The sequence below is a fragment of the Ruegeria atlantica genome, from assembly GCF_947495585.1.
Classification (GTDB): Bacteria; Pseudomonadota; Alphaproteobacteria; order Rhodobacterales; family Rhodobacteraceae; genus Ruegeria; species Ruegeria atlantica_G.
The window spans coordinates 230687-288357 of the sequence record NZ_CANLZK010000003.1; the positions used below are offsets into that span (position 1 = coordinate 230687).

The window sequence follows — 57671 nt, forward strand, 5'->3', positions numbered from 1 at the left end:
GCTGCGACGCTGCGCGACGCTGGGATCGAAAACTATATGGTCGAGATCGGCGGTGATTTGGTCACCATGGGCCAGAACGATAAAGGTGAGGCCTGGCGGATCGGGATCGAAAAGCCCGAAGCGGGGGCCCAAAATCTGCAGTTGGTAGTTGAGCTGGACAACCTCGGGATGGCAACCTCTGGCGACTACAAGAATTTCTTTGAACAGGACGGCGTGCGGTATTCGCATATCATCGACCCAACAACAGGTCGTCCGATCACGCATCGCACGACCTCGGTCACGGTTCTGGCCGAAAATGCGATGATGGCGGATGCCTGGGCGACGGCAATGCTGGCGCTGGGTCAGGATAAGGGCCTGGAACTGGCCGAAGAACATAAACTTGCCGTGTATTTCATCTCGCGGGATGTGACAGGCGGTGACGATGCCTATATTACGGTTCACAGCACTGCGTTCAAAGACGCACTAGGCACCAACTGACAGGTAGGAACCGGGATGAGCACCTTTATCATAGCTTTTTTTCTGCTTTTGATCATCGTAGTTGGCATGTCGCTGGGTGTCATGCTGATGGGCAAGACGATCAAAGGTAGCTGTGGTGGTCTGAATGCGATTTCAGGCGCGGACAAGTGCGTGGTCTGCCAAAAGGATGTCGACCCGGACTCGCCCCTACGCGATCAGTTGCAGTGTAAACGCGCCAAAAAGATGCTTGAGCAGATGGAGCGTCAGGCTTAAGCCCAGATTGCGCTTCGCTATAGTGTTGGAAATGGCTAAATAGACCCCTGAGACATCTTGGGGGAGGGCGCGGGTTTGGCCAAAGCCAAAAACATCCTGTTTATCATGTTCGATCAGTTGCGCTGGGATTATCTCAGCTGTTACGGGCATCCGCATTTGCAGACCCCCAACATTGACCGGCTGGCATCCAAGGGTGTGCGCTTTGACCGGGCCTATATCCAGTCCCCTATTTGCGGCAGCTCGCGCATGTCGACTTATACCGGCCGCTACGTACATTCACACGGTGCCTCATGGAATGGCATTCCGCTGAAAGTTGGTGAAATCACGATGGGGGATCACCTGCGCAAGGCAGGCATGGACTGCTGGTTGGTCGGCAAGACCCATATGCGCGCAGATGCGGAAGGCATGGAGCGGCTGGGGTTGGAGCCCGACAGTCTGATTGGCGCGCGCGTCGCGGAATGCGGGTTTGATGTATATGAACGCGATGACGGTATGCTGCCCGAAGGGCTCGACGGTTTTTATGATCCCGATGGTGCGAAGGAATACAACAAGCATCTGGCTGCAAAAGGGTATGAGAGTGACAATCCCTGGCACGACTTTGCCAATTCGGGTCTGGATGAGGACGGCAATGTCCTGTCCGGCTGGTTTTTGAAGAACTCGACCGAGGCGGCCAACATAGCGGAAGAGGACAGCGAAACCCCTTATCTGACCGGACGTGGCATCGAATTCATGGAGGCCCATGATGGCCCGTGGTGCTGCCATCTGAGCTTTATCAAGCCGCATTGGCCATACATCGTGCCGGAACCTTATGCCTCGATGTACGGGCCGGAACATATTCTGCCGGTCGTGCGCTCCGACGCGGAACGTCAGAATGCGCATCCGGTGCTCAAGGCATTCATGGGTACTAAAGTCGGGCAAACTTTCTCGCGGCAGGATGCGCGGGATGCGGTGATCCCGGCCTATATGGGACTGATCAAGCAGGCCGATGACCAGATGGGTCGCCTGTTTGAATGGATGGAGAAAACCGGCCGGATGGAGGACACGATGATCGTGCTGACATCCGATCACGGCGATTTTCTGGGCGATCACTGGATGGGCGAGAAAACGTTCTTTCAGGACGCATCAACCAAGGTGCCACTGATCATCTATGACCCTTCACCCGAAGCAGACGGAACGCGTAGCACCGTCAGCGATGCACTGGTCGAATCCATCGACCTTGCTCCGACATTTGTGGATGTGGCGGGCGGTGAGATCGCAGGGCATATCCTTGAAGGGCACTCCTTGCTTCCGATCCTGCATGGGCAGCAGAACGAAACACCCCGCGATGTGGTGATTTGTGAGTACGATTACTCTGCATCACCAATTGCAGACATGCTGAATGCCTCTGTCCGGGACGCAGTCATGTTCATGGCGGCCAACAAAAAATGGAAGCTGATCCACTGCGAAGGCGGCCATCGGCCTATCCTGTTTGATCTGGAAAATGACCCTAACGAGCTTGTCGATCTGGGGAACAGTCCCGATCACGCCGATATTACTGCCAAAATGTACGACCACCTGTTCGTTTGGACACGCCGCCAGTCGCAGCGCACGACTCGGTCGGAACAACAGCTGATTGAGATGCGGAGCAAAAGCCGGGGCAGGGGGATCGTGGTCGGGGTCTATGATGAAAACGATGCGCCGCTGGACCTGACCGTTAAGTATCGCGGTCGCACGGCGCGTCCGTATACGGATTTGATAAACAAGGGTTGAGCGGACTAAGTATTAAATCTGCACAACCGCGCACAAAATAAGGTTCAATTGCCCGAGGGCAGGCGATACAAGACCGACCAGAGCAGAAATCCGGAGAGCCGCAATGACCGCCCCCAAACCCGTCGTCCTGTGCATTCTTGATGGTTGGGGCCTGTCCGAAGACACTCGGTCTAACGCGCCATTTCTTGCAGATACTCCGACCTTTGATGCGGTCATGACCAATGGGCCGCACGCAACCATAATTACACATGGCCCGGATGCAGGCTTGCCCAGCGGCCAGATGGGCAATTCCGAGGTAGGTCACACCAATATCGGGGCGGGCCGCGTTGTTGCGATGGATCTGGGGCAGATTGACCTGGCGATTGAAGACGGCAGCTTTTTCGACAATGCCGCATTGCAGACCTTCATCGCAAAGGTGAAGGCAGCAGGTGGAACGGCGCATCTGATGGGTTTGGTCTCGGACGGTGGTGTCCACGGTCATTTGAACCACATCGTCGCTGCTGCCAAGGCGATCACCGATGCGGGCGTTCCGGTGGCGTTGCACGCCATGACGGACGGGCGCGACGTCGCTCCGAAATCGGCATTTACCTACCTGTCAGAGCTTGAAGATCGTTTGCCCGACGGGGCGCATATCGTCACGGTTTGCGGGCGGTATTTTGCAATGGATCGGGACAACCGCTGGGAACGCGTCAGCGAGGCTTATGATGCGATGGTCAAAAGCCAGGGTCGGGCAGCCACAACCGCGCATGGCGCTGTGGATCACGCATATAACCAGTCTGAAACCGATGAGTTCATCGCTCCCACTGTTCTGGAAGGTTACGACGGCATTCAGGATGGTGACGGGTTTTTCTGCCTGAATTTCCGAGCGGACCGCGCCCGTGAAATCTTGCGCGCGATTGGCGAACCGGGCTTTTCGGACTTCGATACCGGACCGCGCCCGCAGCTTTCCGCCCTGTTGGGAATGGTCGAATATTCCGACGGTCACAATGCCTATATGACAACCGTATTCCCCAAGCGGAAAATCGTGAACACATTGGGTGAGTGGGTTGCCAAGAAGGGGTTGCGTCAGTTCCGTCTGGCCGAGACCGAAAAATACCCCCATGTCACATTCTTCCTCAATGGCGGCAAGGAAACGCCCGAGGAAGGCGAAGACCGGTTTATGCCGAAATCGCCTAAAGTGGCCACCTACGACCTGCAGCCCGAGATGTCTTCGGCCGAAGTGACGGCGACGTTTGTCGAGGCGATCGAGGCAAACTATGACCTGATCATCACCAATTATGCCAACCCCGACATGGTTGGTCACACGGGTGATCTGCAGGCCGCAATCAAGGCATGTGAGGCCGTCGATCAGGGCTTGTCGCAGGTTGTCGCGGCGCTGAACAAGGTCGGTGGCGCGATGATCGTCACTGCGGATCACGGCAATTGCGAGGTCATGGTTGACCCCGAAACCGGCGGGCCGCACACCGCGCATACTCTGAACCCGGTTCCCGTGGCGCTGGTCGGTGGGCCAAAAGGTGTCTCTCTGCGAAGCGGCCGCCTTTCCGATCTGGCCCCGACGCTGCTAGACCTGATGGGTCTTGAGCAACCGCCCGAGATGACGGGGAAGAGCCTACTGTCATGAGGATGCGCGCGCTTATCTTTGCGATGTGTTTTGCGTCGCCTGCCAGCGCGCAGAATGATCCGTCCACGGCGGCCTTGAATGCGGCGCGCATGCTGGAACAGGCCTCGATCAACCTGACCGAAGCCGACGGGGCCCGCGATCGCGTGCGCGCCCTGACTGAAACTATCCAGGCTTATGAGGCCGGGCTTTCAGCGATGCGGGACGGGTTGCGCATGGCAGCGACCCGCGAGGCACAGCTGACAGCAGAATTGCGGTCGCGGGAACAGGAGGTCGCGCAGCTGCTGGGTGTATTGCAGACCATTGAGACCACGGCACCACCCGTTCTGATGCTGCACCCGTCCGGGCCCCTAGGTTCCGCACGGGCAGGCATGATGCTGTCCGAAGTTACTCCCGGACTGAACGCACGCGCGCAGGCACTGGCCCATGATCTGCAAGAGGTCCAGACCCTTCGGAAACTTCAGCAAAGTGCTGCAGACACTCTGGTCGAAGGGTTAACCGGTGTGCAAAACGCGCGCACCAGCCTCAGTGAGGCCATCGCTGACCGCACGGATTTGCCCCGTCGCTTTGTCGAAGATCCGGTTCGCACGGCCATCCTGATTTCATCAACCGAGACGTTGGACGGCTTTGCCAGTGGATTGTCCGAAATCTCGGAAGGAGAAATTGCCGAAACAGATGCGGATGTCTCTGACCGCAAGGGGCGGATTGAATTGCCGACCCAAGGCGTAGTTTTGCACCGCGCGGATGAGACTGACGCGGCTGGTGTGACGCGCCCCGGTGTGGTTCTGGCCACCCGTCCTCGGGCAATTGTTACAGCGCCGACTGCGGCAACGATCCGGTACCGTGGACCATTGCTGGAGCTTGGGAACGTCATGATCCTCGAGCCGCAACCGGGCTTGTTGTTCGTGTTCGCCGGGCTGCAAGACGTTTACGGAGACATGGGCGAGGTGATCCCCGAAGGCACTCCGGTGGGTTTGATGCCGGGTGAATCGCCCGAAATCGGCGCAATTTTGTCAACAAGCAGTGATGGCACTGGAACTGGCCGGTCAGAAACGCTCTATATAGAGGTAAGACAGAATAATAGCCCCGTGGACCCGGAATCATGGTTTCGGACCGACAAGGATGGATAAACGAGTATGAAGAAATTTCTGATGGCCGGTCTGGCCGGAACCGTGGCAGGTGTAATCGCAACTACACAAATTGCTGGTCCTTTGCTGGCGCAAGAGGCTGACCGGAAGGCCAGCGTGTACGAGCAACTGGATCTGTTCGGGGATATTTTTGAACGTATCCGCGCCCAGTATGTCGAAGACGTGGAGCCGGAAGAGCTGATCGAAGCGGCCATCGACGGTATGCTCACGTCGCTTGATCCGCATTCCAGCTACCTTTCGCCAGATGATGCTGAGCAGATGCGCGTGCAGACACGTGGCGAATTCGGTGGATTGGGCATCGAGGTCACGCAAGAGGAAGGCTATGTCAAAGTTGTCTCGCCGATCGACGATACCCCGGCAGATGAGGCGGGGATCGAAGCGGGTGATTTCATCACTCATGTCGATGGGGAAAGCATCCTTGGCCTGACATTGGACAAGGCCGTCGATCTGATGCGTGGCCCGGTCGGGTCGGAAATCGTGATCACCGTCGTTCGTGAGGGCGAGCAAGAGCCGTTTGATATCACCATCATCCGGGACACCATCAAGCTAACAGCCGTGCGAGCCCGAACCGAAGGTACCAGCGTTGTTCTGCGCGTCACCACTTTCAACGACCAGACTTTCCCGAACCTGCAGGAAGGCCTGAATGAACAGATCGAAGAAGCTGGTGGTCTGGACAAGGTCAATGGCTTTGTTCTTGACCTGCGGAACAATCCCGGCGGGCTGCTGACCCAGGCGATCAAAGTTTCGGACGCGTTCCTGAACGAAGGCGAGATCGTGTCCACCCGTGGTCGTGACCCAAGCGACGGTGAGCGTTTCAATGCAACAGCGGGTGATCTGGCCGAAGGTAAACCAATCGTTGTCCTGATTAATGGCGGTTCCGCCTCTGCGTCGGAAATCGTGGCCGGCGCGCTGCAAGACCACCGTCGCGCGATCGTTGTCGGCACCAAGAGCTTTGGCAAAGGATCCGTGCAAACGGTTATGCCCTTGCGTGGCGATGGCGCGATGCGCCTGACAACCTCGCGCTATTACACGCCCTCGGGTAGGTCGATTCAGGCGCTTGGCGTCAGCCCTGACATCATCGTCGAGCAGCCGCGCCCTGCGCCGGATGCCGAGGAAGAGGAAGCCAACGCCCGCACGCGGTCCGAAGCTGATCTGCGCGGTAGCCTGAACAATGACAGCCTCAGCGAAGATGAAATTCGTCAGATCGAAGAAGACCGCGCCAAAGCCGAAGCCACGGCTGAATTGCGGGAAGAGGATTATCAGCTGGCCTACGCCATCGACATCCTCAAAGGTTTGTCGGCGTTCAATCCCAACGGACCGTCTCAGTAAGACAAACAGGGCCGCCGATACTGGCGGCCCTTTCTGCAAAGGCCGGGATCAGCCCTCAACCTTGTGCAGCTTTTCTTCGTCAAGCATCATCGCCAGAACAATGCCTATCGAGACCGAGATGGCCGCAAAAATAAAGGCCATGTTCATACCTGCATCGAATGCGACGGCGATGGCGGATTTGACCTTTTCGGCTTCTGCCGAGCTTAGCTTTTCCATGATAGCGCGGGCCGTACCGGTCGAAAGCGTTCCACCGTTGATCGCCTTTTGGTCGGTTACAGACATGTTGATCCCATCCGCAACCAGCTGTTTGCTGAGGCTGGACAGGCTGACGACATACATTATTGCGGTCGCGAAGGCGACGGATATAGCGCCGTATACCAGATGGGTCATAAAGCTCAGCCCGCCGACAAGTCCAGCGCGTTCAGGTTTGACGGCGCACACGGCTGCAGTGCCTGATGGCCCAACCGTCAGTGTTGCGCCCAGCCCGATCATCGCCATGCCGGGCAAAATCTGAAAATATCCCATCCCCGCCGGCAAGATAATAATGCTGAGAGCGCCGGTCGTTGCGATCAAATACCCCCAGAACAGCAGGCGCTTTGGCCCGAAATCATTGTAAAGAGTACCCGAAACAATCGAGCCGACGGCCAGTAGGAGTGTTAGCGGGGCAAGCCCAATTGCCGACTCAAACACGGACCACCCAAGGACCTTTTGCATGTATTGAGGGAAGTACAGCAGCCCGACAAAGGCCGCCGACACGTTGAACATGTTCAGGCCCAGCGTGATCCTAAACTCGCGGTTCTGCATCATTTGGGGCAGTAAAAGAGGCTCTTTCACGCGCTTCTCGACCTGTGGGAAAAAGAAGAACAGCGCGGCGCTGACGAAAAACAACATCAGAAGCGGGACAGACGTCCAGCCCCAGTCCGCACCGATGTCCAGCCCGTAAAGCAGCAAAAGAACGGCAAACGAAAGAATACCTATTCCGGCGAAATCGATATGTTCGCCCTGTTTGTGTTGAGTTTCACGCTCCATAAGGATCAGGGCCGTAACCATCGAAATGGTCGAAAACAACACGTTTGCAAGAAAGAACAAGCGCCAGTCGCCAAAGCTGACTGCGGCGCCGCTTATGAGAGGACCAAAGACATTGCCGCTGGTCACACCGGCGAGGATCATACCCATGATCATGGCGCGGTGTTCGGGGCGCGAGACTTTGGTGGCGCCAAAAGCAAGCGTGCAAGGCCAGACGCAACCCGAACCAATCCCCTGCAAAGCACGCGCGGCGATCAGGAAATCGAGACTGGGAGAGACAAAGCACATGACGGACGCAAATAGAAAGATTGCCAGCCCGATGATCATCATCTTGCGATGCCCGAACATGTCCCCCATGCGCCCCCCGGCGACCATGGTCATGGCAAAAAACAAGGCGTAGATGTTCAGAACCCACTGGGTGCTGGTAATATCAGCGTCAAAGCTGTTTTCGATGGCTGGGACAAGAATAAGAGCGCCGGTAAAGTCGATACCGATCCCGAACCCTGTCACCATCAGAGCGATGACCTTGACGATACTGCTGCGGTCCATTTTCGCACCCGGGTTGCTTCGGATGACATTTATGATGCACGGATTTCGCCTGAAAGATAGACAAAGCCTTGGAAACGAAGAAAACCCGGATCAGTCCGAAGGTGCCTGAGACCGTCTAAATGCCCGTTTCAACAAGTCCAGTTCTCCCCGCAACAAAGCGATTTCGGTCCGCAAATCATCCGCGGCTGATGCACCCGCAATGATTGTGAATTCACCGATCTTCTGTGATGTGTTTGAATCGGCTATTACAAAGCAATGCACCCCGTCGGCAATCGCGGTTGATGGCACCGGCACACTCAGCTCCCAACCACCATCAGTGGCGGTCATGAGTACACCCTCCAGCGCCTGCCCCATGTAACGGACTTCGACGTGCGGTTCAGTGTCGGCCTGCAGGTACCCGCGCCAGATGCCGTTTTCGAACAGGGTTGGGGTCAAGGTTGGTTGTGTCATGGCCAATGCTCTCACATGTCGGCGCGGTGGTGGCGACAAAGGGTCAGGTCCCGCAGAACTATGCGGTTCATCGCCGGATTGGTCAGAACCAGATCCAGCCAGATCTTGTCTATACGCCGTTCGTTCAGCGGCAAATTGGCAAGATCGAAATCCAGAACATTCGAACTTGTCGACAAATCTAGAGACCGTGGAACGGAATCGGTGTTTGGGCCGTGCTGAATATTCAGTCGCGCGGTCACGTCCAGCGGACGTTCTGTTTCAATCTGGGCATCGACCCGCATCAAGTGCTGCCGCGTCAGGCCTTGCACAGCCTCAGGCGGCAAATCCAGCGACACGGAAAGGAATGACCCCGCAAAGCCAAATACTTCGACGCCAAGTCCAAAAGCGGCCAGGTCCTTTTCGTCCATGTTTCGTGCCTGTCGCACACTGATCTCGGATAGAGCGCAGTCATGGAATATCTTTACCTGTTGATCCAACTCGACCTTACGCGGGATTGAGGCGAGACCAGGCCGGGGCAAGGGACCCCGCCACAAATCAGGTCGCCAGCACCAGTCAGTACCTAGCGGCTTGGGGAATTGCTTTGATCCAATCAGGGGCAGCGTCAGTCTTTCGTTTGCTTCCCGTAGCAAACGGTCCAATTGCGCACGCAGTTTGCGCGCCTCGTCGCGCTGTTGACGCAATTGGGGGTTCGTGGCCCCGGCCGCGTCTTGAACGGCCCGTTGCCAACGCGCAATAGTTTTGCGGTGTAGATATCGCTCCAGAAGTTTGCCCATGATCCCATCGTCTGAACTTGACCTTCTTTAGTCAAAGACAACGGCGAGGATAAGGCCGAATTGGTGAAATCCGTATAAAACTATCCGACACTAACGTGGTTGTGACTGGGCGGTTTTGGTTGTGTCTGCTAAGGCCCCCATCGCCGTTCTTGCAATCATCTGGGACTGTGCGTACCGTCCGGCACCTGATTGCTTTGGATTATCCGAAAAACCACGTACTAAATTCTTTGAGGCAAGGCCGGGGCATGGAACCCACACTATTTTCGTTCATCTGGAAACACTCGAAAAAGCAGCAGCTTGTGCTGTTGTTTCTGACGGTATTGTCGTTTCCGTTTCTCTACGCCTCGCTCGAGCTGCCAAAACAGATCATCAACGACGCAATTGGTGCGCCCAACGATAGCGTTACACTTTTTGGGTTCACCTTCACGCAGGTCCAATATCTGCTAATCCTCTGTTTTGCATTTTTGGCCACTGTAATAGCCAGCGGCTTGATGAAGATGCGCATCAACACGATGAAGGGCATATTGGCCGAGCGTATGCTGCGCCGGCTTCGGTTCACGCTGATTCACCGCGCGATGCGATTCCCGAAATCGTATTTTGCCACGACCAGCCAAGGTGAACTTGTTTCAATGATCACCTCTGAGGCCGAACCGATGGGCGGCCTGATGGGTGATGCGATTGCCCAGCCGGTGTTCCAGTTTGGTCAGATGATGACCATTGTCACCTTTCTGTTCATGCAAAGCGTTTGGTTCGGTCTGGCCAGCATCGCGTTGATTCCGTTGCAGGCATGGCTGATCCCAAAACTGCAGCGCCAGATCAACCTGCTGAACAAGGAACGAATTCAGCAGGTCCGCCACCTCAGCTCGGAAATTGGCGAAAGCGCGGCGGGCATCAGCGATTTGCGGGCCAATGGTGGCTGGCGCTATCGGTTGGCACAATTCAGCCATCGGTTGGGAACCTTGTTCGAGATCCGGTTCAAGATCTACAACAAGAAGTTCTTTATGAAGTTCCTCAACAATCTGATCACTCAGATGACGCCGTTCCTGTTCTATTCGGTCGGTGGCTATCTGGCGATCACGGGTGAGGTGACAGTGGGTGCGTTGGTCGCGGCGCTTGGGGCATACAAGGACCTTAGTGGCCCATGGAAAGACTTGCTGACCTATTACAACCAGGTTCAGGATATGTCTTTGCGCTGGGAAATCGTGATTGAACGTTTTGCCCCGGACAACATGATCCCTGAAGAGCTGTTTGTGGGTGAGCCAGAGTCCATTCCGCATCTCAGCGGCGATATCGAGCTGCGCAATGTAACAGTGCGCGATGATGACGGGAAAACCATCCTTGAAGATATCGATCTGACCATTCCCAAGGGTGCCCGCGTTGCTATTCAGTCGTCAAGCGCCGCCGAGCGCGGCGCGTTGGCGCAACTACTGACACGAGAGCTTTTGCCGGTACAAGGCAGCGTCACAATTGCGGGTCACGATCTGCTAAAACTCCATCAGACGGTAATTGCAGCGCGGATCGGCTATGCCTATTCGCGACCCTATCTGTTTGATGGGACTTTGGGCGATAACCTTTTGATGCCGTTGCGAACCCATCCACAACACGAACCCGACGCGAAGAAGGCCCCAAGCCGGTGGCAGATCGAAGCGGTGCGGGCCGGGAACCCTCCGGATTCCCTCTCGGATGAGTGGATCGATCCCGGCCTGGCAGGGTTGGAAGACATCGAGGATATCCGCAACTGGTGGTTCCAGCTGGTCGAGGCGATGGGCATCGACGAGTTCATGTTCCGCCGGACATTACGTACCCAGTTCGATCCAGAGCAACATTCTGCCCTGGCGCGTGATATCGTAAATCTGCGCGACACGGTCGCGCAGAGGTTGGAAGAAAAAGACCTGGCGCGGTATGTCTATCGGTTCGAACCGGACCGCTTTAACCCGGCTGTTCCGCTGGGGGGCAACCTGCTGTTTGCCGCTCCGTCTCGCGATATCTCACCGGATATTCTGGCGGGCGATGATCGGTTCATGTGGATGCTGCGCCATCACGATCTGGACGATGACGCCATGAGCATTGCAAGCGCGGTGCTGGAAACACTGCACCAGACGTTTGGACGGGACGGGGCAGATCACCCGCTGTTCCTTCGTCTGGGTATGGCCAAGGATATGTTCCACCGTCTGCTTGATATCGAGGATCGGCGCAAAGCCAAAGGGGATGAAGCAATCAGCGAGGGCGAGCGTGCCTTGTTGCTGACCGTTCCGTTCCTGCTGACCGCGGAACAGATCGGGCCTGATTTTCCAGACGAGTACAAAGATAAGATCTTGGCCATCCGAAGGGGGCAAGCGGAACAGCTGCGTGCCTCGATGGATGGGATGTTCGTTCCGGTCACGCCGGATGCATATATTGAACGCATGACTGTCATGGAAAATGCCCTGTTCGGGCGGGTTTCTTTGATGGCCGGGGCGCACACGGATGAAATCGAAGATGTCGTCGCCGAAGCCATGAACGAAGCTGGCCTGCGCCGCCGGGCGGCAGCCATTATCTATGACCTGCCCTCGGGTCTGGGTGGGAATAATCTGCCGACGGTATTTCAGGAACGCGCCGCGTTCTCGCGCGCTGGAATCAAGCGTCCTGATGTGTTGATCCTGGACAAAGCTCTGGCCAGCCATGATTCCGAGAGCAGGCTGAGAACCCGGCTGAAACTGCGGGAATTGTTGCCGGATTCCATCATGATCTTCATGGAGGATTACTTTGCCCATCCCGAAGCCTATGATCTGTTCGTCGAGATCAAGGATGGTCGAATTGACGGCGTCTCGCGGACCCGCCCAGAAGAAGAGGCCAGCTCAACGGATGACCTGAGCCGTAAGCTCAAGATTATCTCGTCGACCGAGCTGTTTTCCGGCATTGACGGTCGCAACCAACGCCTTCTGGCGTTTTCGGCGCAATGGTACGATGCCGCAGCCGGACAGATCATCTTCTCCGAAGGGCAAACGCCAGATGCCGCTTATCTGTGTATTTCAGGCGAAGCTGACTTGATCTGGAATGAAGGGAACGGAACCGCGCGTACGATCTCGGTCATCGAGCCGGGGCGTCTGATCGGAGACTTGTCGATTATCACGGGCGAAATTCGGCAATTTGATTTGGTCGCGGTCAAGAATTGTTCGTTCCTGCGCATTGGGGCCGAGGAATTGCGCGCGGTTATTGAAAGTGACGCAGGTGTTGCAATGCAGCTGCTGCAAACGGTTGCCGGCTATCTGACTACGATTTCCGAAAGGCTAAACGCCGCCAATGCAACCTCATTGATCTTCGATGATGACGAGCCGAAACGGGAAACGGCCGACAATGCCTGACGCCCGCCCCGGCAGATACATAGCGCATGAACGACTTGTTGCACCTTCGCGCGCACGGCCAGAGCTTTGGCGCCTGCTGGTCGGGCTGACGATTGTTGGCGTGGTTGGCATCCTTCTGAACTTTCTACTTTTTGGATTGGTTGCGGGTCTTGGATCCGTCGAATGGGCCCAAGGTTTGCTGACCGGCGCATCCCCGGTTGCACTTTTGGTGCTACTGGCAAGCTTTGGCTTCATCACATTGGGCGTGTCCATCGCTGCAAAACGCCTACAACATCGAACTCTGAGGTCAATCTGTGGTCCATGGCGCGAGGGCATTGGGCAATTTTGGAATGTTTTTAAGGCATTGCTGATCGTTGGGATCGTCGTGGCCATCTTGCCGCCATATGGCATGGGCGCAACGCTGACGCAGAATTTGGCACTGTCGACCTGGCTGTTGTTTCTGCCTTTCTCGCTTTTTGCAGTGCTGATTCAGACAAGCGCTGAAGAGGTGCTTTTTCGGGGTTACATCCAGCAAAGTCTGGCAGCACGATTCCGATCGCCGGTTATTTGGTTGGGCGTACCGTCGATTTTGTTCGCTGCAGGTCACTATGCCCCCGGCGCGGCCGGAGACAACGCGCTATTGGTTGCTGTGTGGTCCGGGATGTTCGGCCTGATGGCGGCGGATCTGACGGCACGGTCTGGGACGTTGGGGCCTGCTATCGCATTGCACCTGTTCAACAATATGGTCGCTCTGCTGTTTGTTTCCTTACCCGATGGCTTAAGTGGTCTGGCATTGTATCTGCTTCCTTACGACATGTCGGATACCGGGGCGCTGCGGCAATGGCTGTATGTGGATTTTGCTGTGATGATCGTCAGTTGGCTAACAGCGCGGGTTGCGCTCAGGCGTTGATTGCATTTCTTTCCGTAGCGTCTTATTTGACGTCAAAGCCGCACAAGCCAAGGTTCCGATATGAACTGGATTACAAACTACGTCCGCCCACGGATCAACTCGATCTTCTCGCGCCGAGAAGTGCCGGAGAATCTTTGGCACAAATGCGATGAATGCGGAACCATGCTGTTTCACCGTGAGTTGGCAGAAAACCAGAATGTCTGCACCCAGTGCGATCATCACATGGCGATCACTCCGCGCGCGCGGTTCGATCATCTGTTTGATGGTGGGATCTTTACCGAGGTCGAGGTTCCCGCGCCCAAAGACGATCCGCTGCAATTCCGCGATCAGAAAAAGTACCCCGACCGGATGAAAGCCGCCCAAAAGAAAACGGGCGAGAAAGAGGCGATGTTGGTCGCCCTGGGTGAAATTGGCCGAACCCCGATTGTCGCAGCTGCGCAAGACTTTTCGTTCATGGGCGGATCCATGGGCATGTATGTCGGCAACGCGATCATCGCGGCCGCTCAAGAGGCGGTGAAGCTAAAGCGCCCGCTGATCCTGTTTTCGGCCGCTGGCGGCGCACGGATGCAGGAAGGTATCCTAAGCCTGATGCAGATGCCCCGCACAACCGTGGCAGTGGAAATGCTGAAAGAGGCAAATCTGCCCTACATCGTAGTGCTGACTCACCCAACGACGGGCGGTGTGACGGCTTCGTACGCGATGCTGGGTGATGTCCATATCTCAGAGCCCAATGCGCTGATTTGTTTTGCCGGTCCACGCGTGATCGAACAGACGATCCGGGAAAAGCTGCCCGAAGGCTTCCAACGCGCGGAATACCTTTTGGATCACGGCATGTTGGACCGTGTGACCAAGCGGACCGAAATGCGCGATGAGTTGATCACCATCACGCGGATGTTGATGAACCAGCCTCCAGCGGTCAAAGGCGATCTGCCTGCGCCCGAACCCGAAGATGCAGTGGCAGAAGCCCCGACTGAAAACGCGGAAGACAAATGACCCTTCAGACATCGGACATCATCCTGGAAAGGATGATGGCGCTGCATCCCAAGATCATTGACCTGACCTTGGATCGTGTCTGGCGTCTGCTGGCCGCGCTGGACCATCCGCAAAACAAACTGCCCCCGGTGATCCACATCGCCGGAACCAACGGCAAAGGCTCGACCCAAGCCATGATCCGCGCGGGTCTGGAAGGGGCAGGGCTGTCCGCCCATGCCTATACCTCGCCCCACCTGGCCCGGTTTCATGAGCGTATTCGTCTGGCGGGTGAACTGATTTCCGAACCGGATCTGACGGCGGTTCTTGACGAATGTTATGCCGCCAACGGTGGCGAGAACATCACGTATTTTGAGATCACGACCTGCGCGGCCCTGCTTGCTTTTGCCCGGTCCAAGGCGGACTACACGTTGCTTGAGGTCGGGTTGGGTGGCCGGTTGGATGCGACCAATGTCATTCACGACCCAGCGGTAACGGTCATCACGCCGGTTTCAATCGACCATGAGCAATTTCTGGGTGATACCTTGGGCAAGATCGCCGCGGAAAAGGCCGGCATCATCAAACCCGGTGTTCCCTGCATCGTTGGCCCGCAAAAGGATGAGGCGCTGGAGGTCATTGAATACACTGCCGCGCGTCTGGGTGCACCTTTGTTGGTGCATGGCCAACACTGGCATGTCACCGAAGAAAACGGGCGGCTCGTCTATCAGGACGAAACTGGCCTGCGCGATCTACCGCTGCCAAATCTGTTGGGCGCACATCAGTATCAAAATGCCGGTGCCGCGCTAGCGGTCTTGCGTCATCTGGATCTTGGGGACGACGCCTATGAGGCTGCGGTGACCAAGGCTGAATGGCCAGCCCGTATGCAGCGATTAAAAACCGGCCCGCTGGTCGAACAGGCCCCCGAGGCCGAGCTTTGGCTGGATGGTGGTCACAACGCCGCCGCAGGTCTGGCATTGGCCGATCTACTGGCGAAGCTGCCTGCACGTCCAACCCATATGATCTGTGGGATGTTGAACACAAAGGACGTTACCGGGTATCTGGCTCCGCTGGCCGCGCAGGCGCAAAGTCTGACGGCAGTCTCTATCCCGGGCGAGGCCAATACGCTGAGCGCTGACGACACCGCAGAAGCCGCCTCTCGGGTTGGGCTAGCAGCATCCACTGCCGACAGTGTGACCGAGGCCCTGAAAAACATTACCGAAAATGACCCGCAGGTGCGGGTTCTGATCTGTGGATCACTATACTTGGCCGGTAATATTCTGCGCGAGAACGGCTGACGAACGCACATCCGCACAGCTTCATCTGGCCAAAAATATCCCGGGGAGTCGCGCAAAGCGCGGCGGGGGCAGCGCCCCTATTGCCCCCAATCCTGATCCTGCATTTCGCGCAGGCGCGACGCGGTACGCTCAAACTCAAACGTGCCTTCACCTTCGACATACAGCATCTCGGGTTCTGCCGCAGCTGAACAGATCAAGCGGACTTTTCCCTCATACAGTGCATCGATCAACGTTACGAACCGTTTGGCTTCGTTAAAATTATTGCGTGACAGGCGCGGGATGTCCTCAAGCACCAGAACTTTGACCTCTTCCGCGATGGCAAGATAATCTGCCGGGCCCAGCATCCTTCCACAAAGGTCGTAAAAACTGGCCCGCGCCACGCCATTTCGGAAAGCTGGCAGTTCTACCGCACGACCGTTGACCTGCAGGATCAGCGGTTCCGCCGCCCCCCCGGCCAGGTCATTCCAGACGCTGCGAATGCTCTCGCGTGCTTCGGGGCCTATGGGCGTAAAATAAACAGGTGCGCCTTCCAGTCGGTTTTGGCGGTAATCCGTCGGTGAGATCAGCTCCCACACCTCAAGCTGTTTTTTGATATGTGCAATGAAGGGCAAAAATAGCTGACGGTTTAGCCCGTCCTTGTACAGGTCATCCGGATGGCGGTTCGATGTCGTCACGACCACGGTGCCACCTTCATGCAGCAGATCGAACAGACGACCAACAATCATCGCGTCCGTGATATCGGTGATTTGCATTTCGTCAAATGCCAGTACGCGCGCGGACTTGATCACCGAGGCGGCCACCGGAGCCAACGCGTCTTCAACCCCGTCCTTACGGGCCTTGTGCATGCCTGCGTGGATTTCCTGCATAAAGGCGTGAAAATGCACTCGGCGGGCGGGGATGTCTGCCAAAGAGTCGACGAACATGTCCATCAGCATGGATTTTCCGCGCCCGACTCCGCCCCACAGATATAAACCCTTGGGCGGCGGCGGGGCTTTTCGAAAGAACCCCCGTTTCACAGGTTCGGCCAATGCCGCCCGGATACGTTCGAAATGAGGAAGAACGGCCTCTTGAGCGTCGTCTCTGGTCAGGGTGCCGTCGGCCACCTGCGTGTCATAAAGCGATATCAAACCCGTCATGTTTTGAGGCATAGCGCCCGGTTTGCCCTTTGAAAAGCAGCCATTTCTCGGACGCATCAATTTTGCTGATCCGTGACCGCAAAACTCCTGAATTGACGCACAACCTAAACGCGGTAACGTCTGGTTCTTGAACGCCCGAGGACCTAATGCCCCAACACACGCGCTTGCTGAACCCCATCCTGATCGTCGGATGTATCATCATCACCGTCAGTTTTGCCGTGCGCGCATCGTTTGGCGTGTTTCAGATCCCCATCGCAGATGAGTTCGGCTGGCTGCGCTCGGACTTCTCGATGGCAATCGCAATTCAGAATTTGGCCTGGGGCATTGGGCAGCCGATTTTTGGGGCCATCGCCGAAAAGGTCGGCGACAGGCGCGCAATTATTCTAGGGGCTCTGACCTACGCGGCGGGTATGGTTCTATCGGCCTGGTCCGTCACTCCGTTCGAGCACCAAATGTACGCATGGCTTGTGGGGTTCGGTATCGCGGGAACAGGATTTGGCGTGGTGCTTGCCGTGGTGGCGCGGGCATCGTCGGACGAAAACCGCTCCATGTCGCTTGCGATTATCACAGCTGCGGGCAGTTTCGGTCAGGTTCTAGGGGCGCCTACAGCCGAGTGGATGCTAAGCTTTATGCCTTGGCAGCAGGTGTTCATTGTATTCGCCGCAGCGATCTTGGCACTGGTGCTGACACTGCCGTTCATGCGCGCCCCACAGGTTGCCAGTAAAGCAGAGATCGAAGAAAGCATGAGCCAGATCCTGACCAGGGCTTTCCGCGATCCATCCTATACGCTGATCTTTCTGGGCTTTTTCAGCTGCGGTTATCAGCTTGGCTTCATCACCGCACATTTCCCCGCTTTCGTGACCGAGATGTGCGGACCTATACAACCCGGTGGCGTTCTGCATTCTATTGGCATCACAACCACATCAGCACTGGGGGCCGTGTCAATTTCATTGATAGGCCTGGCAAATATTGCGGGCACGCTGCTGGCGGGTTGGGCCGGGAACCACTTTCCCAAAAAATACCTTCTGGCAGGTGTCTATACGGCGCGCACACTTGCGGCGGCGGCCTTCATCGTGTTCCCGATCACGCCCCTGTCGGTCATCGTGTTTTCGCTGGTCATGGGCTCGCTGTGGCTTGCCACCGTCCCGCTGACTTCGGGGCTGGTCGCGCATCTCTACGGACTGCGTTACATGGGAACGCTGTATGGGATCATCTTTTTCAGCCACCAGGTCGGTAGTTTCCTGGGCGTCTGGTTGGGCGGGCGCATGTATGACCAGTACGGCGACTACACCATGGTCTGGTGGATCGGAGTCGCGATTGGGGCGTTCAGTGCCATCGTCCATCTTCCCATCCGCGAAAACCGCCCAACGCCCGTCACCGCCTGAGCTATAGCGCCTCTTCGGCCGTCAGCAGACCTTCTTGCAGCAGCCGGTCCGCCCAGCCCTGTGGGCCGGTAAAGTGGTGCGTCTGCCATCCACGGGCGCGCGCCGTTTCGATATTTTCGAGTCGGTCGTCGGTGAACAAAAGCGCCTCGGGCGGTAGTCCACAATCCGCTTCGACCATTTCATAGATCGGAACATGCGGTTTGACGGTCTGCATCCGTCCCGACACGTATTGTTTGTCGAACTCGTTGAGGAACGGGTAAACCGTCGTCGCATAGTCGAAATTTTGCACCCCGAAATTGGTCAATGCAAAAACCGGCACGCCTTTGGCCCGCAAGGCCCGTTGCAGACGGACCGAGTGGGGGATCTCGGGCGCGGCAAGTTCGATCCACTTGTCGTGCCACATGCGGATTTCATCCCGCCATTCCGGGTATTTCTCGGCCCAATCATAGATTGTGTCAGTGAAGTGATGACCCTGGTCAACCAGGTCGTTCATCCCGTGCAGGTCAACTTCCGAGAACATGGCACGACGGCGCTCTTCCCCGATGACCTGGTCGTAATAGCGTTCGGGTTGCCATTCGATCAGAACATTCCCGATGTCAAAAACAACAGCTTTCACCGACATGTACGTACCTGTCTTCCTGTTCCTTAGTTGGTGCCACTGAACCAAGCGCGACGGGATTGTTCAAGGCACAACCGCAGCGCGCAGCGCTGCCCGGCCCAATTGTCAAAGACGCATCTATGATGCGTCGCTGGCAAGCGGGAGGATTAGCCCCGCTGCGCAGCCCTTAACTCACGTTCCAGGGCGTCCAAAAACCGGGATCGGTCAGCTTTGCCAAAGGGTTTTCCGCCGCCACCCGCGCCCAATGGGTTGGATGCGCGCAAGTCGGCCATCAAATCACGCATGGCCAGTTGCTGGCCGATATTGGCCGCGGTAAAGGCTTCACCGTTTGGACGGAGGACCCGAGCGCCGGCCTCAACACATTTTGCGGCCAGCGGGATATCCGAGGTTACCACTACGTCCCCTGCGCCGCATCGTTCGGCGATCCATTTGTCTGCCTCATCCGCACCCTCAGACACGATGACCACCTGCACCAATGGGTTTGCAGACGGCCGCAAGCCACCGTTTGACACCAGTGCCATCGGAACTTTGTGCCGGGTTGCAACCCGTTCAGCCTCGGCTTTCACGGGGCAGGCATCGCCATCGATATAGAGCGTCGTCACGCTTTCCCGGCCTTCTTATCGGTCTTTTCAGCGGGTTTCTTGCGCACTTTGAACTCGTCCGGGATTGGCATCCGATTGAATGCATCCAAACCAGCGATCTTATAGGCCTCGGCAAGGGTTGGATAGTTGAACGTATTCTGCACGAAGTAATCCACCGTGCCCTTCAGATTCAGGACTGCCTGCGCGATATGGATCAACTCTGTCGCACCTTCGCCCACGATCTGCACGCCAAGCACCCGGCGGGTTTTCAGTGAAAACAGCATCTTCAGCATGCCATGCTCCAACCCCATGATATGCCCACGCGAAGTCTCCCGGAACCGCGCCACGCCGACTTCGTATGGGATGCCGCGTTCTTGCAGTTCCTCTTCGGACATGCCGCAAGTTGAGATCTCGGGGACCGAATAAATGCCGTAAGGATACCAGGGACTTTCCGGCAGGGTAGGGGTTTCCAGTGCGTGACATGCAGCCACACGGCCCTGTTGCAGCGAGGTTGAGGCCAATGATGGGTGCCCAATCACATCGCCAGTCGCGTAGATATGCGGCACTGCAGTTTGATACGTCTTGCGATCCACGTCGATCCGATTGCGATGATCGGTTTCCAAGCCAACGGCCTGCAGGTTCAATGCCGATGTCGCCCCCATGCGCCCGGCGGCGAACAGTAGCATCTCAGCTCGCACGTGGCGGCCATTCTCGAGAGTCACTTCGACATGGCCCCCAGCGTCTTCTATCTTTTGAACGGCTGAGCCCAGACGTAGGTCCACGCCGTTTTCGCGGATCTGATGGGTGAAATCATGGATTAGGCGGGTGTCGATGAAATCTAAGAAGGTTTCACGAGGTTCGATTAACGTCACCCGAACGTCCAATGCCGAGAACATGGTGGCGTATTCCACGCCAATCACTCCGGCACCTATCACGACCAGCGAGCGCGGGATCTCTGCCATCTCTAGAAAGTCGTCACCGTCCACTACGGTCTTGCCGTTGAATGGCACATAATCCGGGCGATAGGTTTTTGTTCCGGTTGCGATCAGGAACTTGGCCGCCGTAAGTCTCGTTGTCTCACCGGCATCAGTGGCAACCTCAATCTCGTGAGGCCCAACGAATTTGGCCAACCCGTTCAGGGTCTCCACATGGTTGCGGTTGAATTGGTGTTCCAGCACGTCAACTTCATGATCCAGCGTCATATGCAGACGTGCCTTCAGGTCTTCGGCCCGGATCTGATCTTTGACCCGGTACGAGCGGCCATAAAAACTGCGCTCGCGCCAGCCGGACAGGTTCAGTACCGTTTCACGCAGGGTCTTTGACGGGATCGTTCCGGTGTGGACGGACACGCCGCCAAACCGATCCTTGCGATCAATCACCAGAACACGCCGTTGCAGTTTGCCCGCCTGTATCGCCGCCGAACGACCCGAGGGGCCGGACCCGATGATGATCAGGTCATAGTCGTACTTACTCATGCCTCAGTCTCCGTACAGTGCCTCGGCGTGGAAGGTGATGTGGTCTTCCATGAAGGTCGACACGAAGAAGTACGAATGATCGTAGCCCGGCTGCAGACGGATGATTGCCTGCTGACGACGTTCAGCAATTGCCTGCGCCAAAGTTTCGGGGCGCAGCAAGTCGATGAATTGGTCACTGGCACCAGTGTCGATCAGGATAGGGCCGTGAAAGCCGACTTCTTTCATCATGACTGAGGCGTCGTGTTTGGCCCATGTCGTCTGATCATCGCCTAGGTAGGCGCTGAGTTGCTTGCGACCCCAATCCGCACCCGTCGGGTTTGAAATGGGTGCGAAAGCGGACACAGACCGGAAGCGCCCCGGCAGGTTCATAGCCAGTGTCAACGCTCCGTGCCCTCCCATCGAATGTCCGGTTATGGCCTGACGCTCCGCGTCGATTGCGAAGTTTTCGGTCAGCAAAGCAGGCAATTCTTCGGCCACGTAATCCCACATATTGAAATGCGGTGCCCAAGGCTGCTGCGTGGCGTTCAGATAGAACCCGGCACCCTGGCCCAGATCGTAATCATCGTGATCGGCAACACCCTCACCGCGCGGCGAGGTGTCCGGGAAGACCACCGCGATGCCTTGTTCAGCCGCCCAGGCCTGAGCACCTGCTTTGGTCATCGCGTTTTCATGAGTGCAGGTCAGGCCTGACAGATACCACAAAACCGGAACCGGGCCGTCCTTGGCCTCGGCTGGCAAGAACAAGCCAAAGGTCATGTCGCACTGGCAGGCAGTCGAGGCGTGGCGGTAGACGCTTTGAACGCCTCCGAAACATGCGTTTTCCGAAAGGGTTTCCATTTGGTTTTGTCCTTACGCTAGGTTTGCGCCATGGCTAACCTTACACGACCAATACGTAAAGGCTGTGTGCCTTCGGCACGTCATTTTTCACAAGGTTGAGTCTAAGGCGTTCCTACCCAGGCGATGACTAATGGTACGGTTAGAATACTGGCCATTGTGGACAAAAAGATTGCAGCTGACGCACGATGCGGGGCCACACCGTAATGCGCGGCCAGCATGTAAACGTTGCCTGCCACGGGCAGAGCTGCGGCGGCGATTGCGACGGACGCGGGGAATGCTGCGACAGGCAATATCCAAACCAGAGCGATTGCAACGCAAGCAGGGTGCAAGACCAGTTTGCAAAAGCTCAGCCAGCCGGCGATCTGAACACGCTCGGCGGATTTGCTGGCCAATGAGGCTCCGATCGCAAACAAGGCACCCGGTGTGGCCGCTCCGCCCAGAATTGTCAGGAAATCGTTCAGTGGGGTGGGGACGGGGACCTTCACTGCAGACCAAAGCAAACCCGTCGAAATCGAGACAATCATCGGGTTCTTGAGCAACCCGATCCCGATCAACCGGAAGGTTGCAGGTGTTAGCCGACCGTCACGCCCGCCATTGATCAAAATGACGATTAAGGATGAAAACACCACAAGATCGACCGTTAGAACCAACATAACCGGCCCAATCGCCGCTTCGGTAAAAAGCAGCGCCAGCATCGGGAGGCCTAGAAAGCCGACATTGCCGATGGCGGCGCATTGTGCCTCAACCGCGGCGGTCGGGATGTCGAGTCGCCGTATCCATGCGACAACCGTCGCCAAGGCGTACACAGCGGCGGTTCCGATCAAGTATCCAACGACTAGCCTTGCATTGAAAATATCCGCAAAGGGCAGGGTGGCGGCAAAGCGGAACAGCATGGCCGACAGCGCAAAATAGAAAACGAATTTCGTCAGGTACGCCGTTGCTTCTTCAGAAAAAAATCGACTGCGCCCAGCCCAGTATCCCAAGCCGATGATCGCAAAAAAGGGCAGTGTGCGCAGAAAGATATCGACCATGTGCAAAGTGGTAGCACGTAACACACAGGCTGCAAGATATGACGGGCCAGTTATAGGGTTTTGGGGACGCGCGTTGTAAATTAACTTAACTGGTCAATCGAAAACCTAACGTCATCTGTGTTGCCAGGTGCCTGCTAATTGTGCGATTTGTTTATCTGAACTGAACGGTTTAAACATTTGTCACCCAATCGACCGAAGGAGAGTACATGACCGAAGCAGCCGTCATTCTGCGTACAGGCCGAAAATTTGATCAGGTCCTGCGCGGAGCCCGCGAGGTTTTCATGGCGGATGGTTTCGAAGGTGCAAGCGTCGACGACATCGCACGCGCTGCGGGGGTATCAAAGGCGACGCTATACAGTTACTTCCCAGACAAACGTCTACTGTTCATGGAAGTGGCACAGGTCGAATGCAAGCGGATGGCGGAAAACGTCGTCGCCATGGTCGATGACCGTAAACCAGCGCGCGAAGGTCTGACAATCGCTGCAACAGAGCTGACAACTTTTTTGGTCTCGGACTTCTCGCAACAGATGTTCCGCATCTGCATCGCCGAGCGTGACCGGTTCCCGGAGCTGGGCCAAACATTTTATGAGGCCGGGCCGCAGAACGGTCAACGCCAGATGGTCGAGTATCTGGAAAAGGCGGTCAACAAGGGTGAGCTGGCCATCGACAACCTGCAATTGGCAGCCGAACAGTTCAGTGAACTATGCAAGGTTCGGATTTGGACCCGCGCTGCCATTGGCGTTCAAAAGAGCTTTTCCAAAGCAGAGTTGGACGCAATTGCGACGCAGGCCGTTGATATGTTCATGGCGCGATACGGCGTCTAACTTGCTGCATTTCCTCACGAAAAAGATGTGAACGACCCGCATCCGGCAAGCCGAATGCGGGCAAAACAAGTCACTCGATAAAAGTCTTGGCCAGCCGATCACTGATTGGTTGTGACAGGTAGCTGATTACTGCGCGCTCGCCGGTTTTCACAAACAAATCCGCGGGCATTCCAGGCAACAGATCCAGGGCGGCGACTTCGGTGGGTTGATCGGCATCCAGTTTCACCCGGGCTTTGTAATAAGGCTCGCCGGTACGGTCGTCCTCCAGCGCGTCGGCTGAGATGTCAAAAATCCGGCCGCTGGCTTCGGGCACATCGGTCTGCGTAAAGGCTGACAGGCGAATGCGTGTTGCCTGACCGATCTGCAGCTTGTCGATATCGGCGGTTTTGATCCGCGCTTCGACGATCAGGGCCTGATTGGCGGGAACAATATCCATGATCGCCTCTCCGGGGCGAATGACGCCGCCGGTTGTGGATACTGCCAAATTGACGACCCGCCCGCTGGCAGGGGCCAGAACCTGTGTTCGTTTCAACCGTTCCGATGCCCCTGAATATTGTGAGCGGATCAGATCAAGCTGAGCATCCACAACCGCAAGCTCTCCGGCTATCACCTCGTCGCGCCGCTTTTGTTGGCTGAGCAGGGACAATTGCAACTCTTGCACCTGATCCTGGGCCTGCGCGATCTGGGTGCGCAACGACGCATCGACACCGCCCAGACGTTCCATTTCGATCTGGCGCGCGCTGACCCGCGTGACGGCCACAAGCCCTTTGTCCAGCAAGGACTTCAGATTGGACAGCTCAATCTGCGTGATGTCCTTCTGGTTTTGGGTCGAGAGGCGTTGTTCGTTCAGGCCGGCGATCTGATTGCGCAGCCCCTGAATGCGTTGCGCGTTGATTTGAGCCTCGGTCCGGCGGGCGCGGGCTTCGGCGTCAAACAGTTGTTTCTGCGTCAGGTAAGGCGACAGCCAATGCAGCCGCTGCATCCCATCGCTGAACCCGGCCAATGCTGTTGGCTCGTCAAACCTGTCCGTGCCGTTGATTTGCGCCAGCAAGCGGGCGCGTCGGACCGACAGTTCGCCCAATTGGCTGCCCAGAATACTCAGATCTACGTCGATATCCGAGCTGTCAAGTCGCACAAGGGGCTGACCTGCCTGAACAAATTCACCATCCGTAACAAGGATCGAGTCAATGATGCCACCGTCCAGATGTTCGACCGTCTTGCGGTCACCTTCCACCACAAACGAGGCGGGCGCGACCACCGCCCCGTCCAGTTTCGAGGCGAAGGCCCAATAGGCGCTGCCGCCAACGAAGGCCATCAGGGTAAACAACCCGAACAGGACATAGCGTTTGATCTCAGCGGTCTCGGTCGTGATGTCCAACGCTTGTACATCGTGGGCAGCAAGCGCGTTCTGAGATTGCGAGCGTTTCATCAATTGGGTCATTGGGCAGCTCCGCTGATCAGAGTTTCATTGGCAGTGGTCGCGTCGGTTTTTTTCGCCGCGGATTGGGTAGGGTTGTCCAGAACGTTCCAGCGATTGACCTTCAGAACGTCCTCTTTGTCTCCGAACTGAGATTGGGCGCCGTTTCGCAGGACCATCACCTTGTTGGCGGCCTGCAGCGTTGCCGGACGATGGGTCATGACGATGGCAATTGCACCGCGGGCCTGCGCCGACATGATCGCATCGCGCAGAGCCTGTTCGCCTTCGGCATCCAGATCCGAATTCGGTTCGTCCAAAATCAACACAAACGGATCGCCATAAAGCGCCCGGGCCAGTGCCAGCCGCTGACGTTGACCACCTGACAAAAAGAACCCGCGACCGATGCGCGTTTCATATCCATCGGGAAGGGCGCTAATCATTTCGTGCACACCGGCTTCGCGGGCGGCACGCAGCACCTCTGCATCATCTATGGCGACCGAGAAGCGACCGATGTTTTCGCGGATCGTGCCGTCGAACAGCTCGACATCCTGCGGCAGATATCCGATCTGCTTACCCAGATCTTCGTGGTTCCATTTGGACATCGGGCTGCCGTCCAGCAGAACCTCACCCCGTTGGGGGTGCCAGATGCCGGCAATCATCTTGCCCAAGGTGGTCTTGCCCGAACCGCTATGCCCGATAACTGCCAACACATCTCCGGGCACAAGGCCAAAGTCGATCTGGCGGAGCGAGGCGTTGACGGCGCGCGGGGGGCCTGCCTGCGCAATCTTGACGTCCAGAGATTTGAACGCGCGCGGCAGGTGCAGATTGGGTGGGGCTTCGGCAAACTCTTCGGTCAGTTTTGCCAGCTTGGAGTAAGATCCGCGCGCGGCCAGAAAGCTGCGCCACTGACCGATCAATTGGTCAATTGGGGCCAATGCGCGGGCCAGAACGATGGTTGCCGCAATCATGACGCCAGCGGTGGATTCTCCGGTGATGGCCAGTGCCGCGCCAAGTCCCAGAATGGCCGATTGCAAACCCATCCGAACGGTCTTGGACACGACAGAAAAGCTAGCAACCCGGTCGGCGGCGCGGGTCTTGTGCTGATGGGCTTCCGCCTGAAGCGAGGTCCAGCGTCGCAGCAAATCGGATTTCATGCCAAGCGCTTGAACAAGCTCGGCGTTTTTATCACTGATGCTGAACAAGGCATCTGAACGACCGCGCGCTTGCGAAGCCGACCGCATCGGTTCCCGGGAGCGCGAGTTGTTGATCAGAGCCATGATCGTCAGCATGACGGCCCCGGCCAAACCAAGCAGACCCAGATAGGGGTGTAGGGCATAAAGGACCAACAGATAGAGCGGGATCCACGGCGCGTCGAAACACGCGGTCAGCGTGGTTCCTGAGATGAATTCGCGAAATCCGTTCACGTCTTCGACAAGGTTTTCGCCAGCGTCGGCTTCGCCATGGACACGGCGGCGCATCGCAGCGCCAAGAACTGGGGCACCAACGTTCAGCTCAAAGCGGGCGGCCAGACGTCCCAAAATGCGCATCCGCATCAGGTCAAGGCAGGCGACCACGACGAATACACCGGCCAACAATGCTGACAACGCGATCAAGGTGTCGACATTTTGACTGGTCAGGACGCGGTCGTAGACCTGCAACATGTAAAGCGGACCGGCGAGCATAAGAAGGTTCAGAAACAAGCTGAAGAAGGCAACTGCAACAAAGCCGTTGCGCAGCGACCCCCAGGCGGCTTTCACGGGATTGGTTTGCTGGGACATCAGGGAACCCTTTCCGGTTTGGCAAACGGGGCGACCTAGGCCGCCCCGCTGTTGATTGGTTAAACGATGAAGTCGTTCTCGGTCAGGTCTGCGGCGTTGACACCGGCCAGACGGATCGAGCCTGCGTCGCCGAAGCTGATGACGGCGTCGTCACCATCCTGAACGGTACTCGGACCGCCGTCGAAGTCAGGGCCCAGATCTCCGATCTGAATTCTGTCGACGCCCGTTTCAAAGTCCGAGATTGTGTCGTCACCGAAGGTGCCCTGGAACAGGAAGGTGTCAGCGCCTTCGCCACCGATCAGGACGTCATTGCCGCCCTCACCGTTCAGCAGGTCATCGCCATCCGCGCCGTTCAGAACGTTCTCCAGATCGCTGCCGACAATCACATCACCATCGTCAGAGCCGATGACATTCTCGATCGAGACCAGCACGTCGGTTTCGATCTGATTGTCGATCACGTCCAGACCGACAACTCCGGTGCCGCCTGTTGCATCAACATCAAGCGTCGCGCCTGCGTCCACCAGCGTGTCCTGCACGACCGGGCCGTTTGCGCCCGCTGGTGCGTTGTGCAGATGGATGGCTGATACGACACCGGGGATCGGCGTGTTCAGGTCGGCCTCGTTAAGGCCCACAACGCTCAACTCGCTCGAGTAGGTGACTTCGCCTGTTGCCAGGTTCTGAGTGATGACAACGGTCGCGTTGCCGGTGGCTTCGCTATCCGATGTCGGCCCGGGTTCTTGCGATGCGTCCAGACCGCCGCTCAGCGAAACTGTGCGGATGCCGTTTTCGGTTACATCGCTGTCGACCAGCAATTGCCCGCGAATTTCCCCGGCAGGAAAGTCGGAGGTGTGAATGTTGTAGTACAGATTGCCCAGAACGGCCTCTTCTACAAACCAGCCTCCATCCGGGATATTCGCACCAAACTGGTCCGGAGCCACAATAGCCGCATCCACGATCGAGACGCTGAACCCGGTATCGCGCGTGGCGGAGCCGTTGCCATTGGCGTCCAGACGGACCTCTACGGCAACATCCAGATCCGAGAAATCGGCTGTGTCGATGCCGTCGCCTCCGTCGATGAAATCATTGCCCAGACCACCGGTCAGCACATTGTCTGCATCGCCAACGATCAGAACGTCATCACCTGCGCCACCGTCAATGTCGCCGTTAGTGGTGCCCAGATCGACAAAAATGTCATTGCCGTTGCCCAGCAGAACGTTGCCGTTGATCACTCCTTCGTCGTCGTTGACGATGGTAACGTCACCAGCACCCGATGCATCGATCGCATTTACAGTGCCTCGGATTTCGCCTTCGTTCAGGATCGCACCCAGAAGGTTCAAACCGCCATCGATACGAATACCGGCTGCAGCGTCCGACTGGTCGGACCCGGCAATGAGACCTTCGTTGATGACAACTCCGGCAAAAGATGCGTCTTCCTGACCCGTGAACAGGCGCAGACCATCGCCAACCTGATTGCCCTCGGTTGCATCGCCGCGACCCTGCAAGACACCTTCGTTTACAATCGCTGCCGAGACGACATCGCCTGAAACGTCACCTGTTTGCAGCGAAACAGCCGAGCCGTTGTTGCCCTCGCCCGCGTCCACCAGACCAGTGTTAGTGAAGGTGTAGTTGTCTGCCGTACTATCAGCGTAGACTGTGCCGTTGCGCTGATTGCCTGTACCTAAAATGGCACCCAGGTTCTGAACGGAAAGCCCGTTACCATCGATGTTCACTGCCCGGCTGTCCGAGGAAACGGTTCCACTATTAACAAACGACCCGCCCGAATGGTCACCAGTGCCAAAGTAGACACCGTTTTGCACGCCTTCGATGGCGCCCGCGTTAAGCAATGTGCCATGGAAGTTCACGCCATTGACAACTCGGATGCCGGCGACCGTGCCGTTGGCGCCTTCAGAGAAAATCCCGCCAAAGTTGGCGATCGTCGCATCGGTAGTTCCGGTGTTGCCAACGTTGCCGATGCGAACGCCATCACCGGCAAGCGGCGTGGCCGCACCCGCGTTTCCGCGCCCGTTGATTACGCCCGTGTTTTCCAGTGTAAATGTGTTGGCACCATTTTCTGCACCACCAATTTCCACACCAAAGCCAGAACCCTGATTGCCGTCACCAGCGTCGATCAGACCTGAGTTCTGTACAGAGAAGTCATCCGCGGTTCCATCAGCGTAAACCGTACCGTTGCGCTGATCTCCGGTGCCAAGGATGTTACCTTGGTTGTCGACCTCAAGCCCCGTGCCATCAATGTTGAAGGCCCGGCTGTCCGAGGACACAACGCCTCCTGCTTCGTTGACGAAACGACCACCCGTATGATCCGCGTTGCCAAAGTAGACGCCGTTTTGGACACCCGAGATTGTGCCGGCGTTGGTAAATTCGGCCTGAAAGCTCACGCCATCCACAACGCGCGCACCGGCTACAGTGCCGTTGGCACCTTCCGAGCGCACCTCGCCACGGTTGACAATGGTCGCTTCGGCGATGCCCTGATTTCCGGGGTTGCCGATGCGGATACCATCTCCGGCCAGGCCAGTGCCTGCTGCGCCGTTGCCCCGACCCTGGATCAGGCCGTCGTTTTCCAACGAGAACGTGTTGGCACCATCGGCGGCTCCACCGATTTCTGCTGCGAAACCCGAGCCCTGGTTGTGCTCACCCGCGTCGATTGTGCCATTGGCCAGATTGCGGACCGAGAAGTCATCTGCGGTGCCATCGGCATAAACGGTGCCGTTACGCTGGTCGTCGTTTCCCAGAATGTCGCCGCCATTGATCAGGTTGACACCTGAGCCGTCGATATTCACCGCGCGGCTTCCGGATTGGATGGTGCCAAAGTTCAGCACGTCCAGATCATGTTCACCATTGCCGATGTAAAGGCCATTGCGCGGGCCTTCGATCACGCCGGTCGACGTGTTCAGGATCTCACCTTCGGCGTTTACGCCATCCGCGATGCGGATACCGGCGGCCGTGCCTTGGTTGCTTTCGGTCGAGATCAGGCCGCTGTTGACGATCTCGGTTTCCAACGTGGCACCTTCGACACCGTCGTCAATGCGAATGCCGTCGCCGGCCAGCCCGGTATTGGCGGCCCCTTGGCCACGGCCTTGAATTGTCGCGCCAAAGCCGTTGAAGATGTCGGTTTCCACGCGATCGCCGACCTCATCGCCGATCTGCAACGAGATGCCCGCGCCCTGGTTGCCTTCGCCCGCGTCAATCGTGCCACCCGTAAAGTTCGAGATCGAGATGTCTTCGGCAGTGCTGTTGGTGTAAATCGTGCCATTGCGCTGATCGCCGGTGCCGATGATGTCACCGAAGTTGCGCACATCAATGCCTTGGCCCTGAATGTCGACTGCGCGGCTGTCAGAGCTGATCACGCCGCCGCGGAAGTTGTCCAGGCCGCCCGAGCTTTGAGCACCTGCAAACTGAACGCCGTTAAATTCACCCGCGATCTCACCAAAGTTGCGAACCTGTGCGCTGCCGGTGACCTGAACGCCGGTGGCTAATGCGTCGGGGCCGTTGTTCGCTTCGATCCGCCCAGAGCGGAAGTTGAACACGTCAACATCCTGTCCCTGCGCCTGAACGGCGGCAACAGCGTTGTTGGTGATGATTTCACCAAAGTTCAGCAGACGCGAGAAGTCATTTGCCAGCACGAAAGCCGGGGTGTCATCTACAACGGTGCTTTGAAAGAAGTTGTTGAAAAGGGTTTGGCCGTCGCGGGTGGTCTCTTGCGCTATTGTAGACGTGGTCAAGAGACGAGCGCGCAGGCTTGTCAGAAGTTGGGACAGCATGGGGTACTCCGTCATAAATTGTTACGTTTGGCAGTCCGCCCTGTGTGTCGGGCATTCCACGTAGCAAAGGGGTAGACGGCACCCCGCGTCATCTGAAATTCATCCTGCAAATCGGCCGTATAACCAACGCAAATAGTCACGGTTTCCGTGAGAATCCGGAAATGCCACATCAAATAAATCAACAGGTTACAATTTTCCTGCCGCGCGTGATGTTCTATTCGAATGCGCCGGTTAACAGTTTTGTCAGCGGAGTTGATCGGGATTTCATGCAGTTTTACCCGCTTTAAGGTACATAAAGGGGTGGTTTAGAGCCGCTTTTGTATGACTGCAGAGAGATTGAGCGGATGAATTTCAGAGATTTGGAGTATGTGCTCGCCATTGCAAAACATGGCAAGTTCAGTCAGGCGGCGGTTGCGTGCAACGTTTCGCAACCTGCACTATCGAACCAGATCAAGAAGCTGGAACAGGAACTGGGTGTTGAACTGTTTCTACGACTGAATAACGAAGTGCGCCCAACGGCATTTGGTCAAAACATCCTAAAAATAGCTGAATCCATCCTGTCTGATGCACAACAGATCCGCGACACTGCCACCCAATACCGCGACCCCGAGGCCGTCACGTACCGGATTGGCATGACGCCAACGCTAGCACCCTACCTGACGCAGTACTTCTCAGGGTTGTTCAGCGATTTGTACCCGCGGATGCGTGTGACCATGATCGAGGACCTTCCGCAAAACATGTTACAGATGGTGGAAGATCATCAATTGGACATGGCGCTGGTGGCCAAAGTCAACAACAGCGACGCTCTGGCTTTCACGTCAATTTGGGCCGAGCCGTTGTTTCTGGCCATGCGTGAAGGGCACCCACTTTGTATGCTTCCCTCTATTGCGCCAGAGGATGTGCCTCCGCATGACTTCATCCGGCTTCCCCACAGTTTTGGCTATGAGCTTGAGGACCGTTTGCCCAAAGCTGATCCTGCGATCCGAGTCGCCAAGCGGTTTGATCTAAGCGCGCTGAGGTTTGAAACGATCTGCCGACACATTTGTCATTCTGATGATTGTACAATTGTGTCGGCCCTAGCTGCCGAGCAATTCAAGCGGGACAAATGGCCCTTGAGCTTTGTTCCGTTTGAGGGCCCGGGAAACCTGCGCAACCTTGGGGCCGCGACCCGCCCGGGATGCCCCAGAAGCCCCGTGCTGAACCGTGTTGGGGCATATATTCAAGACCGGCCACCGGTTGGTGTGACCCCAACATTCTCGCAATAAATACCCGTCGATTCCTTTGGCCAGACAACGCAATGATGCTGGGCAGTCTTTCGGCTGCTTCCTTTGCGTTTGGTCAAGCTGTGCAAGAGCACTCAAAGTGAGTTGACAATGGATTTTGTATTTTGGATACATTGGGCACAGATTTCGCGGCGATGAGAGTCGTCAGAAATTGCTTGGTCAACAAAAGCAACGCGAAAGCCGATTGATAATTTTTCTGGGAGACAATCATGAAACTTAAATTTTTGGCTGCAACAGCGGCAATTGCCCTGTCCAGCGCAGCCGCGCAGGCCAACACGCTGGTTTATTGTTCAGAAGGCTCACCCGAGGGGTTCGATCCCGCACTGTTTACAGCCGGAACCACATTTGATGCCTCATCGCACCCGATCTACAACCGCCTGCTGGAATTCGAAACTGGCACAACCAACGTTATCCCCGGTCTGGCCGAAAGCGTCGAGGCCAGTGATGATGGCTTGGAGTACACATTCAAGCTGCGTCAGGGCGTTAAATTCCATTCGAACGACGAATTCACACCGACCCGCGATTTCAATGCGGATGACGTAATCTTCTCGTTCATGCGCCAAAAGGATGACAGCCATCCGTATAATCAGGTCTCTGGTGGTACGTGGGAATACTTCAAGGGTATGGGTATGCCCGATCTGGTCGAGTCGATCGAAAAGGTCGATGACTATACCGTCAAATTCACGCTGACCAAGCCCGAGGCGCCGTTTGTTGCCAACATGGCAATGGATTTTGCTTCGATCCTGTCTGCAGAATATGCAGACGCGATGATGGAAGCCGGAACACCTGAAAAGCTGAACACCGCACCCATCGGCACCGGCCCGTTCTCGTTCTTGGCTTATCAAAAAGATGCCGTAATCCGGTACGCCCAGAATGCCGACTACTGGAAAGACCCTGCAGACGTTGAAAATCTGATCTTTGCGATCACTCCGGACGCATCTGTGCGTTATCAAAAGCTGAAGGCCGGCGAATGCCACATCATGCCCTATCCGAACCCGGCTGACATTCAGGCAATGCAGGATGATGCCGACATCAACATGTTGGAGCAAGAAGGCCTGAACGTTGGCTATCTGGCCTACAACACCACAATGGCGCCCTTCGACAACCCGAACGTCCGCAAGGCGTTGAACATGGCAATCGACAAGAACGCGATCATCGACGTGGTGTTCCAGGGCTCGGGCCAGGTTGCAAAGAACCCGATCCCGCCGACCATGTGGGGCTATAACGACGCGATCACCGACGATGCCTATGATCCAGAAGCGGCCAAGGCGATGCTGGAAGCCGAAGGTGTTTCCGACCTGTCGATGAAGGTCTGGGCTATGCCGGTACAGCGTCCGTACAACCCGAATGCGCGTCGTATGGCTGAACTGATCCAGGCGGATTTCGCGAAGGTTGGCGTGGACGTCGAGATCGTGTCTTACGAATGGGGTGAGTACCTGTCGCGTTCGAAAGATCTGGACCGGGACGGTGCCGTTCTGCTGGGCTGGACCGGTGACAATGGCGATCCAGACAACTTCCTGGCGGTTCTGCTGGGCTGTGACGGTCGCGAAGCGTCGAACCGCGCACAATGGTGCCACGAGCCGTTCGAAGATCTGATCCTGAAGGCCAAACAGTCCACCGATCAGGCTGAACGCACCAAGCTGTATGAAGACGCCCAGGTCATCTTCAAAGAGCAGGCCCCGTGGGCAACCATTGCGCACTCGGTCGTGTACATGCCGATGAGCAATAAGGTTCAGGGCTATAAAGTGCACCCGCTGGGCGGCCACATCTTCTACGGTGTGAGCGTCGAATAAACCACCACTCAACGACCGGAGCCGCCCAATTGGCGGCTCCGGTTTTCTTTATTGGGAGGTCGGCGCGAATGCCGGATTTGTCCGAGTACCAACAACTGGCAAAGGACATGTCAGTAGATGCCGTGGCACTGGTGCCCGGTCCGAATTTTACCCGCGCTTTGGTAAAACCCTTCATGAGCAACGAGCGACCCTTTGTGGTCGTGATCCCGGCCGAAGGCGTACCGGCAGCGATTGTGCCGAACCTAGAACTGGGCTCTTGGGCGCTGGTCGGGTTTGACGGCGCTGTCTTCGACTGGCGCGATCAGACGGGCTATGACGATGCCTTCGCGGCACTGGCTGAACATATGCCGTTGCGATCTCTGGCGGTCGAAGGGCAGGTGATGCGCGTCTTTGTCTCCAAGGCATTTACCAGAGCCCGGCCCAACTTGCGGATCGTGGATGCTGAGCGCGAGATTTCCGGCCTGCGCATCATCAAGACGGACGATGACATTGCAGCGCTGCAAGCGGCAATTGATATCTCGGAACGAGCACTGGAACGAGTCATTGCGGATGTTCGTGTTGGTCAGACGGAAGTACAGATTGAGCAGGCCTTGATCCAAACGCTGTTCGCAGAAGGGGCTGCGTCGCTGGCCTTTTCGCCTATCGTGACAGCCGGAGGAAACTCGGCTCAACCGCATGGTAAAGCGCGCGCGGATTATCAGATCAAAGCAGGCGACGCGCTGCTATTCGATTTCGGCGCACGCAAGCATGGGTTTGCCGCCGACATCACACGCACCTTTTTTGTCGCCGAAGCCTCAGATGAGGGCAGGGCGGTCTACGACACGGTTTTGCGTGCCAACCTTGTCGGGTTCGAAGCTTGCCGACCCGGCGTAACGGCCCACGATATCGACGACGCGGTGACCAGCGTGCTCGAGGCCTCGCCCTATGCAGATCGTATCCGCACCAAGACCGGTCATGGGCTGGGCCGCGATGTGCACGAAGCGCCCTACATCATGCGTGGCAACGGCCAGATCATGCGCGCGGGCATGGTTTGGACAAACGAGCCGGGCCTCTATGACCTGGACAATTTCGGCGTTCGGATCGAAGATGACGTACTGGTGACCAAAGACGGTTGCCGGTCGCTGACAAGCTTTCCCAAAGAACTAACAATCATAGGCCGCTGATGTTTGGCTATTTCCTTACCCGCCTCGGCATGTTCATTCCGACATTTCTGGGCGTAACACTGATCTCGTTCATGTTCATTCGGGTGCTTCCAGGCGATCCGATCATCGTCATGGCCGGTGAACGCGGAATGTCCGAAGAACGCTATCAGGAAATGGTCGAGAAGCTTGGCTTCGACAAACCGGTTCTGCAGCAATACTGGGACTATCTGGTTGGTGTGTTGCATGGTGATTTGGGCGAAAGTTTTGTCACCAAGAAGCCGGTTTGGGACGAATTTTTTGCCCTGTTTCCCGCGACGCTGGAACTGTCGATCTGCGCCATGATTTTTGCGGTCGCTTTAGGGCTGCCTGCTGGCGTTATTGCCGCTGTGAACCGGGGCAAAATCTTCGACCGGGCGCTGATGTCTTCTGCGCTGATCGGGTATTCCATGCCGATCTTCTGGTGGGCGCTGTTGTTGATCATCGTGTTTTCCGGCAACCTTGGTTGGACGCCTGTCTCAGGCCGGATCGACCTGCTGTACTACTTTCCAAGCGTCACAGGTTTTATGTTGATCGACAGTCTGCTGTCCGGGCAGGAGGGGGCCTTTGGATCGGCTGTACGCCATCTAATTCTGCCGACCATCGTCTTAGGCACGATCCCTTTGGCCGTAATTGCGCGCCAGACCCGTTCGGCCATGCTGGAAGTGTTGGGTGAGGATTACATCCGCACGGCCCGCGCAAAGGGGCTCGCCCCCGCACGGATCAATGGGCTGCATGCGCTGCGCAATGCGCTGATCCCGGTGATTACAGTGATCGGCCTGTCGGTCGGCACTTTGCTGGCCGGGGCGATCCTGACCGAGACAATCTTTAGCTGGCCAGGCATCGGCAAGTGGATGGTCGATAGCATTTTCCGCCGCGACTACCCGGTGGTGCAGGGCGGCCTGCTGATGATCGCCGTGATCGTCATGCTGGTAAACCTGCTGGTCGATGTCCTTTACGGCGTCATCAACCCCAAAATCCGGAGGCGATGATGGCTGAATTGTCCGCGACCCCACCAAAAACCGAAGACCGCCCCAGCGCTCTGCGAGAGTTCTGGTATTACTTCAGCGAAAACCGCGGTGCGGTGATGGGCCTTTGGGTCTTTGCCGCTTTTGTCTTCTGCGCGGCCTTTGCGCCTTTGTTGGCCCCCTACGACCCGACTGAACAATTCCGCAATCACATCCTGCAACCCCCTGCGTGGCAAGAAGGCGGCAGTTGGGCCTTCCCGTTGGGCACCGATCCGCTGGGCAGGGACATGCTGTCGCGGCTGATCATGGGCTCGCGCTATTCTTTCTTTGTCGGCATCGTGGTGGTTTGTGTGGCCGTGACGGGCGGGGTGATTGTCGGCCTGCTGTCGGGTTTCGCGCCCAAATGGGTCGATACGATGATCATGCGGGTGATGGACATCATCCTGTCCTTCCCCTCACTGCTGCTTGCGCTGGTTCTGGTTGCGATCCTTGGTCCCTCGTTGACCAACGCAATGATTGCCATCGCCATTGTTTTCCAACCGCATTACGTGCGTTTGACACGGGCATCAGTGTTAGCAGAGCGGCAAAAGGACTATGTGACCTCGGCTCGCGTTGCCGGTGCTAGCAAGGCCCGACTGATGTTCAAGACCGTGCTGCCGAATTGCCTGGCCCCGATCATCGTGCAGGCGGCGCTGTCGTTTTCGACCGCCATTCTGGATGCCGCAGCCCTTGGCTTTCTGGGCATGGGGGCGCAGCCGCCCACGCCGGAATGGGGCACCATGCTGGCCGAAGCACGTGAGTTTATTCTGCGTGCGTGGTGGGTGGTGACGTTCCCCGGTCTGGCCATCCTAGTCACGGTGCTGGCCATCAACCTGATGGGCGACGGTCTGCGCGACGCGCTGGACCCTAAGCTAAAGCGGAGCTGACGACATGAGCCTGTTGGATATCCGAAACCTCACCGTTGAATTCGCAACCGCCTCGGGTCAGTTCCGGGCTGTGGATGGTGTTGATCTGTCTGTCGACAAGGGCGAGTTGATGGCCATTGTCGGCGAAAGCGGCTCGGGCAAATCCGTGTCGATGCTGGCGCTGATGGGATTGCTGCCATGGACCGCTACAATCACCGCAGATCAACTGAGTTTCGAAGGCATTGACCTGACCAAAATCTCGGCCCGTGACCGACGCAAGATCATTGGCAAGGACATTGCCATGATTTTTCAGGAACCGATGTCGTCGCTGAACCCTTGCTTTACAGTGGGTTTCCAGATCAAGGAGGCCTTGCGCATCCACCTGGGCCTGAACCGAAAGGACCGCCACCAACGCGCTATTGAACTGTTTGATCAGGTCGGAATCCCCGCACCCGAAAGCCGCCTGAACACGTTTCCGCACCAGATGTCCGGCGGCATGAACCAACGGGTGATGATTGCGATGGCCATCGCCTGCAAACCCAAGCTGTTGATTGCGGACGAGCCGACAACGGCACTGGACGTGACAATTCAGGCGCAAATCCTTGATCTGTTGGTTCGCCTTCGGGATGAGCAGGGCATGGGTTTGGTCCTTATCACGCACGACATGGGCGTTGTCGCCGAGACCGCCGAGCGGGTTCAAGTCCAATATGCTGGCCAAAAGGTCGAGGAGCAGGCAGTCAAAGACCTGTTCCGAACCCCGCGCCACCCCTACACAACTGCGTTGCTTAACGCGCTGCCGGAACGGGCGACGTCGAAGATGCTGCCTACCATTCCCGGCGTCGTTCCAGGGCAGTTTGACCGGCCAAAAGGGTGTCTGTTCAGCCCCAGATGCCAATATGCAGATGATCTTTGCCGATCGTTGCCCCCAACTCCGCACAGCGCGGAATTCGGCAAGGCTCGTTGCCATTACGTTGAAAAGATAACAACCGGAGAGCTGGCATGACCGCCCCCATTGTTCAGGCCAGTGATTTGGCCAGGTTTTATACCGTAAAAGGCGGGTTGTTGTCGAAGGCCGAAACGGTCAAGGCATTGTCTGGTGTAGATTTCGAACTGCGGCCGGGCAAAACGCTGGCGATCGTAGGAGAGTCCGGTTGTGGGAAGTCCACCCTCGCAAGGGTTGTGACGATGATCGAAGAACCGACCTCGGGTAGTCTGACCATCGATGGCGTTGAAATATCTCCATCGAAATGGGCCCAGATGCGTGAAACTGTACAGATCGTGTTTCAGGATCCCTACGGCTCGCTCAACCCGCGCCAACGGATTGGTCAAATCCTGCAAGAGCCATTGATAATTAACCGTCGCGAGATGTCCGCAGCCGACCGCGAGGCGCGCGCGCGTGAAATGATCGACCTCGTGGGTTTGCGCCCCGAACATTACGACCGCTACCCACACATGTTTTCGGGCGGGCAGCGGCAGCGGATTGCAATCGCCCGCGCCTTAATGCTGAACCCCAAGGTGCTGGTGCTGGATGAGCCGGTTTCAGCACTGGACGTCTCAATCCAGTCGCAAATTCTGAACCTGCTGGTCGAACTGCAGGAACGTCTGAACCTTGCCTATCTGTTCATTTCGCATGATTTGTCGGTGGTGAAGCATTTTGCCGACGATGTGATCGTTATGTATTTAGGCCGCGCGGTTGAAAAAGCTCCGAAAGAAAAGCTGTTTGCTGCCCCTCGACATCCTTATTCCAAGGCTCTTTTGTCGACGACGCCTCGCGCAGATCCCGACGCGCGCAAGGATCGGATCAAACTGGAAGGCGAGCTTCCGTCCCCGATGAACATCCCCAAAGGCTGTGCCTTTGCACAACGGTGCTGGCTTGCAACCGAAGAATGCCGCGCCGCGCCGCCAGAACTGAGCGGGACAGACCACAAAGTGGCGTGCCTGCATCCACTGGGGTAGGGATGGGGGACCTTCAGCCGGATTCGCCTTTCCGTGTCTTGATAACCATCGCCAGCAACTGATCCTTGGTCCGTTGAATATGCTTGGTCAGCAGTTCACCTGCGGCATCAACCTGACGTTTGCGTGCCAGCGACAAAAGCTGTCGGTGATCTTGCTTGGCGGGCTCGCGCTGTTCCATGACGCTTAGATGCATACGGACATAGCGGTCCGATTGCAGATTGACCCGTTGAAGAATCTCATTGGTCAGCCCACGATCAGCAGCCGCATAAAGGGCTTTGTGGTATTCATAATTCAGGCTGCCCCACCGCCCGACATTATAAGCTTCGTAAGACCTTTCCATGTCATCGAGCAGCTTCTCGCACCTGGCGAAATCAGCTTCCGTCATCTGCGGAATGGACCTTTTAAACAGGTCGACCTCCAAAAGAACCCGAAGGTCGAAAATCTCGCCAATTTCCGAAAGCGAATGCGAAGTCACCGATGCACCACGGTTGTTAGTCAGCTGCACAAGGCCTTCGGCATCCAGCCGTTTCAGAGCTTCGCGGATCGGCATGCGCGAAACATCATAATCCTCGGCAAGGGCCTCCTGACGGATGGTTTCACCTTCGGCCATCTCTCCGCTTAGGATACGTTCCCGCAGATCATTTGTGATGACTTCCGGAAGACTTTGACGTGCGATCGCGCGGGTTCTGGGCATAAGAGTGGTCTCGGTCGGTGTAAGTTGTATCCAAAATACAAAATGAGCGTTCGATTTCCAAGGGTCTTACATCTATTGATAACTTAAAGTTGCTCGAGCGTTTCAGCAGGCCAGCGACGATGCGGTATTCGAACGCGAAGGAGGGGTGTAGTGGACAGCCAACGTTTCCTGCCCAGGGGGGCGATTTCCGTCGACGTTCCCTATGATGGACCACCCAAGGCCTTTCATTTCCTGTTGCTGCCTAATACCACGATGTTGGCGTTTAGCGCTGCGATTGAACCCTTGCGTATTTCAAACCAACTGGCCCGAAAGCAATTGTTCGAATGGTACGTCCTGTCCGCAGATGGCGCACCGGTCACGTGTTCGAACGGAATCCGCATTCAAGCCGACCAACCCATGCATGATCTAGAGCAGGGGGCCTATACCTTCGTGTGTTCCGGCACTGAGCCGATGGCCTCGTTTGACACCCGGGTTCTGAATTGGATCCGTCGGCAAAAGGCACATGGATGTGATTTTGGCGGTATCTGCACCGGGGCATTTGCCTTGGCCAAGGCCGGCCTGATCGGCGACAGAAAGTTCACCGTTCATTGGGAAAATCGCCCCGGGTTTTGCGAGTATTTTCCGACAATGACACCAACCCAGAGCCTGTACGAGATTGACGGCAAGCTGCGCACTTGCGGGGGAGGGCACGCCAGCACCGATATGATGCTGGAAGTGATCGAGGAATTGTTCGGCAACGCCCTGGCCATCAACGTGTCCGAGATGTGCTTGCACCGACGCGTCGGAGAAAGTGGCAGCAATCAAGTTTCGCCAGTCTCGGCCCTTTTGGGGACGCGCAACGCCAAGCTGGTCGAAGCTGTCCAAATAATGCGGGACAACATTGAATCGCCGCTCAGTCTTGAGGCGGTAGCGGATCAGGCGTCTCTGTCCAGACGCCATATGGAACGGCTGTTCCAGCAGCACACAAAGATGTCGCCCGGCCAGTATTACAACAACCTCAGGCTAGATCGTGCCTTCGCCCTTTTGAATGAAACCGACCTCAGCGTATCCGAGATTGCCTTTGCATCCGGGTTTTCCAGCACGGACAGGCTTTCAGTTCATTTCCGAGGCCGGTACAATGTCTCGCCGCATAACTTCCGCAGATCGTGGTCGCACGAAAGTGGCAACTAAGACCGTTGGTGAGACTTGGATACCGAGGTGCAATCCAGCTCTGGACTGCCACAGTGGATTGACCGAGCGGGGCGTTCCCTTCATCTTCAATTGCGTGATCGACACTTCGCTGCGCCTGCCATTGCGCAATTTTGAAGCACCGCTTTTTGCCAGCATAGCGTTGGCCCCTTTATCATGGACGTTATCATGAACACATCCGGTATCCGCAACGAAGGCATGCGTATTGGCGGCGAGATTGTCTTTACCGATGCTAAAATCCCGGTCCACTACCCCTACACGAGTGAGGTTGTCGGTACCGTCCCTGCCGGCACTTCTGAACATGTACGCAAAGCTTTTGAGATCGCCGCAAATTACACGCCCAAATTGACGCGTTACGAACGCAGCGAGATTTTGCGGCGCACCGGCGCGTTGATTGGTGAAAATCGCGAAAACCTCGCAAAATGGCTGACGCTTGAGCTTGGCATCTGCCATCAGCACTCGATCTATGAAACCAGGCGCGCGCAGGACGTTTTTCAGTTCGCTGCCTCCGAGGCCCTGAAGGACGATGGTGAGGTTTTCTCGTGCGATCTGACCCACAACGGCAAGGCGCGCAAGATTTTCACCAAACGCGAGCCGGTCAGAACCATCAGCGCAATTACACCGTTCAATCACCCTCTGAACATGGTCAGCCACAAGATTGCACCGTCCATTGCCACCAATAACAGCATGGTCTGCAAACCGACCGAGCTGACCCCACTGACGGCCCTGACGCTGGCGGACATACTGTACGAGGCAGGGCTGCCGCCCGAAATGTTTCAGGTCGTGACTGGCTGGCCAAAAGATATCGGCGATGAGATGATCACCAATGAACACATTGACATAGTAACCTTCACGGGCGGTTTGCCGGTAGGCAAGATGATCGCGTCCAAGGCGGGTTACAAACGGCAGGCACTGGAGTTGGGCGGCAACGATCCTCTGATCGTGCTGAATGATCTGAATGACGCCGATCTGGACAAGGCCGCCAGTATAGCTGTGGCCGGGGCCACAGGGAATTCGGGGCAACGCTGTACCGCGATCAAACGCATTCTGGTTCAGGAAAGCGTGGCAGATAGATTTGTGCCACTTGTTCTGGAAAAGGCAAAAGCGATCCGGTTTGGTGACCCTCAGGACCCAGAAACGCAATTGGGTTGCGTTATCCACGCACAAGCCGCCGAGTTGTTCGAAAACCGCGTGCTGAAGGCTGCGCAAGAGGGCGCAGAAATCCTCTATCACCCCGGCCGCGACGGTGCACTGTTGCCGCCGATCGTCGTCGACAAGGTGCCCCACGGCAGCGAGTTGGTGATGGAAGAAACATTTGGTCCAATCGTGCCGATCGTTCGTGTTCCAGATGATGATGCGCAAGTCATGCAGATCTCAAACGGCACCGCATTTGGTTTGTCTGCGGGTGTCTGTACAAATGATCTGAACCGGGCGATTACCTACATCAACGGTTTGAACGTTGGCACCTGCAACATCTGGGAACAGCCCGGCTACCGGATCGAACTGTCTCCTTTTGGCGGCATCAAGGACAGCGGCAACGGCGTCAAGGAAGGCGTGATCGAGGCGATGAAATTTTTCACCAACGTCAAAACTTATTCACTGCCCTGGCCCGAGTGACTTTTCAGCCCTCTTTCTGTTGCGGAAAATTGTGACAATTGCACAAACATAGGGCTCAGCCCTGCGCAACGTTCTGCCGTTGTACACCCAAGCCTTTGATGCCCAACTCCATCCTGTCGCCGGGTTTTAAATAGGTCGGCGGATTTTGGCCCATGCCCACGCCCGGAGGGGTGCCTGTTGAAATCACATCTCCCGGCTGTAGCGACATGAACTGCGAGAGATGAGAGATTACTGTCGCCACGCCGAAATGCATCGTTCGGGTCGATCCATCCTGAAACCGTTGCCCGTTCACCTCAAGATACATCTGCAGGTCCTGCGGATTGGGTACCTCATCCCGTGTCACAAGCCATGGACCTATAGGACCCAACGTGTCGGCGGATTTGCCTTTGACCCACTGGCCCGAACGGTGCAGTAGGAAATCGCGCTCTGATATGTCGTTGATGACGCAATAACCCGCGACATGGCTCAAGGTTTCGGCTTCCGAGACGTATTTGGCCTCTTTCCCGATCACCACACCCAGCTCCACCTCCCAATCGATTTTGACCGAGCCACGAGGAATTTCGACCGTGTCGTTGGGGCCAATAATGGCTGAAGTTGCCTTGAAAAAGATCACCAGTTCCTGCGGCAGCTCCATCCCACTTTCGGCCGCGTGATCGGCATAGTTCAGACCAATGCAGACGAACTTGCCGACCTGACCGACGCAAGCGCCAATTCGCGGTTGACCATCCACCAGAGGCTGGCTTGCCGTATCCAACCTGCGCAATCGGTCCAGGGCTTCATCGCCAAGCGACTCGCCTGTGAGATCATCAATCACACCCGACAAATCACGAATTGCGCCCTTGGCATCCAGAAGACCGGGCTTTTCAGCGCCCTTGGGACCGAACCGCAGTAATTTCATTGATGGTGTTCCCTTTACTCAGGGCTTCCGGGGCCATCATTAGCGAACAGAGGTGTGGATGAGAAATTCCGTTGTATTTGACCGGACAGTACACTTATCGCCCCCCTGCACCAAAAACTCAAATCTTGTGGTGAATTAAACAGAGGACAGAGATACTGTAATCTCATTTCGTAATTTTAAATTTTTTGTGCTAGTGTCCGAGCAGATTTTACTGATTTCTTTCAAAGGTACTATTTATCGTGAGCAACAATTCACAAAACACGTTCAGGTTGCGTCCGATGGAAAGGGCAGATCTGGATTCCGTTCTGAGTTGGTTTCAGGACGTTGAAGACCTTGCGCGTTTTGATCGTACAACGCGCGTGCCCCTCAATACATCGCATGCCGAAGAATTTTGGAGAGATTCATTTACGTCTTCCGATGCCAGCCGCAAATGTTGGTTTGTCGTCGAGTCCTCCGCAGGTGAGGCCGTTGGGCTGGCCGGTCTCGAGTCTATCTCGAACATCAATCGCGATGCAGTGGTTGCAGTTTTCGTCAACAAGGCAATGCGCAGATCTGGCGTCGGGCTTCGGGCATCCGCTTTGGTGCTGGATCTGGCATTTCGACAGCTGGGGCTAAACCGCATAACGTCTTATTATCGTGAGGACAATCATCACAGCCGTGATCTTGTTGCCAAGATAGGATTCCAGATTGAAGGGACGATGCGTCAAGCGTGGTTCGCTGAAGGTGAGTTTCAGGATATGGTTGTTGTGGGCATTCTGAAATCCGAGTGGATGGTTCGCCGAAACGTTCTGGCACAGGAACTGGATGCGAATACGATCGTGACATTGGGGCCGAATGATTGCGCCGCCTGGTCATGGCCGCCTCAGATCGCAGAGGTGTGATCAGTTCCGATCAAAACTGCTTCGGTCGTCAAAAACGTTTTTTGATATATGTTGGTTACGGGTCCGCTATGAATCCGAAAAAAGAGTAACACTTGTGAGTACGACAATTTCTGACATTCCAATTACGCAACGGCTTGGCGCAGTATTGTTCGCCGATGTCGTAGGATACTCCAGGCTTATGAGCGAGAATGAGCTGGATACCTATAATGAATTGAAAGCATTGATTTCTTTGCTTGAGGCATCGTGCGCAAAGTACAACGGTCGGGTGGTAGAGGTACGTGGGGACGGGATTCTGGCCCTGTTCGAAACTGCCACCAGCGCGGTGGAATTCGGGGTCGAATTGCATCAAATCGCAAGCGATCAGAATAAAACCCGCGCGCAGGATCAGCGAATCAAGTTCCGGGCCGGGATTCACCTTGGTGAGATTCTGATAGACGAGCGGGGCATTCATGGTGACAACGTCAATATCGCGGCCCGGTTGCAAGAAATAGCCGAGCCTGAGCGGGTCTATGTCAGCTCTGCCGTGTATGATCAGGTCTGCAATCGCCTGCGTTTTGGGTACGAGTTTCTGGGGCCAAAACAGCTCAAGAACATCATGAATCCTGTCTCGACCTACTGCGTCCGCAGCGAAGTGGCAGGCGCGACCATGGCCGGCACGATGCGCCCTGATCTGAAAGGGGACATATTCGAACGGCCGGATACGCCGTCGGTGGCCGTTCTGCCCTTCAGCAGCTCTGGCGGCGATGAGTCCGACAGTTGGATCGCCGAAGGTCTGACGGACGACATCATCATGAATCTGTCCAAGTTCCGGAACCTTTTTATCATCGCCCGGAACTCGTCATTTTTCTTCAGGACACAGTCGATGCCTCCGAAAGAGGCCGCGCAAAAGCTGAATGTCCGCTATGTCGCGCGCGGCAGTGTACGTCGGTCAGCCAGTCGGATCAGGATTTCCGCCGAGTTGATTGATGCCAACACCGAGCGCACGATCTGGGGCGAACGGTTCGATCGCAAGATTGACGATATTTTCGACATTCTTGATGAGGTCACAGAGTGCATTGTGGCGGCCACTGCGGTGATGATCGAGTCGCATGAAAAGCAGCGCATGATTCAGGCGATTCCAAACGATCTCGAAGCCTATGGATCGGTCCTGCAAGGCCAGCACCACATCTTCAAATACACCCGAAACGACAACCGCAAGGCGCAGAATTTCTATCAATCGGCCCTTGAAAGGGACGAAGGGTATGCCCGAGCCGCCGCGGCGCTGTCGCGAACCTTAAATATCGACTGGCGTTATTCCTGGGCCGAAGAGCCGTCACAATCGCTGGAAAAGGCGTTGATGTTGGCGCAGCGCGCGATTGAGCTGGACCCGACCGACGCGCGTGGTTTCGGCGAATTGGGCTATGTGCATCTTTACCGCAAAGAGCATGACGCCGCCATCCAATCCTATCAGAGGGCGCTGGCGTTAAACCCAAATGACGCGGATATGCATTCTGACTTTGCCGATGCGCTGGCTCATTCAGGCGACAACGAAACGGCCATAACGCATCTTCAGCAGGCAATGCGTCTCAATCCCTATTTCCCGGATCAATACCTTTGGCATTTGGGTGGGGCGTATTACAATCTAAGACGCTATGAGGATGTAATTGAGACGGTCAACAAGATGAACAATCCGACCGAGGGGCAGCGTATGCTGGCCGCAAGCTATGCTCAGCTAGGTCAAACGGACATGGCCCGCCTGATAAGGGAAAAGCACCGCGAGGCGCATCCGAACTTTTCGCTAGCCCGATGGACAACCGTTCAACCGGATCGGCTAGAGGAAGACACGCAGCACTTTGTGGAAGGTCTAAAAAAGGCCGGGTTCTAAAAATGCAAAGGGGCACCGCGTTCCGGTGCCCCTGAGCTTACTTTCGAAAACTGGATTTAGTCGCCGCCGCGTACCTTTGCGCCGCTGACTTTGGCACCGCTCACCTTCGCGCCACTGACTTTGGCACCGCTGACCTTGGCCCCACTTACTTTCGCGCCGCTGACTTTGGCACCGCTGATAGCCGGGCTGTCAAAGCCGAAATAGATGTCCAGCAGGACTTGTTCGAACTGGCCGGTCATCACGTCCATACGCATGGTCTGGTCAGATTTGTCATACTTCCAGAAGCGAATACCGTCGGCCACCTGATAATCTGCTGCAGCGACGCCGCCGATACCCGGTTCCTTCGGTGCTCTGGAAGCGTTGTCCGGGGGCTCATTGGGATCAGCGACCAGACCGCCTTTACCATGGACCAAAAAAATCACCGGCTCCGGCAAATCGTAATAAGTACCTTCAAAGGCAAAGCCATAAATCTTTGCGAACCGAGGACCGTTTAGCTCTTTTTCTCCATTTTCCACCCCAAACTGTTCGTCGAGATGCTTGTTGGCGCCCTTGCCACCGGACGGGATACGTTTGTACTCTAAATCTTCGAGCTCGCGACCATATATCAACACTTCTGAAAAACTGAGCAAGGATTCAGGCATATCTCTCTCTCCCAATTATGGGATCGACGAAGCCAGAACCCTCATCTCCCCCTCAAAATAAACTCGAAAAATATTCGAGCAAATGCGTTCCAATAAACTTCTTCCGATTGCATGCCATAAAACCGTTTAAAAATAAAGGATTTTACAAGTTACCCTGGCACCTGCGTGCGAACCGAAGCAGAGTGGCTGTCTTCTTCGGGATCGGGAAGACGCGGACCGGCAGATGTCAGACCAATATCTCGCATGCGGAAGTTGCCTTCGATGATGTTGCGAAACGCACCGCCAGTGATTTCCTGATCAACCGCCAGCAGGGCCTTTTCAACACCGAAATAGCTGAGCATATCTGCATCCAGCCGCTCCCACGTGTCGGCCAGATAGGTTCCCAGAAAATCGCGCGCCTCAAGCAAAGCAATCCGGAAACCTTCGGGGTTTTCGGCATAACGGGCATCGAACACGTCCTGCATAACCTCGCTGTAATCCGGAGAATCTTCCAGTTGATCGGACAGGTGTTCTTCTTCAGGTGAGATCAGCCCATGCAGCAGCAGGCGTTCGTGATAAATATCTACGAAAATGTCGAACATCGCTCCGGTCAATGGTTCTGACAGATCGTGTTCGCTGGTCCATCCGGCCGCAAACTCTGACATGGACCGGGTGTTGGCGGCAATTCGGATTTGCGCGTTTTCCCCCAGTTCGGCAAACCGGTTCAAACGATTGAATGTGTACAGGTTGCCCCGCGTGTTTTTTAACAGTGCGTCAACAACCGAACCAAAATGCAGCGACGCAAGAAGGGCGACCATATCGGCAGCGGACTCGTGAAATCCGTAATATTCGCCCGACGCATCCCCGTCTGACGGCATACCAATGACACTATAGATAATGGCATGTCCAATTTCATGGGAGACAACGTCAAAGTTCAGGCTGTATGGGCGGTACTCATCTCCATGTTCGTGTGTGCCGCCTGTTTCCAGAAACCCCCAGCCAATATGTGCGTTGTCCAGACTGGGAAGCAGGGACAGTTCGAGCCGGTCGAAATCGGGCGCGAAATGCCACGGGATTGGTCGATCAAAATACCCTTGCCACACATCCATTGTAAAATGGGCCGACCCGAACAAATGCGCCGCCTCAAATGAGGGGTCGGATGGGGCAATATGAAAGAAATTCCCAAACTCATCTGGCATCGCGGGCGGCTGAGTGTACCCGTCCCATGGCGGCAGATACATGCCCGGTCCATTTGGCCCTGGAACGATGGCACCGTAAGGTGTGGTTTTGCCAACAGGATTGACGGTGTACATGCGCGGGCCGGATGGGCCCGGTCCGATGCTGCCCTGCGGAGCCGAAATCTCAACCAGTTCGGGTTGAACACCCGGCTCCAGAAATGGCGATTGCGGGTATAACAGGAACCGTGTGCCGGGTTCGTCGTTTAAAGACTCATGTGCATTCATCAATCGATCCTTCGTGCCTGACGGATGCCGCCTTGCCGTTGGAGGCCCCCGCGCTGGAATTCCTGCCGCAAAACAAAAACTCAGCTTCGATAAGATCATCAAGCGCCGCACGCCCGGTTAGGCCAAGCGAGATCGCATAGCTGTCAAGATTATCCGGTACGTCCGTGCCAAGACTTTTTTCAAAGTACCACAAAACCATACGCAGGCGATCCGCCCCCGAGACGGGGCCATTCACAACGGCAGCATTACTCTTGGCGACTGCCCGATCTCGCAGCTCGACATATTTGCCGGTTCGTTTCAGTTCGGCCAGTAGTGGCCCGTCTAAATGGCGTAAACGCGCAGCGACCGCCGCATCGATCCGGGCGGCATCCGCCAGCATGTCTTCATACCCCGCGAGGTTCAGATCATTCGAATCCAGCCATTCCATCAAATGCGCTTTATGAGACAATCCTGCTTTGGCCCTGTGGTCCGTCATTTGCCGGATCAGGGTTTCGCGATCAGGTTGCTGATCCTGCTCGGTCGCTTCTTCTTGCGCGATAACGCTCAGCACCGCCCGGTCGCGCAACTCGGAAAAAAGTTCCGGATCCAACCTCAATTCGTCTATCACGGCGTTGTTTTTGACTACGTCGGCATCGATGCGATTGCGTAACTGTTTCCAAACCAATGTCGGTTCGGTACGGGTGACAGGGTTTGAGGGTAGGGTGCCTTGCGACAGGCAATCCGCCATTAGCGCCAGCATCGTGCGGGCGTCATCCGCCTTGGCATCAACTTGGTTCTTCGGCAGCCAATCCAGAAAGGCCTCAACTCCGGGCAGGTTGTTTACTTCTTGGCCGATGTCTTGCCAGATGCGGTGCCGGTAGTGTCTGGATTTAGCATGCTCAAGAATTTCGGCGGCACTTTCAGCAGGTAAAATCCCTTGGGCCTGCGCCTGTTTGACTGTGGCTCGGATAGACACCATCGGTGTACTAAGCGGTTGAAATCCCAACTCGGCCGGGCTGTGCAGCACTGCGACCTCATCGTCATCCTGCAAAACGCCGCTGAGGTAGTCCTCAAAGATTCCGCCGACACCGATCATTCCAAAATCGGCAAGTTCCGCGGCACGCAGGGCGCCCATGCTGGCGCTGCCAAAGACCGGTATCCCTTGTTCCATCGCCCACAAGATTTCTTTGTGCCAGACCGAGGGCACACCTTCGAAGAACCCATCTATGATCCCAATGGCGTGCGGTTGATCCTTGGCTGCGCGATATACATCACCCCGCTGAACAGGGGGCAGGACCGCAGCATTCAACTGTGCCGTGACTTCCTGTGCTGGCAGGGTAGGGCCCACAAATACAACGACGGTCATGCGGTTTCCTGCCTGATCTGCAGTGCTCTTAGGCCCGGGATATAGTCCGCATCGTCGTGTGGCGCTTCCAAGCCCGGTATGACCGCTCGAACAACCGATAGATCATATTCAGGCCGAGACAAGTCCACGATCACCACCTGAGAAATCCCGACGGCCTCTAATCTGTTCAACAGCAAAGCCAAGTCATCCTCGAATGTCTGGGTTAAATGCGTCGGGCAGTCCTGGAAATTCTCTGTCGGAGGGGCACGATCTATCAGATCCCGTACATATCTACATCGATCAGATTGCGCCTGGTCAGTGAATTCTGCTGGATCCAGATCATCGCGGGCGCCCGAGATATAGGTCAGCCGGGTCTGAGCAGCTTCTGTCACCGAGCGCAGCAACGCGATTGCTCTATCCGGATGGCATCCGTCGCCGATGCCGATGTGACCAGGTTGCCCGCCGGCCTCACAGATCACGCACCGAAAACTGGCAATTCCGGTATCCGACGTGGTGTTCCACAGCCCGATCTCCAGATTTGCGCCGGTGACTTTTTCAATGGCCGCCTGACATCGTGGGTCGTCGACAGTGCCGAGATCAACGCGCGCGGTCGTGGTTTGATGAGACCACAGCGTCGTTGCATCCCGCTCAATCAATTCGCAAATCGCATGACAACTCGCTTCGGCATCATTATTGCCCGAAGCCAAACCGTTTGTTGTTCTGGGAAAGGCGCGTTGTCCGGCGAGTGGAGCAGCAGTGTAGTCAGTGTCCACCATCTCAAGCGGAACCCAGCAGGTCCGTTGGCTTTTCAAATCCCGGCCTTCGACCCACAACATGTTGCTATTGGGATCAAATTGCGCGCCGGTGACTTTAGGCAATCGCTCCACATCCACAACGGTCGCTTCATCAGCCAAATCGGTATGTCTTGCAAGCCGTTGCGGAAGTCGCACACGTTCGGCATGCCAGGATTCGATCGCTTCCATAACGCCTGAAGCTTGCGCTGCCTGCAGCGACAGTCCCTTACCAAGTGACACCGCAACAGATCGGGAATTGGGACGAGCAACCATGACGGTAGGCAAACCAATCCGATCCAGGCCGGTCAGGTTTGCGATCCGAGTTATACCCATTTCCCGAAGAAATGGTTGCACAATGCTTAGAGTGCGCGCGGGGTCGCGCAGACGATGAGTGTCATGCACGTAGGTCTTTTGTGAACTATCGGTCATTTCATCGACCTTGCCAAAACAAACGTGCAGGTTCGCACAATAAAACAAACTATACGCAAATAGGATGGTAGATGAATTCGCGATGGTCAACCTCGCTAGTTTCTGGCGTCGATTTTGGAATTTGGCGACAACTTCCAAAAATTAATTTTTACATAAGATAGATTATGCGTATTTTATTGCTGTTGAGGCTAAACTGTCCGACTACGTAAATAATGGGACTGAATTATTGAGACTCGCCTCCCATTGAATTCAACACCTTTGGATTTTTGCGCTTATTTAATGTTTCGATGGTTCAAGCGCTTCAAGTCTACGTCAAACGAACGCCAGTGAGCCTCTTCGCAACCTGGAAACCGGCGCAGTGTGTCTTACTTGAGTTTGGTTGATCAGCAGAATACCCTGCCCCAGCGCTCGGCCCAAAGCTGCCGTTCATCGCGTCGCCCGCCGCCGTAGTGCAGCTCTCGCATTGCAGCCATTCATGCTTTGCCTGACCTCAACAGATCAGGCTGAAGCGCAAGAACCGGTGGGTCGTGAACGTGCTGCGTCGATAGCAATCAGAGATGTGTCGGAGCTTGCGATTGCTAAGAAACTAGCCAGGTCAGCGTTGTTCCCAAAAGCTTGATTGGGACATCCAATTCCCCGTCTTCCTCTTCTGAGTAAATGCGAAATGCAGGCCCCGAGATAGCGACGCGTTCATTGTGCGGAACGCTTTCGACGCAATGTATCACGCTGTCCAGTATCTTTTGACCATGAGGGGTTTGTACCTCTGCAGCGTATTCCGTCTTGGCGCGTTCAGAGATGCACTCTCGAAGATCCACTTCATTTGCAGTAGGGATAGGCTCCCAAGTGGCCAGCCCGGCTCAATAACCAGAAACGTCACGCGAGTATTCGTGATAGATACCCGGGTCAAAGATGGAATTAATCGCCAGTTCTCGCTTGGGAAGAAGGTCCTCGGAAAACACCTGGGCGGCCTCAAAGACACCGGATGTCAGAAAGCGCGCACTTTCTGGAACCTCGCCCAGAGTCGCCGTCGGATCATTGGCCACAAGGTTGTAACCCCAAACCCCGAATGACGGAATCGAAACCTGATAGTTCACCACCTGCGGGAAAATCTCGGAAAGGGTCTCGGAAATCGTCCAATAGGTATGCGGTGAAAAGAAGGGAGAGCTGCTTTGAGTGACCAAAGCACCATCGTCGCTCAAAATGCTGTTCACCATGGCATAGAACTCGATCGAATAGAGCTTTGACAGCGCTTCGTTATGGGGGTCGGGAAAGTCTACAATGATCCGATCGTAAGTTTGATCGGTAGATTTGACATAGTTGAATGCATCGGTGTTGTAGACGTTCAGAATCGAGGCCTCCATGCTGTTTTCGTTCAGGCGCGCGATAGGGGCCAGATTGCGCCCCAGGTCGGTCATCGCCGGATCGAGATCAACAAGGTCGATGCGCGAGACGCTGGGGTGTTTCAGGATCTCTCGCACGGCCAGCCCGTCGCCTCCGCCCAGAACCAATACGGACTTGGGCGCGTTTTCCCCCCATGACAGAACCGGATGGACCAGGGCCTCGTGATAGCGATACTCATCCGCTTCGGCGAACTGTAGGTGGCCGTCGATGTAAAGGCGCACGTCATTTTTCTGCCAGGTGTTGGTGACCACCAGCGACTGATACTGCGACTGCTTGCGCCAGACGATACGGTCAAAATACAGATGGTCCTGCGCAAACGCAGTGATGCGCCCGGCCAGCAAAGTCAGCGCGAACAGCAAAACGATGGTCGCGATTGCGCTGACTAGCATCCGTTTGGGTGAATCCAGCTGGTCGCGTAGGCAAAGGACGCTCAGCAAAGCGACCATGGCATTGGTCAGGCCAATGGCGAATGAGGATGAAATCAGTCCAAGCGATGGAAGCAACAGGATTGGAAACAAAACAGATCCGAAAAGCGCTCCGATATAGTCAAGTGATAGCACGTCGGCGATGGATTCCCGCGCGGTACTGCTTTCGGACAAGACCCGCATCAAAAGCGGAATTTCCAAACCGACGAGAAACCCGATGGTCGAGATAAAGGTAAACATTCCCACCGTGTAGAACCACGGCGCATAGGGAAAGAGCATGAACAATGACACGCTGCACAGGCCGCCGACCAAGGCCAGAATCAGTTCAACCCAGATAAACGTTTGGATCAGGTTGCCGTGGAAAAAGCGTGAGACATATGACCCGACGCCCATGGCAAACATGAAAAACCCGATGGTCAGTGAAAACTGATAGACCGAGTTGCCCAGCAGGTAGCTGGACACCGTTCCAATGATCAGTTCGTAGACAATGCCGCACAGGGCAACAACAAGGATCGCGCCAAGCAGAACCATCGCCTGCCGGCGTGGCAGCTCTGTGTAACGCGGTGTCAAAGTGTCGGTCATATTGAATTCCGAATAACTGGAAAGCCCGACGCGATTAGCGCCGGGCCTGAGTGGAGTATGTTGCGGACGCGGCGCCTTATTTACCGGCGCGCAGACCACCAGCGCGAGCGCTGCGCGGAGCTGAATAGCTGGCGCGCGGCGTCACGTTACGGTTGTTGAAGCTTGACGCGCTGATACCGGCCGAACGCTGTCGGCTGAGTAGGTTGCCAATCAGCGCACCGGCCAGGAAGCCAGCGCCCGAGAAACGCAGGCCAGCGGACTCACCAGTAGTGTCAGTGGCGATCAGGCGTCTGTTGGCCTCGTCAATCTCGATGGTAAAAATCTCACCTTCATCCGAGTCTCGTGCGCCGTTTGCATTAGCGTCTGCATAACCCGAGAACTTGGCGTCGGATAGAATTTCAAGACCCAGCGGCTCGTCATAAAAGCGCGGTTCCGAGTTCATGATCTGGGTGAGATACTCCGTGAACTCTTCCACTTGATCGTCCGAGGCTTCGGCGATGCTGTTAGCTGTCAGATATTCCTGATACTCGTTGATCGCAAATTCGGTCCGGTCCAGAACCTGCCCAAGATCGGCGGTCTGTTCGGACTTCGGGGCCAGGAACACCGAATACCCTATGAAGCCCACAACGCCCAAAATGACGATTGTTTTTAGATTTCCAAACATAATTTCTCCTATCGAGTTAAGACTGTGTTTTCAGGTTTCATCAAGGTCATAGGACCACCAATCCTGGTGCAGGTCCTTGCCGTAGAATTCTTTGAGCGCACCGCATTTCTTCATCCCCTGCCCCTGTAATTCGGCTGCATGTGCGTCGGACAGATCAGAGGGGACAGTAAGAATGGCCATGCGATATTTCTGCGTGCGAGCCAGCGAAAGCTGCTGATCCAGCCCGTTCAACCCGGTACCGGATTCGCTCCAGCGTAGTCCCGCTACATCGTTGGTTTCCGCGGCCTTTTGCAGGTCAACGACAGACAGACCTGTGGTTGAGGCAGGATGGGCGTGCGGTAGTTCGGGCGCATCCGGATTATCCAATCCATAGATGATTTTCGCCTCTCGCGGGCTGTGATACCCAGGTACGGTCAACTCGACCGCTGCCCCGAATTCTTCATACAGCTTATGCGCGGCGGCATAGATTTTCTTGCCGAACTCTTCGTAGTCACTGGTTTCGATGAAAATCTTGCGGATCTGTAGCTGCGCAAGCTTACCCAGCATGTCGTTCAACATCTGCCCGCCCAACCCTTTGCCGGTTTGGGCCTGATCCAGGTAGGTCCAGGACAGCCACGCAACATCAGGTACATCTTCGTCAATACTGTAGCCGATCAGACCGAGCACGTTGCCCCGATCTTGCAGGACAAACATGTTTTGGGTGCCCTCGTTAACAAATTTGTCTTCAGCCTCGGCCGCGTCATCTTCATCGGTCTGGGCGATGATCTGAATGGCAGGCGATACATGCCGCCATTCCATAGGCGTGAGGGTCGGCCCCTTCGAGCCGAACAACGCATTAAACAAGGCAAGACCTCCCCCGACCAACGCGGATGTAATGTGGGTGAAAACCGCGATCTGAGACCGCAGGTACAAAAACTCGGCGACGAGCAGAATGCATATCAGCGCAAGCGCCCAAACACGTTGGCTTGGCGGTCCCGCTGCTACAAGACCAAAGGCAACAAGGGCATAGGAAACGCTTGATAACCCTACGAACCCCGGCCCGACCAGAACGAACTCTGCCACTGTGCCGGCAACGACGCTCAGGATCACAAGGCCTGCGGTCCCGGTACTGCCCAAGCGAGGTTCGGTCAGACAGCCGCCGATGAAAATCATCACACAGTTGAGTGTCAGATGGCTCAGATCGCCATGCCGGATCACGAACAACAGATGGTCGGGCAAGCTTTGCACAGGCCCCGAATAACGCACCGGACCGAACAGCACGTAGACGCAAATCGCGCACAGGATTAGAGATATCGTGACCGGGCATCTGCGCAGCTCTCTCATTCGCCCTTCAACTGCCGGCGATAGCCAGCCGCGGCACGTTTTGTCCGATCAGGCCCCGTTTGATGGATTGCACCTCAATGCGCTGCGGGCGGAAATAGGATTTCAGTACATCCAGGCTGCGCTGCGGCTCGGCGTCGCCGCACATGAAGATATCAACGGCGGCATAACCATGCTCGGGCCAAGTGTGGATCGAGATATGGGACTCAGCCAACAAAGCCACCCCGGTAAACCCTGCACGTTGTCCGAAATCATGAGTTTCGACGTCAAGGACATGCGCTTTGGCTGCAATAGCCGCGCGTGTCAGAGCTTCTTCAGCTGGGGCAGGATCATAAAGTGCAGTTGAATCGAAGAAATCCGCTAAAAGATGTACACCTAAAGAGGGCAAAACAGCGCTCATAAAAAACTCAAAGCCTCAAACCATAAATTATTGATCCACTTCTATTTTATTGATCTCTGCAGTCAATCTGACTGCAGGGTTGCCCGGGTTTGACTGCCACGCTGTGGCAAAAACTACACAACCTATAGGGGATCATTAAAGAGTCTGAATATTTGCGTCAGACTCTCGTTTATTTCCGATCCATTCTTTGGGAAGCGTGCAACTCGCACTGGTTTCGGGCCCGCAAGGCAACACCATGCCGGTTGCGCAAGCGGTTGTACGTTGGTGAAACGACATAGCTCTGCCTGGTTGCGTTAGAACGGGCACCCCTGCCCCGCTTTAACGCAAAATCAGGAACTCAACATGCCCCAGCCTCGGGCCAAAATTTCACGGCGCTGAACATCGTGCGCATGAAACGGCAATCCGTCTCTCCAACCCTGGCCGGAGAGCATCACCGCATATCAATTCCCCTGAGTGCGAGCCTCAAGCCGTTCCAGATTAACAACTGTCGACAGCATCAAGCGATCGTGGCTCCAATCCTGAGTTTGGCGTACTGACGCCGAGCTGATGGCAAGAATGGTTGCCAATGCTAGGGTCATCCCAAGAAATACGGCAGGCAGAGGAGGACTTGCCGTCGACGCTTCGGTCAAGGCAATCACACGCAAACGCAACACATGCTTTGCTTTTGTCCCGTTCACCAAGGCCACATGAAGAATGCGTGGGCAGTTCATTGTAAGAGATCGCGAACAGTAATCCAGCAAACAGGCCGTATAGTCTTTGGCGTCTATCCCCTTACGCGAGACAACGGATTGGTCACAGGCCAACTCGCGCAGTCGGTCAAACTGGTGCTTAATCACCAGATATGCCGGGTTCCAGAACAGTAGCGGGCGCATCAGCTCAAAGCCCAGCTCCCACTCCACATCCATGGCACGGATGTGTTGAAATTCGTGTGCCAGAGCGAACCGCAATTCACGCGGTGTATTTAGCAAATGGCTGGGTAAGACGACGTGGCGGCGACGTAGGCCGCGCACAGCGAAGGGTACGTTTATCCGGTCCGACAAACGAATGTCTACCTTCGACGACCGCCGCCAAAGAAAGCTGGATCTCACGGTTTTGCGAATTGCCCATGCATCGCGAAGCACACGAATTGTCAAGAAAGTCGACACCAGGGCGAATGCAATCAAAACGCATGTTACAAGGACAGACGAACCAGAAAGAACGTGATCAAGCCAACGTTCGCGCGTGTTCAGCAGGGTTTCGAACTGCGCAGCCGGCATGGCAATATCACCACGCAAGTAGGCAGCCACGGCCAGATCCCCCAGTGCGACTGCGCGTCCAGGCCACAGAAAACCGATAAAGGCCGAGACACCCATTGCCAGCACCGGGCTCAGCACAACACAAATACAAAGTGCTTTGAGCGATCGAAGTTGTGCAACAAACCCATATCGCATAGACGATCGCGCGAACACGACGCGCACAGCCAGCCAGATAAGTGCCGACAATCCAAGTACAACATTTAACTCGAGAAAAGCGTCGAGAACCGGTTTAACCGCCGTCATTTTGCAGTCTCCTCTCTACCAGTGCTCGAATTTCCTCCAGATCATCTTCTGTCAGCCCCGCATCGTCGACCAACCTTGCAACCAAAGTTGCGGGGGTGTCGTCGAATAACGTTCGGGAGAGATTTTGCAGCGAACGCGACTGATACCTGTCTTTTTCCAGAAGTGGCCTATAAATCAACGATTTGCCGTTCTTTTCGCTTTCTACAAATCCCTTTTCATCGAGAATGCGCAAAATTGTTGCGCCGGATGTGTAGGCCAGATTTCGATCTGGCGCCAAACGATCAAGAACATCTCGGACTGAGCCCTGACCCAGCGCCCAGAGTTCATTCATGAACTCAAGTTCCACTTCGGTCAGCAAGTTTGTAGTTTTTTTCTTTCGCATCAGTCTCGGTGTCGCCATTTTTTAGTATGCCTGACAGACAAGCATCCTTTCACTGTTTCGCAAAGCCTAAACTTTCCAGAAGACGAAGATGCCCCAACCGATGGACAAAAACAGCGGCGTCCAAACCGGTTGCCCAACCAATCCGAGCCAGGCCAGAAAGATGTAGGCAGCCCCAAGAAGCGTGATGAAGAGACGATCGCCGAGCGTGGTGGTCAGACCCAACACGCCGCGCCGCTCAATCCCGTCGCGATACTTGAAGCCTTCGAGAACGCCAATCAGCGCGATGGCTGAGAATATCCCAACGAAAACTGCAAGTGTCGCAGGCGTCCAGGCCATCCAGAAATCGGGCCACAAAGGGTCGGTCCAGGAAAATC

The 57671-nt window shown here is 55.9% G+C and carries 48 protein-coding genes (2 of these 48 running past the window's edge); 23 read left to right on the top strand and 25 right to left on the bottom strand.

The window, feature by feature from the left end; translation table 11 throughout:
• From QMP16_RS08785 to QMP16_RS08810, 6 genes are all read left to right on the top strand, one after another.
• Window positions 1-477, top strand: partial view of an FAD:protein FMN transferase gene (locus QMP16_RS08785; RefSeq protein WP_282152054.1) — the 3' portion only. It extends 549 nt beyond the left edge of the window; 477 of the gene's 1026 nt are visible here — the last part of the coding sequence; the start codon falls outside the window, past its left edge; its stop codon occupies window positions 475-477.
• A gap of 15 nt (window positions 478-492) precedes the next feature.
• Window positions 493-729 carry a (Na+)-NQR maturation NqrM gene (nqrM, locus tag QMP16_RS08790; RefSeq protein ID WP_058277146.1) on the top strand — a complete coding sequence of 79 codons (237 nt, stop codon included), beginning with the start codon at window positions 493-495 and terminating at the stop codon, window positions 727-729.
• A gap of 75 nt (window positions 730-804) precedes the next feature.
• Entirely contained in the window at window positions 805-2478 is a 1674-nt protein-coding gene (locus QMP16_RS08795; RefSeq protein ID WP_282152055.1) for a sulfatase-like hydrolase/transferase, read from the top strand.
• A 103-nt stretch (window positions 2479-2581) separates the two neighbouring features.
• Window positions 2582-4099, top strand: coding sequence for a 2,3-bisphosphoglycerate-independent phosphoglycerate mutase (gene gpmI / locus QMP16_RS08800; protein WP_282152056.1), 1518 nt, complete (start codon window positions 2582-2584; stop codon window positions 4097-4099).
• Window positions 4096-5226: a murein hydrolase activator EnvC family protein gene (locus QMP16_RS08805; protein WP_282119417.1), complete on the top strand. Its 1131-nt coding sequence runs from the start codon at window positions 4096-4098 to the stop codon at window positions 5224-5226. The genes gpmI and QMP16_RS08805 overlap by 4 nt, the downstream gene beginning before the upstream one ends.
• 6 nt (window positions 5227-5232) lie before the next feature.
• Window positions 5233-6573, top strand: a complete 1341-nt coding sequence (locus tag QMP16_RS08810; protein ID WP_058277149.1) for a S41 family peptidase — start codon at window positions 5233-5235, stop codon at window positions 6571-6573.
• 48 nt (window positions 6574-6621) lie between these two features.
• Here the strand turns inward: QMP16_RS08810 and QMP16_RS08815 are convergent, their stop codons facing one another.
• From QMP16_RS08815 to QMP16_RS08825, 3 genes are all read right to left on the bottom strand, one after another.
• Window positions 6622-8148: an MFS transporter gene (locus tag QMP16_RS08815; RefSeq protein ID WP_282152057.1), complete on the bottom strand. Its 1527-nt coding sequence runs from the start codon at window positions 8146-8148 to the stop codon at window positions 6622-6624.
• Window positions 8149-8238: 90 nt separating this feature from the next.
• The gene (locus tag QMP16_RS08820) at window positions 8239-8598 is read right to left on the bottom strand and encodes a hypothetical protein (RefSeq protein ID WP_282152058.1); all 360 of its coding nucleotides are present in this window, start codon (window positions 8596-8598) and stop codon (window positions 8239-8241) included.
• Between the two features lie 11 nt (window positions 8599-8609).
• A complete protein-coding gene (locus tag QMP16_RS08825; protein ID WP_282119420.1) occupies window positions 8610-9371 on the bottom strand; it encodes a DUF6478 family protein in 762 nt (253 codons plus the stop codon).
• A 245-nt stretch (window positions 9372-9616) separates the two neighbouring features.
• Between QMP16_RS08825 and QMP16_RS08830 the strand changes: the two genes are divergently transcribed.
• The 4 genes from QMP16_RS08830 to QMP16_RS08845 are packed head-to-tail and all read left to right on the top strand — an operon-like array spanning window position 9617 to window position 15868.
• Window positions 9617-12715 carry an ABC transporter transmembrane domain-containing protein gene (locus QMP16_RS08830; protein WP_282152059.1) on the top strand — a complete coding sequence of 1033 codons (3099 nt, stop codon included), beginning with the start codon at window positions 9617-9619 and terminating at the stop codon, window positions 12713-12715.
• Window positions 12708-13604, top strand: a complete 897-nt coding sequence (locus QMP16_RS08835; RefSeq protein WP_282152060.1) for a CPBP family intramembrane glutamic endopeptidase — start codon at window positions 12708-12710, stop codon at window positions 13602-13604. The genes QMP16_RS08830 and QMP16_RS08835 overlap by 8 nt, the downstream gene beginning before the upstream one ends.
• Window positions 13605-13664: 60 nt before the next feature.
• Window positions 13665-14597: an acetyl-CoA carboxylase, carboxyltransferase subunit beta gene (gene accD, locus QMP16_RS08840; RefSeq protein WP_282152061.1), complete on the top strand. Its 933-nt coding sequence runs from the start codon at window positions 13665-13667 to the stop codon at window positions 14595-14597.
• A complete protein-coding gene (locus QMP16_RS08845; RefSeq protein ID WP_282152062.1) occupies window positions 14594-15868 on the top strand; it encodes a bifunctional folylpolyglutamate synthase/dihydrofolate synthase in 1275 nt (424 codons plus the stop codon). The genes accD and QMP16_RS08845 overlap by 4 nt, the downstream gene beginning before the upstream one ends.
• Window positions 15869-15945: 77 nt before the next feature.
• On the opposite strand, the gene zapE is transcribed toward QMP16_RS08845, so the two are convergent.
• On the bottom strand, window positions 15946-17004 hold the full coding sequence (zapE, locus tag QMP16_RS08850) for a cell division protein ZapE (RefSeq protein WP_282152063.1): 1059 nt from the start codon (window positions 17002-17004) through the stop codon (window positions 15946-15948).
• A 146-nt stretch (window positions 17005-17150) separates the two neighbouring features.
• On the opposite strand from zapE, the gene QMP16_RS08855 reads away from it, so the two are divergent.
• Window positions 17151-18389: an MFS transporter gene (locus tag QMP16_RS08855; RefSeq protein ID WP_282152064.1), complete on the top strand. Its 1239-nt coding sequence runs from the start codon at window positions 17151-17153 to the stop codon at window positions 18387-18389.
• 1 nt (window position 18390) lies between these two features.
• On the opposite strand, the gene QMP16_RS08860 is transcribed toward QMP16_RS08855, so the two are convergent.
• The 5 genes from QMP16_RS08860 to QMP16_RS08880 form a co-directional block, all read right to left on the bottom strand.
• The gene (locus tag QMP16_RS08860; RefSeq protein WP_282152065.1) at window positions 18391-19011 is read right to left on the bottom strand and encodes an HAD family hydrolase; all 621 of its coding nucleotides are present in this window, start codon (window positions 19009-19011) and stop codon (window positions 18391-18393) included.
• 143 nt (window positions 19012-19154) lie between these two features.
• On the bottom strand, window positions 19155-19610 hold the full coding sequence (locus QMP16_RS08865) for a YaiI/YqxD family protein (RefSeq protein WP_058272080.1): 456 nt from the start codon (window positions 19608-19610) through the stop codon (window positions 19155-19157).
• The gene (gene sthA / locus QMP16_RS08870) at window positions 19607-21064 is read right to left on the bottom strand and encodes a Si-specific NAD(P)(+) transhydrogenase (RefSeq protein WP_282152066.1); all 1458 of its coding nucleotides are present in this window, start codon (window positions 21062-21064) and stop codon (window positions 19607-19609) included. Before sthA ends, QMP16_RS08865 begins: the two co-directional genes overlap by 4 nt.
• Before the next feature lie 3 nt (window positions 21065-21067).
• On the bottom strand, window positions 21068-21901 hold the full coding sequence (gene fghA / locus QMP16_RS08875) for an S-formylglutathione hydrolase (protein ID WP_282152067.1): 834 nt from the start codon (window positions 21899-21901) through the stop codon (window positions 21068-21070).
• Window positions 21902-22002: 101 nt separating this feature from the next.
• Window positions 22003-22932, bottom strand: a complete 930-nt coding sequence (locus QMP16_RS08880; RefSeq protein ID WP_282152068.1) for an AEC family transporter — start codon at window positions 22930-22932, stop codon at window positions 22003-22005.
• 206 nt (window positions 22933-23138) lie between these two features.
• On the opposite strand from QMP16_RS08880, the gene QMP16_RS08885 reads away from it, so the two are divergent.
• Window positions 23139-23756 (top strand): TetR/AcrR family transcriptional regulator, encoded by a 618-nt coding sequence (locus QMP16_RS08885; RefSeq protein WP_282152069.1) that lies wholly within the window; start codon window positions 23139-23141, stop codon window positions 23754-23756.
• Window positions 23757-23826: 70 nt separating this feature from the next.
• Here the strand turns inward: QMP16_RS08885 and QMP16_RS08890 are convergent, their stop codons facing one another.
• From QMP16_RS08890 to QMP16_RS08900, 3 genes are read right to left on the bottom strand one after another with little or no spacing between them, the layout of a single operon-like run.
• Complete coding sequence (locus QMP16_RS08890) at window positions 23827-25197, bottom strand: HlyD family type I secretion periplasmic adaptor subunit (protein ID WP_282152070.1); 1371 nt, start codon at window positions 25195-25197, stop codon at window positions 23827-23829.
• On the bottom strand, window positions 25194-26951 hold the full coding sequence (locus QMP16_RS08895; RefSeq protein WP_282152071.1) for a type I secretion system permease/ATPase: 1758 nt from the start codon (window positions 26949-26951) through the stop codon (window positions 25194-25196). The genes QMP16_RS08890 and QMP16_RS08895 overlap by 4 nt, the downstream gene beginning before the upstream one ends.
• A 59-nt stretch (window positions 26952-27010) precedes the next feature.
• A complete protein-coding gene (locus QMP16_RS08900; protein WP_282152072.1) occupies window positions 27011-30730 on the bottom strand; it encodes a beta strand repeat-containing protein in 3720 nt (1239 codons plus the stop codon).
• A 344-nt stretch (window positions 30731-31074) separates the two neighbouring features.
• On the opposite strand from QMP16_RS08900, the gene QMP16_RS08905 reads away from it, so the two are divergent.
• The 7 genes from QMP16_RS08905 to QMP16_RS08935 all read left to right on the top strand — a co-directional run bounded on the left by QMP16_RS08905 (window position 31075) and on the right by QMP16_RS08935 (window position 38813).
• Window positions 31075-31995, top strand: coding sequence for a LysR family transcriptional regulator (locus QMP16_RS08905; RefSeq protein WP_282152073.1), 921 nt, complete (start codon window positions 31075-31077; stop codon window positions 31993-31995).
• Window positions 31996-32222: 227 nt separating this feature from the next.
• On the top strand, window positions 32223-33806 hold the full coding sequence (locus QMP16_RS08910) for an ABC transporter substrate-binding protein (protein ID WP_282152074.1): 1584 nt from the start codon (window positions 32223-32225) through the stop codon (window positions 33804-33806).
• Between the two features lie 68 nt (window positions 33807-33874).
• Window positions 33875-34969 carry a Xaa-Pro peptidase family protein gene (locus QMP16_RS08915; RefSeq protein ID WP_282152075.1) on the top strand — a complete coding sequence of 365 codons (1095 nt, stop codon included), beginning with the start codon at window positions 33875-33877 and terminating at the stop codon, window positions 34967-34969.
• The gene (locus tag QMP16_RS08920) at window positions 34969-35976 is read left to right on the top strand and encodes an ABC transporter permease subunit (RefSeq protein WP_282152076.1); all 1008 of its coding nucleotides are present in this window, start codon (window positions 34969-34971) and stop codon (window positions 35974-35976) included. Before QMP16_RS08915 ends, QMP16_RS08920 begins: the two co-directional genes overlap by 1 nt.
• The gene (locus QMP16_RS08925; protein ID WP_082637042.1) at window positions 35973-36878 is read left to right on the top strand and encodes an ABC transporter permease subunit; all 906 of its coding nucleotides are present in this window, start codon (window positions 35973-35975) and stop codon (window positions 36876-36878) included. The genes QMP16_RS08920 and QMP16_RS08925 overlap by 4 nt, the downstream gene beginning before the upstream one ends.
• A 4-nt stretch (window positions 36879-36882) precedes the next feature.
• Window positions 36883-37860 (top strand): ABC transporter ATP-binding protein, encoded by a 978-nt coding sequence (locus QMP16_RS08930; RefSeq protein WP_058277169.1) that lies wholly within the window; start codon window positions 36883-36885, stop codon window positions 37858-37860.
• Entirely contained in the window at window positions 37857-38813 is a 957-nt protein-coding gene (locus tag QMP16_RS08935; RefSeq protein ID WP_282152077.1) for an ABC transporter ATP-binding protein, read from the top strand. Before QMP16_RS08930 ends, QMP16_RS08935 begins: the two co-directional genes overlap by 4 nt.
• A gap of 13 nt (window positions 38814-38826) precedes the next feature.
• On the opposite strand, the gene QMP16_RS08940 is transcribed toward QMP16_RS08935, so the two are convergent.
• Window positions 38827-39507, bottom strand: a complete 681-nt coding sequence (locus QMP16_RS08940) for a GntR family transcriptional regulator (protein ID WP_282152078.1) — start codon at window positions 39505-39507, stop codon at window positions 38827-38829.
• A 150-nt stretch (window positions 39508-39657) separates the two neighbouring features.
• On the opposite strand from QMP16_RS08940, the gene QMP16_RS08945 reads away from it, so the two are divergent.
• A complete protein-coding gene (locus QMP16_RS08945; protein WP_282152079.1) occupies window positions 39658-40677 on the top strand; it encodes a GlxA family transcriptional regulator in 1020 nt (339 codons plus the stop codon).
• A gap of 174 nt (window positions 40678-40851) precedes the next feature.
• Window positions 40852-42312 (top strand): phosphonoacetaldehyde dehydrogenase, encoded by a 1461-nt coding sequence (gene phnY / locus QMP16_RS08950; RefSeq protein ID WP_282152080.1) that lies wholly within the window; start codon window positions 40852-40854, stop codon window positions 42310-42312.
• 55 nt (window positions 42313-42367) lie between these two features.
• On the opposite strand, the gene QMP16_RS08955 is transcribed toward phnY, so the two are convergent.
• Window positions 42368-43210, bottom strand: a complete 843-nt coding sequence (locus QMP16_RS08955; protein WP_282152081.1) for a fumarylacetoacetate hydrolase family protein — start codon at window positions 43208-43210, stop codon at window positions 42368-42370.
• Window positions 43211-43449: 239 nt separating this feature from the next.
• On the opposite strand from QMP16_RS08955, the gene QMP16_RS08960 reads away from it, so the two are divergent.
• Together QMP16_RS08960 and QMP16_RS08965 are read left to right on the top strand one after the other, a co-directional pair.
• Window positions 43450-44091, top strand: a complete 642-nt coding sequence (locus QMP16_RS08960; protein ID WP_282152082.1) for a GNAT family N-acetyltransferase — start codon at window positions 43450-43452, stop codon at window positions 44089-44091.
• Between the two features lie 94 nt (window positions 44092-44185).
• Entirely contained in the window at window positions 44186-45955 is a 1770-nt protein-coding gene (locus QMP16_RS08965; RefSeq protein ID WP_282152083.1) for an adenylate/guanylate cyclase domain-containing protein, read from the top strand.
• Window positions 45956-46011: 56 nt separating this feature from the next.
• On the opposite strand, the gene QMP16_RS08970 is transcribed toward QMP16_RS08965, so the two are convergent.
• From QMP16_RS08970 to QMP16_RS09020, 11 genes are all read right to left on the bottom strand, one after another.
• Entirely contained in the window at window positions 46012-46596 is a 585-nt protein-coding gene (locus tag QMP16_RS08970) for a pentapeptide repeat-containing protein (RefSeq protein WP_282152084.1), read from the bottom strand.
• Window positions 46597-46745: 149 nt separating this feature from the next.
• Entirely contained in the window at window positions 46746-48038 is a 1293-nt protein-coding gene (locus QMP16_RS08975) for a hypothetical protein (RefSeq protein ID WP_282152085.1), read from the bottom strand.
• Entirely contained in the window at window positions 48025-49383 is a 1359-nt protein-coding gene (locus QMP16_RS08980) for a TfuA-like protein (protein WP_282152086.1), read from the bottom strand. Before QMP16_RS08980 ends, QMP16_RS08975 begins: the two co-directional genes overlap by 14 nt.
• Window positions 49380-50585, bottom strand: a complete 1206-nt coding sequence (locus QMP16_RS08985; RefSeq protein ID WP_282152087.1) for a YcaO-like family protein — start codon at window positions 50583-50585, stop codon at window positions 49380-49382. Before QMP16_RS08985 ends, QMP16_RS08980 begins: the two co-directional genes overlap by 4 nt.
• 857 nt (window positions 50586-51442) lie before the next feature.
• Window positions 51443-52993 (bottom strand): polyamine aminopropyltransferase, encoded by a 1551-nt coding sequence (locus tag QMP16_RS08990; RefSeq protein WP_282152088.1) that lies wholly within the window; start codon window positions 52991-52993, stop codon window positions 51443-51445.
• Window positions 52994-53069: 76 nt separating this feature from the next.
• Window positions 53070-53657, bottom strand: coding sequence for a hypothetical protein (locus QMP16_RS08995; RefSeq protein WP_282119451.1), 588 nt, complete (start codon window positions 53655-53657; stop codon window positions 53070-53072).
• A gap of 30 nt (window positions 53658-53687) precedes the next feature.
• The gene (locus QMP16_RS09000) at window positions 53688-54980 is read right to left on the bottom strand and encodes a GNAT family N-acetyltransferase (protein ID WP_282152089.1); all 1293 of its coding nucleotides are present in this window, start codon (window positions 54978-54980) and stop codon (window positions 53688-53690) included.
• Window positions 54981-54987: 7 nt separating this feature from the next.
• Entirely contained in the window at window positions 54988-55377 is a 390-nt protein-coding gene (speD, locus tag QMP16_RS09005) for an adenosylmethionine decarboxylase (RefSeq protein WP_282119453.1), read from the bottom strand.
• A gap of 440 nt (window positions 55378-55817) precedes the next feature.
• Entirely contained in the window at window positions 55818-56915 is a 1098-nt protein-coding gene (locus QMP16_RS09010; protein ID WP_058274623.1) for a M56 family metallopeptidase, read from the bottom strand.
• A complete protein-coding gene (locus QMP16_RS09015) occupies window positions 56902-57297 on the bottom strand; it encodes a BlaI/MecI/CopY family transcriptional regulator (protein WP_113790821.1) in 396 nt (131 codons plus the stop codon). Before QMP16_RS09015 ends, QMP16_RS09010 begins: the two co-directional genes overlap by 14 nt.
• Before the next feature lie 66 nt (window positions 57298-57363).
• Window positions 57364-57671, bottom strand: partial view of a DUF2160 domain-containing protein gene (locus QMP16_RS09020; RefSeq protein WP_282119455.1) — the 3' portion only. The gene runs 97 nt beyond the window's last position; only the last 308 of its 405 coding nucleotides appear in the window; its start codon lies beyond the right edge, outside the window; the stop codon is at window positions 57364-57366.

Excerpts from the sequence above, each read along its gene's own strand:
- QMP16_RS08880 (WP_282152068.1), bottom strand. The coding sequence starts at position 22,932 with ATGGTCGATATCTTTCTGCGCACACTGCCCTTTTTTGCGATCATCGGC.
- QMP16_RS08855 (WP_282152064.1), top strand. The coding sequence starts at position 17,151 with ATGCCCCAACACACGCGCTTGCTGAACCCCATCCTGATCGTCGGATGT.
- zapE (WP_282152063.1), bottom strand. The coding sequence starts at position 17,004 with ATGACGGGTTTGATATCGCTTTATGACACGCAGGTGGCCGACGGCACC.
- accD (WP_282152061.1), top strand. The coding sequence starts at position 13,665 with ATGAACTGGATTACAAACTACGTCCGCCCACGGATCAACTCGATCTTC.
- QMP16_RS08995 (WP_282119451.1), bottom strand. The coding sequence starts at position 53,657 with ATGTTTGGAAATCTAAAAACAATCGTCATTTTGGGCGTTGTGGGCTTC.
- QMP16_RS08815 (WP_282152057.1), bottom strand. The coding sequence starts at position 8,148 with ATGGACCGCAGCAGTATCGTCAAGGTCATCGCTCTGATGGTGACAGGG.
- QMP16_RS08905 (WP_282152073.1), top strand. The coding sequence starts at position 31,075 with ATGAATTTCAGAGATTTGGAGTATGTGCTCGCCATTGCAAAACATGGC.
- QMP16_RS08925 (WP_082637042.1), top strand. The coding sequence starts at position 35,973 with ATGATGGCTGAATTGTCCGCGACCCCACCAAAAACCGAAGACCGCCCC.
- QMP16_RS08825 (WP_282119420.1), bottom strand. The coding sequence starts at position 9,371 with ATGGGCAAACTTCTGGAGCGATATCTACACCGCAAAACTATTGCGCGT.
- QMP16_RS08970 (WP_282152084.1), bottom strand. The coding sequence starts at position 46,596 with ATGCCTGAATCCTTGCTCAGTTTTTCAGAAGTGTTGATATATGGTCGC.
- gpmI (WP_282152056.1), top strand. The coding sequence starts at position 2,582 with ATGACCGCCCCCAAACCCGTCGTCCTGTGCATTCTTGATGGTTGGGGC.
- QMP16_RS08935 (WP_282152077.1), top strand. The coding sequence starts at position 37,857 with ATGACCGCCCCCATTGTTCAGGCCAGTGATTTGGCCAGGTTTTATACC.
- QMP16_RS08845 (WP_282152062.1), top strand. The coding sequence starts at position 14,594 with ATGACCCTTCAGACATCGGACATCATCCTGGAAAGGATGATGGCGCTG.
- nqrM (WP_058277146.1), top strand. The coding sequence starts at position 493 with ATGAGCACCTTTATCATAGCTTTTTTTCTGCTTTTGATCATCGTAGTT.
- phnY (WP_282152080.1), top strand. The coding sequence starts at position 40,852 with ATGGACGTTATCATGAACACATCCGGTATCCGCAACGAAGGCATGCGT.
- QMP16_RS08900 (WP_282152072.1), bottom strand. The coding sequence starts at position 30,730 with ATGCTGTCCCAACTTCTGACAAGCCTGCGCGCTCGTCTCTTGACCACG.
- fghA (WP_282152067.1), bottom strand. The coding sequence starts at position 21,901 with ATGGAAACCCTTTCGGAAAACGCATGTTTCGGAGGCGTTCAAAGCGTC.
- QMP16_RS09000 (WP_282152089.1), bottom strand. The coding sequence starts at position 54,980 with ATGAGAGAGCTGCGCAGATGCCCGGTCACGATATCTCTAATCCTGTGC.
- QMP16_RS08920 (WP_282152076.1), top strand. The coding sequence starts at position 34,969 with ATGTTTGGCTATTTCCTTACCCGCCTCGGCATGTTCATTCCGACATTT.
- speD (WP_282119453.1), bottom strand. The coding sequence starts at position 55,377 with ATGAGCGCTGTTTTGCCCTCTTTAGGTGTACATCTTTTAGCGGATTTC.
- QMP16_RS08940 (WP_282152078.1), bottom strand. The coding sequence starts at position 39,507 with ATGCCCAGAACCCGCGCGATCGCACGTCAAAGTCTTCCGGAAGTCATC.
- QMP16_RS08820 (WP_282152058.1), bottom strand. The coding sequence starts at position 8,598 with ATGACACAACCAACCTTGACCCCAACCCTGTTCGAAAACGGCATCTGG.
- QMP16_RS08955 (WP_282152081.1), bottom strand. The coding sequence starts at position 43,210 with ATGAAATTACTGCGGTTCGGTCCCAAGGGCGCTGAAAAGCCCGGTCTT.
- QMP16_RS08990 (WP_282152088.1), bottom strand. The coding sequence starts at position 52,993 with ATGACCGACACTTTGACACCGCGTTACACAGAGCTGCCACGCCGGCAG.
- QMP16_RS08985 (WP_282152087.1), bottom strand. The coding sequence starts at position 50,585 with ATGACCGATAGTTCACAAAAGACCTACGTGCATGACACTCATCGTCTG.
- QMP16_RS08860 (WP_282152065.1), bottom strand. The coding sequence starts at position 19,011 with ATGTCGGTGAAAGCTGTTGTTTTTGACATCGGGAATGTTCTGATCGAA.
- QMP16_RS08915 (WP_282152075.1), top strand. The coding sequence starts at position 33,875 with ATGCCGGATTTGTCCGAGTACCAACAACTGGCAAAGGACATGTCAGTA.
- QMP16_RS08830 (WP_282152059.1), top strand. The coding sequence starts at position 9,617 with ATGGAACCCACACTATTTTCGTTCATCTGGAAACACTCGAAAAAGCAG.
- QMP16_RS08980 (WP_282152086.1), bottom strand. The coding sequence starts at position 49,383 with ATGACCGTCGTTGTATTTGTGGGCCCTACCCTGCCAGCACAGGAAGTC.
- QMP16_RS08885 (WP_282152069.1), top strand. The coding sequence starts at position 23,139 with ATGACCGAAGCAGCCGTCATTCTGCGTACAGGCCGAAAATTTGATCAG.
- QMP16_RS08895 (WP_282152071.1), bottom strand. The coding sequence starts at position 26,951 with ATGTCCCAGCAAACCAATCCCGTGAAAGCCGCCTGGGGGTCGCTGCGC.
- QMP16_RS08930 (WP_058277169.1), top strand. The coding sequence starts at position 36,883 with ATGAGCCTGTTGGATATCCGAAACCTCACCGTTGAATTCGCAACCGCC.
- QMP16_RS08810 (WP_058277149.1), top strand. The coding sequence starts at position 5,233 with ATGAAGAAATTTCTGATGGCCGGTCTGGCCGGAACCGTGGCAGGTGTA.
- QMP16_RS08910 (WP_282152074.1), top strand. The coding sequence starts at position 32,223 with ATGAAACTTAAATTTTTGGCTGCAACAGCGGCAATTGCCCTGTCCAGC.
- sthA (WP_282152066.1), bottom strand. The coding sequence starts at position 21,064 with ATGAGTAAGTACGACTATGACCTGATCATCATCGGGTCCGGCCCCTCG.
- QMP16_RS09010 (WP_058274623.1), bottom strand. The coding sequence starts at position 56,915 with ATGACGGCGGTTAAACCGGTTCTCGACGCTTTTCTCGAGTTAAATGTT.
- QMP16_RS08805 (WP_282119417.1), top strand. The coding sequence starts at position 4,096 with ATGAGGATGCGCGCGCTTATCTTTGCGATGTGTTTTGCGTCGCCTGCC.
- QMP16_RS09015 (WP_113790821.1), bottom strand. The coding sequence starts at position 57,297 with ATGCGAAAGAAAAAAACTACAAACTTGCTGACCGAAGTGGAACTTGAG.
- QMP16_RS08975 (WP_282152085.1), bottom strand. The coding sequence starts at position 48,038 with ATGAATGCACATGAGTCTTTAAACGACGAACCCGGCACACGGTTCCTG.
- QMP16_RS08890 (WP_282152070.1), bottom strand. The coding sequence starts at position 25,197 with ATGACCCAATTGATGAAACGCTCGCAATCTCAGAACGCGCTTGCTGCC.
- QMP16_RS08835 (WP_282152060.1), top strand. The coding sequence starts at position 12,708 with ATGCCTGACGCCCGCCCCGGCAGATACATAGCGCATGAACGACTTGTT.